Raw genomic sequence first — 57,671 nt, 5'->3', positions numbered from 1 at the left:
CAGGTTGTTCACGTTGAAAGCTGGGACGCCATAACCGAATTCGGCTGCGTGGTCCAACATCTGGCGCATGCTGATAAGTGCCATTGTCTGTCTCTCTCCCGGTAGGGTCGTTATCGTGCAAACCTGCCGTAGCGGCGGCTGCTATTAAAGTTCTACGCATTAGCCCGCAGGCCATGCGGTGAATCATCGGTGCAGCTTTTTCAACGCTTCTTGCAACCGCGCCCGATCAAATCGTTTGTAGCGTCCCAGTACACCAGGCCTTCGTCGCCCTTGTTCTGGAAAGCCAGCACACCATTACTGTACAGCGATGGCGAACCAGGCTCGGCAGTCAGCCGGAAGACCTGATCGCTTTCATTCAAACGTACATCGACTTCGGCCTTGGCCTTGTCAACGTAACGCCAATGGACCTGAGCCTTGCTGTCGCAAACCCAACTTGTCCAGGTATTACCCGTTTCCGGAGCCTTCATGCTGGCGCAACCACCAAGCACTGCAAATGTCGCAAGGGCAATCAAGCCTTTCATTACTTCTCCTGGCCCGCCCCGGGAAGCGGGGCGAATGCCAGTCGCTTCAACCTTCAGGGGCAGTTCTGTTCCTGATTCCGATCATCGGCCGGTTCACCCGTAGCCAGCGCTTCAACCCGTTGAGAACTCTGGGTCGTCGGCACGTTTACGGACGCCGGGCTGAATACTTCACAAGCCTTGGCACGCGGTCCAGAATTGCTGCATCCGGCAAACATCACACAACTCAACAGGGCAACGGCGGCGATCTTCATGGCGAAATTCCTTGTTCAAAAAGAGTTATCCACCCTTAAGTGACCACCGCCGGCCCAAGATGTTGCCAAACTCATCCCTGCGATCAACGCTTAACGACAGGCCACTGGCCCGAGATTAGGCATGAACTCGTACTTATCCAGCACCGCTTCACCGCCGCGCTTATAGATCACCGGCACGGTTTCGGCCTGCCAGTTCGCCTGATAGCAGCTCAATTGAACCAGCGCAGGCTCGCGCACAACCTCGTCGGCCTCCGGCTTGCTGGCGCAGCCAGCGAGCAGTGCAGCAATCATGAGCAGTGGTAACGGCCTGAGCATTTCATTTCCCTTTTGCAAAGCCTGATCCTCAGGCCTTGGCACGTTGTTCCAGCACTTCCACGGCTGGCAGGACTTTGCCTTCGACAAACTCCAGGAATGCGCCACCACCGGTAGAAATGTAGGAGATTTGATCCGCTACGCCATATTTGTCGATCGCCGCCAGCGTGTCGCCACCGCCTGCGATGGAGAACGCCGAGCTTTCGGCAATGGCTTTAGCCAGGGTCTTGGTGCCTTCGCCGAACTGGTCGAACTCAAACACACCTACCGGGCCGTTCCACAGAATAGTCTTGGAAGATTTCAACAATTCGGCGAAGTGCGCTGCAGTTTGCGGGCCGATATCCAGAATCATGTCGTCATCAGCAACGTCGGCAATCAACTTGACCGTTGCGGCTGCGCTTTCAGCGAACTCTTTGGCGACCACTACGTCCACCGGCAACGGCACGCTGACCTTGGCGGCGATTTCACGAGCGGTATCAAGCAGGTCCGGCTCGTACAGCGATTTGCCAACCTTGTGGCCTGCCGCAGCCAGGAAGGTGTTGGCAATACCGCCACCGACGATCAACTGGTTGCAGATGGCGCTCAAGCTGTTGAGCACGTCGAGCTTGGTAGATACCTTGGAACCGGCAACGATGGCGGCCATTGGCTGGGCCGGAGCGCCGAGGGCTTTGCCCAGCGCCTCCAGTTCTGCAGCCAGCAGCGGGCCTGCAGCAGCGACTTTGGCGAATTTGGCCACACCATGGGTCGAACCTTCAGCCCGGTGAGCCGTGCCAAAAGCGTCCATCACGAAGACGTCGCACAGGGCAGCGTATTTCTGCGCCAGCTCGTCAGCGTTCTTTTTCTCGCCCTTGTTGAAGCGTACGTTTTCGAAAAGCACGATGTCGCCCGCTTTAACGTCAACACCGTCCAGATAATCAGAAACCAGTGGCACTTCACGGCCCAGGGCCTTGCTCAGGTATTCAGCAACCGGCTTGAGGCTGTTCTCGGCAGAGAACTCGCCTTCGACTGGACGACCCAGATGCGAGCAGACCATCACGGCTGCGCCCTTTTCCAGCGCGAGCTTGATGGTTGGCAACGACGCCAGGATGCGCGCATCACTGCTGACTTTGCCGTCCTTGATCGGGACGTTGAGGTCTTCGCGAATCAATACACGCTTACCTTGCAGGTCGAGCTCGGTCATCTTCAACACGGTCATGAGTGAATCCCTGTTTTTAATGTTGTGGGTCTGCGACGCGCAAAAAGTGCTCAGCGACGTCAAGCATTCGATTGGCAAAACCCCATTCGTTATCGAACCAGGCCAGCACGTTGACCAGCCTCGGGCCGGAAACTCGCGTCTGACTCGCATCAACGATGGCCGAATGAGGGTCATGGTTGAAATCACAACTGGCGTGCGGCAACTCGGTGTAGGCCAACAGTCCTTTCAACGGGCCACTGGTGGCGGCCTCGCGGAGCAGGCGGTTGATCTCAAGGGCATCGGTATCACGTGCGGTTTGCAAGGTGATATCGAGGCAGGACACGTTTACCGTCGGCACGCGAACTGCTTTGGCCTGAATTCGGCCCGCAAGTTCCGGAAGCAGCCGCTCAATACCGCGCGCCAGACCAGTGGACACCGGAATAATCGACTGGAAAGCCGAGCGCGTACGGCGTAGATCCTCATGGTGATAGGCGTCTATCACCGGCTGATCGTTCATTGCCGAGTGGATCGTGGTGATAGTGACGTATTCCAGCCCGACAGCCTGATCCAGCAGACGCAGCAAGGGCACGCTGCAGTTGGTGGTGCAGGATGCGGCGGAAACCAACAGCTCGCGCCCCGTCAGCTTCTGCTGATTGACGCCGAACACAATCGTGGCGTCGACGTCGACTTCGCTGGCCATCGGCTGGGAAAACAGCACCCGTGGCGCGCCAGCGTCAATGAAGCGCTGGCCGTCTTCACGGGTGTTGTAGACGCCTGAACATTCGAGCACCAGATCAACTTCCAGCGCCGCCCAGTCGACGCCTTCCGGCGTCTCGCTGCGCAGCACTCTGATCTTGTGATCATTGATGTGCAGGTATTGCCCTTCGACCCGCACTTCGCCGGGGAACCGGCCGTGTGTGGAGTCAAAGCGCGTGAGGTATTCGAGACTGGCCATGTCGGCCAGATCGTTAATGGCAACCACTTCAAACCCGGCCTTGGCCCCTCGCTCGCAAAGCGCGCGCACGACGCAACGTCCAATACGGCCGTAACCGTTGAGTGCAACTTTGTAAGGGCGGTGCTGGGGCATGGGGTTCTCACGGGTTTCAACTGAACCTGTAGGAGCGCGCTTGCCCGCGATCGGGTCGATCAGACGACATTTCTGTCGAATGGACCAACGCAATCGCGGGCAAGCGCGCTCCTACAGGGGAACGTATCGCTATCAGTCTTCCAGCAGCTCTTCAGCCTGACCCAGGATGTTTTCCAGGGTGAAGCCGAACTCTTCGAACAGGGCTGGCGCAGGGGCCGACTCGCCGAAGGTGGTCATGCCGATGACGCGACCTTCCAAACCGACGTACTTGTACCAGAAGTCCGCATGAGCAGCTTCGATGGCGATACGAGCGCTGACTTGCAGTGGCAGAACCGCTTGCTTGTAGCCCGGATCCTGAGCATCGAAGACGCTGGTGCATGGCATGGAAACCACACGCACGTTGCGACCCTGAGCGCTGAGTTTGTCGAATGCCTGAACGGCCAGACCCACTTCCGAACCGGTAGCGATCAGAATCAGTTCTGGTTCGCCAACGCAGTCACGCAGCACGTAACCACCACGAGCGATGTCCGCCAGTTGGGCTTCGTCGCGAGCCTGGTGAGTCAGGTTCTGACGGGAGAAGATCAACGCCGACGGGCCGTCGTTGCGCTCGATGGAGTACTTCCAGGCCACTGCCGATTCCACAGCATCCGCAGGACGCCAGGTGTCCAGATTCGGCGTAGTGCGCAGGCTGGTCAGTTGCTCGATCGGCTGGTGTGTCGGGCCGTCTTCGCCCAGACCGATGGAGTCGTGGGTGAACACATACAGCACGCGCTTTTTCATCAGCGAGGACATGCGCACCGCATTACGGGCGTATTCCATGAAAATCAGGAAGGTCGCGCCGTAAGGCACGAAGCCGCCGTGCAGGGCGATGCCGTTCATCATTGCGCCCATGCCGAACTCGCGCACGCCGTAATGCAGGTAGTTGCCGTTGGCGTCTTCGCCGGTGATGCTCTTGCAGCCTTTCCAGATGGTCAGGTTGGAACCGGCCAGGTCAGCCGAACCGCCGAGGAACTCAGGCAGCAACGGACCGAAAGCGCTCAGTGCATTCTGGCTGGCCTTGCGGCTGGCGATGGTTTCGCCCTTGGCGTTGACTTCAGCGACGTAGGCAGCGGATTTTTCAGCAAAGTCAGCTGGCAGCTCGCCGCTCATGCGACGGATCAGCTCGTTGGCCAGCTCAGGGAATTCGGCGGAGTAGGCAGCGAAGCGCTGATCCCAGTCGGCTTCGGTCGCCAGGCCTTTCTCTTTGCAGTTCCACTCGGCGTAGATGTCAGCCGGAATGTCGAATGGACCGTGAGTCCATTTCAGGGCAGCACGGGTCAAGGCGATTTCTTCAGCACCCAGCGGAGCGCCGTGGGACTCTTCCTTGCCTTGCTTGTTCGGCGAACCGAAACCAATGGTGGTCTTGCAGCAGATCAGCGTCGGCTTGTCGCTTTTGCGAGCGGTGTCGATGGCAATCTTGATTTCTTCGGCATCGTGGCCGTCAACATTGCGGATGACCAGCCAGCCGTAGGACTCGAAGCGCTTCGGCGTGTCATCGGTGAACCAGCCTTCAACTTCGCCATCGATGGAGATGCCGTTGTCGTCGTAGAAAGCGATCAGTTTGTTCAGACCCAACGTGCCGGCCAGCGAACCGACTTCGTGGGAGATGCCTTCCATCATGCAGCCATCACCCATGAACACGTAGGTGTGGTGGTCAACGATGTTGTGGCCTGGACGGTTGAACTGGGCCGCCAGCGTTTTCTCTGCAACCGCGAAACCCACGGCGTTGGCGAAACCCTGACCCAGTGGGCCGGTGGTGGTCTCTACGCCCGGGGTGTAACCGAATTCCGGGTGACCCGGCGTGCGGCTGTGCAGCTGGCGAAAATTTTTCAGGTCTTCGATGGACAGGTCATAACCGGTCAGGTGCAACAACGAGTAAACCAGCATCGAACCATGACCGTTGGACATGATGAAACGGTCACGGTCGGCGAAAGCCGGGTTGCTCGGGTTGTGCTTCAGATAGTCGCGCCAAAGTACTTCGGCGATATCCGCCATACCCATAGGGGCACCGGGATGGCCGCTGTTGGCTTTTTGCACGGCATCCATGCTGAGTGCACGAATGGCGTTGGCACGCTCACGACGGCTGGGCATCGCTGATCTCCTGAGAACTGGAAAGAATGGATCTGAAAAAGGCGAGCATTTTCCCTCAGGCACTGCCTGGGAGCAATGAAAGATAGCGGCTTGTGGTTGTTTTTCCTGCCCGCGCTTCGTTATTTGTTCATCCACGATGCACTCCCGCCCCGGAACAACGGCCCAGGCAGCCCTGAACTGGCCGCCCATCAACCAATATCAAAACTTTTTGATATTGCCCTTGCGACATACCCGGTCGCTAACTAGACTGCCAGCCCTATGAACCTGCGCGTACCTGCAATTCGCCACGACGACAGCGACGACCTTTCTGCCTTGTGCAAGGCCGGCGGCGACCCGCTGCGATTGAATGTATTGCGCGCATTGGCCAACGACTCGTTCGGCGTGCTGGAACTGGCGCAGATATTTGCCATTGGTCAGTCCGGCATGAGCCACCATCTCAAGGTGCTGGCCCAGGCGGATCTGGTTGCAACGCGACGCGAAGGCAATGCCATTTTCTACCGACGCGCCCTGCCCCATACCGGACAACCGGGTGGCAGATTGCATGCAGCCATACTGGATGAAGTCGACATGCTGGCTCTGCCCGGCGATGTGCAGTCGCGTATCGGCCTGGTGCATCGTCAACGGGCCAACGCCAGTCAGGATTTCTTCGCCCGTACGGCGGAAAAGTTTCGCGCCCAGCAAGACTTGATCGCCGGGCTTGCCCAGTATCGGGAAAGCCTGCTGTCGTTGCTGGACAAGCTGAACTTCGGGCCACAAGCGACGGCTCTGGAAGTCGGGCCGGGAGATGGCGGGTTTCTGCCAGACCTGGCACGGCGCTTTCGGCACGTGACGGCGCTGGACAACAGCCCGGCGATGCTGGAAATAGCCCGTCAGCTTTGCGCTGCACAGGCATTGGCTAATGTAGAACTGAAACTCGCCGATGTACTGAATGCCGTGGATGTCAGCGCCGATTGCGTGGTGCTTAACATGGTACTGCACCATTTCGCTGCACCGGCAGATGCACTCAAACAACTGGCAACTCTGTTGCAACCGGGCGGTAGCCTGTTAGTGACAGACTTGTGTAGCCACGATCAGAGCTGGGCCAAGGAGGCCTGTGGCGATCTCTGGTTAGGGTTTGAACAGGAAGATCTGGCCCGTTGGGCCATCGCTGCGGGGCTAGTTCCCGGGGAAAGCCTCTATGTAGGCTTACGTAATGGTTTCCAGATTCAGGTCCGCCATTTTCAGCGACCGGCTGGCAACACTCACCATCGGTAAAATTCAGGAAACCCGTAGAGATGAGCGAATACTCCCTTTTCACCTCCGAGTCCGTGTCCGAAGGGCACCCAGACAAAATCGCCGACCAGATTTCCGATGCGGTTCTGGATGCAATCATTGCTCAGGACAAACACGCTCGCGTAGCCGTTGAAACCCTGGTTAAGACCGGTGTTGCCATCGTTGCTGGCGAAGTGACCACCAGCGCCTGGGTTGACCTCGAGCAAATCGTTCGTGATGTGATCAGCGACATCGGCTACACCAGCTCCGACGTCGGTTTCGACGGTGCTACCTGCGGCGTGATGAACATCATCGGCAAGCAGTCCCCTGACATCAACCAGGGTGTTGACCGTGCCAAGCCTGAAGATCAGGGCGCTGGCGACCAGGGCCTGATGTTCGGCTACGCCAGCAACGAAACTGCTGAACTGATGCCTGCGCCAATCGCGTTCTCGCACCAGTTGGTGAAGCGTCAGGCTGAAGCCCGTAAATCCGGCCTGCTGCCTTGGCTGCGCCCGGATGCCAAGTCGCAAGTGACTTGCAGCTATGAGAACGGCAAAGTCGTCGGCATCGACGCCGTCGTTCTGTCGACCCAGCACAACCCTGAAGTTTCCTACAACGATCTGCGCGAAGGCGTGATGGAATTGATCGTCAAGCACGTGCTGCCAGCTGAGCTGCTGCACAAGGACACCCAGTTCCACATCAACCCGACTGGCCAGTTCATCATCGGCGGCCCGGTAGGTGACTGTGGTCTGACCGGTCGCAAGATCATCGTCGACAGCTACGGCGGCATGGCCCGTCACGGCGGTGGCGCGTTCTCCGGCAAGGATCCATCCAAGGTTGACCGTTCGGCTGCTTACGCTGGCCGTTATGTTGCCAAGAACATCGTTGCCGCTGGCCTGGCCGAGCGCTGCGAGATTCAGGTTTCCTACGCTATCGGCGTCGCACAACCGACTTCGATCTCGTTGAACACCTTCGGCACCGGCAAGATCAGCGATGACAAGATCATCAAACTGGTCCGCGACATCTTCGACCTGCGCCCATACGCGATCACCACCATGCTCGACCTGCTGCACCCGATGTATCAGGAAACCGCAGCCTACGGCCACTTCGGTCGCACGCCGCAAACCAAGACCGTTGGTAACGATACATTCACCACGTTCACTTGGGAAAAAACCGACCGTGCCGACGCCCTGCGCGCCGCTGCCGGTCTGTAATACGCTTTAAGTTTCAGGCGTAACAAAAAGCCCCTGGCGACCGAGGTCGTCAGGGGCTTTTTTGTTATGGAGGTGGTACCTCCCGTAGGACCGGCTTTAGCCGGGAGGGCGTTATTTCTGACGAGGAAAATGCGTTGAATGGACTTGCCCTCTCGCGGCTAAAGCCGCTCCTACGACGAACTCGGTGCGCCATCTACCCGGTGTTTCAGTCCTTAAGCCTTCCTTGCCACCAACAACACCGAAGCCGCACTGGCCAGCAAACCCGCACACACCCGATTGAACAATCGCTTGCCACTGGGCCGCGCAAACAGTCGGCGGGCGTGAAGGCCCATCCAGGCATAGATCGCAATCGCGAGGCATTCCAGCACCAGAAACAAAACGCCGAGTACCGCGAACTGCTCCGTCACGGACCCAGCCTGATCTACGAACTGCGGCAGGAAAGCGGTAAACAACAGAATCGCCTTCGGATTACCGATAGCCACCAGAAACTCCTGTCGCGCCAGACTGAACAGGCCCTTGCCCGAACCGATCACTCCGCCCTCTTCCTCAGGGCTCGCCCGCCACAACTGCACTGCCAGATAAAACAGGTACGCCGCACCGATGATCTTGATCGCATGGAACAACCACTCCGACGTGTGCAGCACCGCAGTCAGCCCCACCGCCGCCAGCGCAATCATGATGGCGAAGGCCAGCAAACGCCCCAGCCCGCCAATACAGGCCCGGACAAAGCCATAACGAGTCGCGTTACTGATCGAAAGCAGGTTGTTGGGGCCGGGCGCCATGTTCAGCGCAAAACAGGCCGGCACGAAAACCGCCAGAATCGAGATATCCATGAATCACCATCAGCACTTGGATAAGGGAATCGTAATAGTGCAGGCAGCTTTTCACTCTTCAAAGACACAGTCGCGGATCAAAAAGGCAGCATCTGTACTGGCTGAATAATTCAGTAATCAGCGCAACCAGACATGTCACCCAGCGCTGGCTAGCCTCACCTGCACCTCTTCAAGCAAGGATGCTTCGATGCGCATATTGACCGCAATCACCCTCACGCTCGCCAGCCTTACGGCCCATGCCAGCTCATGCCCCGACTGGACGCCCGCCAAAGCCCGACACTCAATCACCACCCTGCAAACACAAATCGCCGCGTGGGATGACAGCTATCACAGACAAGGCGTTTCGCTGATTGCCGATGAAATTTATGACCAATCCCGCCAGCGGCTTGAGTTCTGGCGATCATGTTTTGCCAAGCCGGTCAGCGAAGCCGATAACCCGCTGAAAACTGCCAAAGGGACGGTTCCTCATCCTGTTCCGCACACAGGCGTCAACAAGCTCAGCGATGAAGCCGCAGTGCGCGACTGGCTCAAGGGTCGCACTGACCTGTGGATTCAACCCAAGATTGATGGGGTGGCGGTAACCCTGGTCTATGAGCGCGGAGAACTGGTTCATGTGATCAGTCGCGGCGATGGCGTTGCGGGACAGGACTGGACCGGACATGCGCAACACATTGCTGCCATTCCAGCGCACCTGCCCTGGCAGGAAACCCTGGTGCTGCAAGGTGAGTTGTATCTGCGTCTGGAAAACCATGTGCAAGCCCAGGCCGGAAGTGTGAACGCGCGCAGCAAAGTCGCCGGCATGCTGGCTCGTAACGAATTACGCACCGAAGAGGCTGACCTGATCGGCTTGTTCGTGTGGGACTGGCCCGCGGGGCCGATCTCCATGACCGAACGCATGACAGGCTTGAACGCATTGGGTTTCGGCGACAGCGCTCAATACAGCCAGCCGCTGGAAAGCTTTGCTCAGGCGCATCACTGGCGCGAGCATTGGTATCGCAACCCGCTGCCGTTTGCCACTGATGGCGTCATCATCCGTCAGGGGGAGCGTCCAGCGGTACAGCGCTGGCAAGCCAAGGCACCCTATTGGATCGCGGCCTGGAAATACCCGTTTGCTCAAGCGCTGGCGGAAGTGCGCAAGGTCAACTTCAACATCGGCCGTAGCGGAAAGATAACCCCCGTGCTGGAGTTGGAGCCTGTGCGCCTGGATGACCGGCAGATCAGCCGCATCAGTGTGGGTTCGCTGCAACGCTGGCAGGCACTGGATATAAGACCCGGCGATCAAGTTGCGGTGAGTCTTGCAGGCCTGACCATTCCGCGACTGGACAGCGTCGTTTCACGCAGTATCGAGCGCAGCGATTTGCAGATTCCCGAGGCCAAAGACTTTCACGCCCTCAGTTGCTGGCAACCCGGCCCAGGCTGTGAAAGCCAGTTTCGCGCAAGGCTTGCCTGGCTCAGCGGCAAGAAAGGTCTGGCGCTGACCGGAGTCGGTCCCGGTACATGGGACAACCTGATCAGCGCCGGGAAAATCAACGGTTTGCTCGACTGGCTGACCCTTGAAAAAGAACAGCTTGCTAACATTTCCGGGCTCGGTGAGCGCAGCAGCGCTAAACTGCTCGACAGTTTGCAGGAGGCTCGTACCAAGCCGTTTATTGTGTGGCTAAAGGCTATCGGCCTGCCGCCCACGGGGAATGCTCATCTGGGCGAACAGTGGAGTGAGTTGGAGAAGCGCACGGCGCAGCAATGGCAAATGGAGCCGGGCATAGGTTCGGGTCGTGCCAGTCAGTTGGTCGCCTTCTTCCAGCATCCACAGGTTCAAGCCTTGAGTGAGCAATTACGGGCCGAGGGTATTTCAGGTTTTTAAAGTGCCGGGCGTTTAATCATCAAGCCCGGACGTTATGGTTTTCAAAAGGAGTTCATATGAAGGTTTTTTCACCACTGGTTCTGCTGACCTGCTGCAGCCTGCTCGCCACCCCGCTTCTGGCGGCTGAAGCAGCACCGGAAGCCAGCGGATGTGTGGTCAAAAGTCAGGAAATCAGCAAAAAGATCGAAGAAGCAAAGACCGAGGGCGACAAGCCTCAGCAAGCCGGCCTGGAAAAAGCCCTGAGCGAAAACAACGCGAACTGCACCGAAGCTTCGCTGCTCAAGGAACACGAACAGAAGGTGCTGGACGCCAAGCGCGAAGTCAAAAAGCGCGAGTCTGACCTGAGCAAAGCCATGAGCAAGGGCGACCCGGACAAAATCAACAAGCGCAAAGACAAACTGGCCGAATCCCGCAAGGAACTGCAAGACGCCCAGACCGAGTTGGAAGACCTTCAGCCGCAGGATTGAATCCAGGTTTGCCTTTGATCTCGTAGGACCGGCTTTAGCCGGGAGGGCGGTGTCTTGGTCAAGGACGTGTAGCGGATGTCCCTATGTCCTCCCGGCTAAAGCCAGTCCTACGCATTTGCGTAGATTCAGTGAAAGCGCAAGCCTCAGCAGTCCCGTCAGGTGCTCGCACCTCTCAATGATCACGAAACTCTTTATGACACGCCTCACACACCGCCTGAACCTTGTTAATGGCCGGTGTCAGGGTGCTGGATTTGAAAGGGCGCTCCTTACTCGCGACGACCAATTCAGCAGTCGCTGACTCCAGCGAACGCGCCAGTTCCTGAAAACGCGTCTGCTTTTGCCAAACGGCGTCCGTGGCGCTGGTGTGATCGGTCTCTTTGAGTTGCGGGAAGTGTTTCCACGGCTGGTGAGACAGGCTGTCTAGCTTGATCGCGCCTTCGCTGAAGCGCTGACCATCGAACGCCACCCGCCCCCGCAACATGCCACTCATATCTTCGCTGGTCTTGAGCATGTCCTTGAAGATTGCCTTGCGCTGGGCCAACGGCGAGCTCGGGTCTTCACCTCCACACGCGCTCAAGGTCAGGCAGGCGAGCAGCACAGCACACCATCTTTTCAACGTTGTATCCAGCAGGGTCCGTAGATGCGGCGGCCAGTATCCTCGGCCGCCCTTTAAAGACCAAGCGCTGGATTGCCGCAGTCAGGCAGGCAGCGGCGTTGCTGAAGCGATGAACAAACCGATGATCAGGCCAATGCCTACCAACCACGCGATCGAGCGCAGTGCAGCCCAGTCAGCCAGATAAAAAATGATGTAGAGCAGTCGACTGGTGATGAACAGCACCGCAACCACGTCGATTGTCACCAACTGCGCATTACCCGCAATGTGGGCGATGATCACTGCGGCGGCAAAGCCCGGCAGGATCTCGAAGCTGTTGAGCTGCGCCGCATTGGCACGCGCAGGCAAACCTTCGAGGTTATTCAGGAAATTACGTGGGTTGTGGTTGTGCTTGCCATTGAACTTGCCACTGGAAAACTTGGCGATGCCTGCACAAACGATCGGCAGAATAATCGCGACCAATACGCACCAGAATGCAACCGTCATAGCAGAATCCTTATAGTTTGATTTTCATAACCAGCATGCCGAGCAGAACCAGTCCACATGCTAAGAGGCGGGGCCGGCCAAAAGGTTCTTTCAGATAGCGCATACCAAACAGCACTACCAGAATCACACTGACCTCGCGCAAGGCCGCAGCTTCCGCCACCGAGCCCAACTGCATAGCCCATAACACCAGAGCGTAGCTGAGCAGCACGCACAAGCCGACGCTTAATCCCAGCCGCCACTGCTCACGCCAGAACAGGCTGAACGGTGCTCGCTTGTAGGTGATTGCCAGCAACGGAAACGGCCAGGCACTGATCAGCGTCAGCCAGACCAGATAATCCAGCGGATGCACGCCCATCTGCAGAGCCTGGCCGTCGATCCAGGTGTAGCAACCGATGCATACCCCGATCAACGCAACCACCGGCAGCAGCGACCAGGGCAGTCGATCACCGCCACCGCCCTGCCAGAGCAGGCAGATCATGCCGCAAGGGATCAGCAGAATGCCAAGGATTTGCTGGGTGCTCAGTTCTTCTCCGACAAATATCAAGGTGAGGGCCAGCACCACCAACGGCGACAGCCCCCGCATCAGCGGATAGACCAGCCCGAGGTCGCCGACTCTGTAGGCTTGAATCAGCAAATACCGGTACAGCAACTCGAACAGCGCCGAGGCGATCATCCATGGCCAGATGGCAGCAGGCGGCGGTTCAACGAACGCTACCGCCAGCACCGCAAACAGCAACGCCACGAAATCCATACTGGCGATGACCAACAAACGCTCACCGCTGAATTTGATCAGGGTATTCCACGTCGCGTGCAGTATCGCCGCGATCAACACCAAAGCCGTAGCCAGCAAAACGCTCTCCCTGTTTCAGATTCAGATTGCCTTACCTGTCACCGCAAAAAACATAGGACCTGTAGGAGCGAACTTGTTCGCGAACGGCTGCGCAGCAGTCGTAAATCTGACGACCCGATTCCAGCAAATGCACCGAGTCGCGGCCATTGCTGCCGCTTCGCGCCAGATCGCGAACAAGTTCACTCCTACCGGGGTCTACGCGGTCTCAATAGATCGGTTGTCACACCTTGTCCAACCTTCGCCAATGAGAATCCTTACGATTAACGTTTAACCACGCATCGTAAGGAAGTTCCATGCATTCTGTTTTTCGTTTGCGACCCACTGTCGCCATGACGAAGCTCGCGTTGGCGTGCCTCATCGCCCAAAGCGCCTGCGTTCAGGCTCAAGAAAACACCGCCGCCCCGGCGATCACTCTGGAAGATGTGACCGTTACCGCTGCCGGTTATGAGCAGAGCGTAGAGGATGCACCTGCTTCCGTGACAATCATTACAGGCGATGAACTGCGCAAGCGTTCGTTTCGCGATCTGACGGACGCCCTGCGCGACGTTGAAGGTGTGACCGTCAATGGTGGCGCCAACGAAACCGACATCTCGATACGCGGCATGCCGGCTGATTACACCTTGATTCTGGTCGATGGCAAACGCCAGAGCGCTCGTGAATCCAGGGTCAACGGCAACTCGGGCTACGAACAGAGCTTCATCCCGCCCGCCGAAGCCATCGAGCGGATCGAAGTGGTGCGCGGCCCGATGTCCTCCCTGTATGGCTCGGATGCCATCGGCGGCGTTATCAACGTCATTACCCGCAAAGTCTCAACCGAATGGGGTGGCTCGGTCACTTACGACTATTCGGCACGCCAGCACAGCGATCAGGGCAATGCACGACAAACCCAGTTCTACCTCAATGGTCCGCTGATTCAGGACACCTTGGGGCTGCAAGTCTGGGGTCGCTATCTGGACCGTCAGGCTGACGATGACGTGGAGGAAACCAATGGTTTCAGCAAAGCCGACCATAAGGACCTGACCGCACGCCTGGCTTTCACACCCACCATCGACCACGACATCCTGCTGGAAGCCGGTGCCACCCGCCTTAAAAACGGCGACGGCGTGAGTCCTAACTGGGCAACTCGCGAGCAGGAAAACAACCGTGATCACTGGTCGATCTCTCATCAGGGGCGTTGGGATTGGGCCACGTCGGACGTTTCGTTCGCCCAGGAAGAATCCAGCCGTAAAGGCGTAGCCAGCGCAACACAGCGCGACGTCCTGGGTCGCAAGCCTACTGTGAAGAACTCGGTGTTTGACGCCAAGCTGGTGATCCCGACCGAACACAACATCACCACCACCGGCCTGCAATGGAACGAAACCACGGTCACTGACTGGAACCAGGGTTTGGGCGACCGTGTGAACTACGAGTACTCCGTGGTGCAGAAAGCACTGTTCGCCGAAAACGAATGGACGATGACCGACACTTTCGCGTTGACCACCGGCCTGCGTATGGACCACCACGAACAATACGGCGTGCATTTCAGCCCACGTGTTTATGGCGTGTGGCATGCAACCGACGACTGGACCATCAAAGGCGGCGTGGCTCGCGGCTTCAAGGCTCCGGAATTGCGTGCAGTGATCGAGGACTACGCCGTCCTGCGCCGCAACACGTTCGCGATGCTCGGTAACCCGGACCTCAAGCCTGAGACGAGCACCAACTACGAGCTGTCGGCACTATGGTCCAACCGCAATAACCTGTCGGCTGGCGCAACAGTGTTCTACAACGACTTCAAGGACAAGCTGTCCACGGTGACCACCGACCAGTTCTTCGGTCCGTACATCATCATGGAACGGGTCAACGTCGACAAAGCTGTGATTCAGGGAGCGGAGCTGAACGGACGCTGGGACATCACGTCTGCGCTGGCACTGAAAGCCAACTACACCTACACCGACTCGGAGCAAAAATCCGGTGCCAACGCAGGCGCACCGCTAGCATTAACGCCCAAGCATAAAGCCAACGTACGCACTGACTGGACGCTGTCCGACAAGACACAGCTCTGGGCAGCGGTGAATTACTACGGCGAGGAGTACGGCAACACCATCACCGCTGAATCCTCACCGGGATACACCACGGCAGACTTCGGCGGCTCGTATGAGCTGACCAAAAATGTCTCGTTCAACGCCGCGTTGTACAACCTGACCGACAAGCGTCTGGACGACGAAACCTACGGCACCGTGAACTACGGCCGCACGCTGTGGGCGTCGACGACAGTGAGGTTCTGATCAGCCCCTGACAGAACGACATTTCGGTAGGAGCGAACTTGTTCGCGAGGCGATCAACTGACACACCGCGTGCCCCTTATCGCCAACAAGTTGCCTCCTACCCGAACAGCCTGACACCACGCCAACCGGTAGGAGCGAACTTGTTCGCGAGGCGATTCAACTGATACACCGCGTGGCCCTATCGCCAACAAGTTGCCTCCTACCCTAACAGCCTGGCACCGCGCCACCCGGTAGGAGCGAACTTGTTCGCGAGCGATTCAACTGACACTCCGAGTGGCCCTATCGCCAACAAGTTGCCTCCTACCCTAACGGCCTGACGCCGCGCCACCCGGTAGGAACGAACTTGTTCGCGAGGCGATTCAACTGACACACCGAGTGGCCCTATCGCCAACAAGTTGCCTCCTACCCTAACAGCCTGGCACCGCGCCACCCGGTAGGAGCGAACTTGTTCGCGAGCGATTCAACTGACACTCCGAGTGGCCCTATCGCCAACAAGTTGCCTCCTACCCTAACGGCCTGACGCCGCGCCACCCGGTAGGAACGAACTTGTTCGCGAGGCGATTCAACTGACACACCGAGTGGCCCTATCGCCAACAAGTTGCCTCCTACCCTAACAGCCTGGCACCGCGCCACCCGGTAGGAGCGAACTTGTTCGCGAGGCGATTCAACTGATACACCGCGTGGCCCTTCTCGGCAACAAGTTGCCTCCTACCCTAACAGCCTGACACCGCGCCACCCGGTAGGAGCGAACTTGTTCGCGAAGCGATTCAACACGCAGCAGGCAATCGCACTACCGCGCACAACCCGGCAGGTGGGCGGTTTTCCAATACCAGTTCCCCGCCATGTGCCTGAATACAGGCCCGAGCGATGGCCAACCCCAGGCCTAGCCCGCCGCCCTGACTGATACCCGCCCCGCCGCGGCCTAGTTGCACGAACGGCTCGAACACCTGCGTCAGCCACCCCGGTTCAATCCCCGGTCCGTGATCGAGAATCTCCAGACGAATCATGCCGACGCCCTCACGGCTCACGCTGATCTGCGCATCACCGGCATGGCGCAACGCGTTATCGATAAGGTTGGTCAACGCCCGCTTCAGCGCCAACGGTCGGCAGCGGCAACTGATCTGCTCGCTACCCTGCCACGTCACCGGCTGTTCCATCGTCCGATAACGTCGTGTCAGATCATCAAGCATCTCGTTCAGCGACACCGTTACCGTCGCTTCCTGAACCGCATCACCCCGTACGAAATCCAGCGTCTCGCGCACCATGGCACGCAGTTCATCGAGGCTTTCCAGCATGTCATCGCGTAACGGACCGTCTTCGATCAACTCAACTTGCAGACGCAGCTCAGTGATCGGCGTGTTCAGGTCATGGCTTACAGCCGCCAGCATTCTGGTTCGACCTTCAACATGGCGCGCAATGCGCTCCTGCATCACGTTGAACGCTGTGGTCAGATCCCGAGCTTCCTGTGGGCCAGACAGCGGCAGCGGCGCAATCCATTCGCCTCGGCTGACTCGCTCGGTCGCCTCGGCCAGGGTCTTGACCGGCTGTACGATCCGGCGCATGAAGAAAATCACGATCAGCAGGACCGGGATGGTAGTCACCGGCAAGGTGTAGGCGAGCAACCGGCTCCACTCATAGGCCCCCGCCGGATGCTGCAAAGAATTGAGCGTCTGCCCATCGGGCAATACGATGCTGGTGCGTAAACGCAGCGGAGCCCAACCTGCCCGGAAAAACACCGCTTCCCGAGCCGGGCCACCGGTGACTCGTTCGAGCTGGATATTCACCGCCATGTCCGGCGTCAGTTCCAGACGTGAGCGCAGCTCCTGCGCCAGACGCCGCTCTTCTTTATGCATATCAAAAGGACTGACGTCGGGCTCTCGAGCGATCCAGAAGCGAGCATCTTGCGTTTCCATGGTCGCCAACACCCGGGACGCATCAGCCGCCGACAGCTCATGGGCGACGTGGTACGCCGTGGTCAATCGCTCAAGGGTTAGGGTGCGGGACAGTGGGTGAATCAGCGCGCCCGTACGTTGTAAAAACAACATGGCAATGCCATTGGATGCCAACAGCGCCAGCAACAGCAGCAGACCTAATTGATGGGTCATACGTCTGGGCCAACAACGGCTTAGCCACTTCACTGTTGTTGCACGCGGACATCCGCCACCAACACGTAACCGCCGCCCCAGACGGTACGCAGCAATTGCGGTTGCAATGGATCGTCCACCAGCTTGCGACGCAAACGACTGATCTGGCGGTCGATGGCGCGATCATAAACATCACTGCCGGGGCGCGCCGTCAGATCCAGCAGACGCTGGCGATCGAGCGTCTGATTGGGATGCTTCAGGAATACAGTCAACAGTCTGCTTTCGGCAGTGCTGAGCTGGACCTGGCTGCCGTCAGCGCGCAGCAGTTGTTCAGTGGACGTGGTGAAACTCAGACCGGCGAATTCATAACGCTGTGTCGATGAGGCACTCAATGCCTGATCAACGCTTACTGGCGTACCGCGCCGACGCAATACGCTGTTGATTCGGGCAACCAGCTCACGCGGTTCGAAGGGTTTGGTCACGTAATCATCCGCGCCCAGGTCCAGCCCTTTCACCCGATCAGCCGAGGCGTCGCGAGCGGTCAGCAAAATCACCGGAATGTTGGCCCGCCGATGCAACATCCCGCACAGCTCAAAGCCGTCGCCATCCGGCAGCATCACGTCCAGCACCACCACATCAAAGGACTGCTGCTTGAGCAACTGCCACATACCGGCCGCATCTTCAGCAGTGCGCACGTCAAACGCATGGCGACGCAGATACACCGCCAGTGGATCGCGGATTTTGCGGTGGTCGTCGACCACGAGGATGCGTGGTGGCGAGGGATTGGCGGTTGGGTCAGAGCTCATTTCGTTCCTGATACTGCTGGGGTACCTGCCTCTTGTAGAAGCTGCCGAAGGCTGCGATAGGGATAAATCTGACATGCCGCTATCGCAGCCTTCGGCAGCTCCTACAAAAGCAAAATACAGCGCCGTATTTGCGGATGATTCCCATTAACGAGCCGCGATGATAGCCGATGCGCCACTATCAGGCACTCATTTGCAACGCTGTCGGCCTGCTGTGGTCAATGCCACTTCCCATGGATATGGAAAAATATGTGTCCGCACACGCCAGCGGCCCATCAAACCCCTGCCCGCTTCAAGTCCAAATCACTTCTGGGCACGCTTTGAATTGCAATAACAGGAAGACCGATGCTTGAACTCGTTGCTGCTTTTATCTGCCTCACCTCGCTGCTCACGTATGTGAACTTTCGTTTCATCGGCCTGCCGCCCACCATCGGCGTCATGGTCACTGCGCTGATGTTTTCGCTGATCCTGCAAGGCCTGAGTTTCATCGGCTTTCCCGGTCTCGAAGAGCGCGTCCAACAGTTGATCGGTCAGATCGATTTCGGCGATTTGCTGATGAACTGGATGCTGTCGTTCCTGCTGTTTGCGGGCGCATTGCACGTCAACCTCTCCGACCTGAAAAGTTACCGCTGGCCCATAGGCTTGCTGGCAACCTTCGGTGTGTTGATTGCCACCACCGTGATCGGCACCCTGGCCTACTGGATCTTTGGCTGGTTCGGCTGGCACGTCAGTTTCCTGTACTGCCTGCTGTTCGGCGCACTGATTTCCCCGACCGATCCGATTGCGGTACTCGGCGTGTTGCGGACCGCCAATGCGTCCAAGCCGTTGAAAACCACGATTGTTGGCGAGTCGCTGTTCAATGACGGCACGGCAGTTGTGGTGTTCACCGTGTTGCTGGGTATTGCGCAACTGGGTGAAACCCCCAGCGTCGGCGAAACCGCCATGCTGTTCGTCCACGAGGCTATCGGTGGCGTGCTGTTCGGCGGGCTGATCGGCTACGCCGTGTACCTGATGATCAAGAGCATCGAGCAGTATCAGATTGAAGTGATGCTGACGTTGGCACTGGTGATTGGCGGTTCGGCCATGGCCTCCGAGCTGCACGTATCAGGCCCGATTGCGATGGTTGTCGCGGGTCTGATCATCGGCAACCTTGGCCGTAATCTGGCGATGAACGACATGACTCGTCGCTACATGGACGGTTTCTGGGAATTGCTCGATGACATGCTCAACGCCCTGCTCTTCGCCCTGATCGGCATGGAGCTTCTGCTGTTGCCATTCTCCTGGTCGCACATGCTGGCAGCAGGCTTGCTGGCGGTGGCAATTCTGCTGTCGCGCTTTGTGACCGTGGCACCGGCCATTCTGCTACTGCGCCACTGGCGAACCGTACCCAAAGGCACGATCCGCATCCTGACATGGGGTGGTTTGCGGGGTGGTGTTTCCGTGGCATTGGCGCTGGCCTTGCCACTGGGGCCGGAGCGCGACTTGCTGCTGAGCATCACTTACATCGTGGTGCTGTCGTCGATCCTGTTGCAGGGGTTGAGCATTGGCAAGCTGGTCAAAGCGGTTACTCGTGGTGAAACACAGCCGCCACCAGAGCAAAACGAAGGGCACTAAGCCGCCAGCGCATGACCACTCGGCTCCCGCTGAGTGGTCATGCAGCTTGAGAAACGCGACGTCAGGAAAACGTGCGCTTGGGGGCGGTCCTGGCGTGAGTGCAGTAAAGCGTAAGCCCGGTAAACGCCAAGCCACCCGCCAGATTACCGAGCACCGTCGGGATTTCATTCCAGACCAGGTAGTCCATGACCGAGAATCCGCCGCCCATGATCATGGCCGATGGGAACAGAAACATGTTCACCACCGAATGCTCAAAGCCCATGAAAAAGAACAACATGATTGGCATCCACATAGCGATTACTTTGCCGCTCACGGACGTGGAAATCATGGCACCTACCACGCCCATCGAGACCATCCAGTTGCAAAGCACTCCACGCAAAAAGATCGTCACCCAGCCCGCTGTGCCGTACTCGGCATAACCGAGCGTGCGGGACTCGCCAATGCTGGCGATTTTGTGACCAACAGCGCCAGGGTCTGCATTGAAGCCATACGTGAAGACGAAAGCCATGATGAACGCGACAGTCAGCGCGCCTGCGAAGTTACCAACAAACACCAGTCCCCAGTTACGCAGGATGCCGTTGATGGTGACCCCCGGACGCTTGTCGAGCAGTGCCAGTGGCGTCAGCACGAAGACACCGGTGAGCAAGTCGAAGCCCATCAGATAAAGCATCGAGAAACCCACCGGGAATAGCACCGCGCCCAACAACGGCGAGCCGGTCTGTACCGCGATCGTCACTGCAAATACGGCCGCCAATGCCAGTATTGCGCCCGCCATAAACGCGCGGATCAGCGTGTCACGCGTTGCCATGTGAACCTTGGATTCACCGGCATCAATCATCTTTGTGACGAATTCGGAGGGGAGCAAATAAGACATTGGCGCTTTCCTTTTTGCGTACTTCGCAGTCCGCGTGGGATCAGTGGAGGTTGTCGCCGTTACCAAGCGCGGTAAGGCAGGAATTTTCCGTTGAGGGTCACACGCACCCGATCGCCCTTGGGGTCTTCGACTTTGTCGACATGCATTGAAAAGTCGATGGCAGACATGATCCCGTCGCCGAACTTCTCTTGAATCACGTCCTTGAGGGTGTCGCCATAAACGCCGACGATTTCATAGAGCCGGTAGATCATTGGGTCTTGCGGGATAGTCTGATCCCAAGTCTTTTTAGGGAATACCGTCAGTGCGCTGGCCACTTCCTCATCTACTCCCAACACTTCGCAAATGCGTGCAGCGACTTCAGGTGTAGCGCTGTTCATGCCATAACAAGCAGACGCCACCCATACCGAACCTTTACCAACTGCCTCCCCCAGCTCATCCCAGCTCATGCCTTTGCAAGCTTTGGCAGCCATCAACAGGTGGTGCATCTCTGTTTTATTCATCGCTCTGCTTCCTCTGAAGATTTTGATCCGACGTACCACGCGCGCCGTGATTGAAGAGACAAGAGCGAAATCCATGCCACTCGCAGAAATCTACCTATCCATATGAAAAATATAGAAATTTCAAAAATTTGCGCTCAATTCAGTTTCGTGAAATATCGTAAATCGCGATTTTTAGTGAAAATTTTTACGATATCTCGTACTTAGTAACCACGCAGATCCGCTGATACGTGCTCGACGAGGGCAACGAAATGCCGCAGAACTTTGCAGACGAGGCGTTCGAACACGCACCTCACCCCATGCTGATCATTGATCCGCCAGCGGACCGGCTGATCCAGGCAAATCGAGCCGCGCTGACGTTGCTGGGATGCGCTGAAAGTGATCTTGGCGATATTCGCTTCAGTCACTTTCTGGGGGATGGATTACCGCACTGGGTCACTTTTACCGACGAGACGCTGACCCAAGGCTCGGCGTGGTCGGACGACCTCAGCCTGCTGGATATCTCGCGAAGTCAGCATGCAGTGGAGGTCAGCTCCAGCGTATTGCCCGATGGCAGGGGCATCCTGCTGTTGCTTCAGGCACGCGATATTCTGGAAAAGCGCCGCAATCGCTCTGAAGCCCGCCGCCAGCATCGACTTGGGCACGTTGGCTGGGAGCGGATTTCTCAGGTTTTCGAGCGCATTGAACGCCAGAACAGGTTGATTCTGGGCGCTGTCGGCGAGGGGATTTATGGCCTAGACACCAAAGGCGAGACAACCTTTATGAACCCGGCCGCCGAGCGCATTCTTGGCTGGAATTCCAGTGACATGATTGGTCGTGACGCGCATCAGCTGTTCCATCACACCCATGGCGACGGCAGCCGCTATCCCGTTCAGCAATGCCCTATCCATGCCTCGTTCAGTGACGGTCATGTCCATCACGTCGATGACGAAGTGTTCTGGCACAAGAACGGCGAAGCCATTGCCGTCGAATACACCAGCACGCCGATTTTCGAGATGGGAAGACTGGTGGGCGCTGTAGTCCTGTTTCGTGACATTCGAGAGCGTCAGCAGGCAGAGCGAAGATTGCTTGAGGCGCTCAACGAGGTAGAACAACTCAAACAGCGTCTGGAGCTTGAAAACCAATACCTTCAGGAAGAGATAAAAGCGGAGCGCAATCATCACAATATCGTCGGCGAAAGCCCTGTCGTTTTGCACCTGATACGCCAGTTGGAGCTGGTCGCCCCTACTGACGCCAACGTGCTGATCAGCGGAGAATCAGGTACCGGCAAAGAGCTCATCGCACGCGCCATTCACGCCAGCAGTCTGCGCAGCGATCGCCCGTTGATCAGGGTGAATTGCGCGGCGATTCCACGTGACCTGTTTGAAAGCGAGTTTTTTGGCCATGTAAAAGGGGCGTTCACTGGAGCGGTCAGTCATCGCATCGGACGCTTTGAACTCGCCGACGGCGGCACACTGTTTCTCGATGAAGTCGGGGAAATTCCGCTGGAGCTACAGAGCAAACTTTTGCGGGTTTTGCAGGATCAGCAATTCGAGCGCGTGGGCGACAACGTGACTCGCGTGGTGAACGTGCGGGTTATTGCAGCGACCAATCGTGATCTGCACGAAATGGTCAAAGTGGGCGCTTTCCGGGAAGACCTGTACTTTCGCTTGAACGTATTTCCGATCAGGTCGGTGCCGCTGCGCGAGCGTGTGGCGGATATCCCTTTGCTCGCCAGCCACTTCCTGCACAGGGCACGCCAGTCGTTCAACAAGCCGGGGGTAAGACTGCCCATTGCACAGTTGCAGGTACTGAAGCGTTATTCGTGGCCCGGAAATATCAGGGAGCTGGAGAACGTCATTGAGCGCCAGATGATCGTCAGCCAGGACGGCGTTTTACGCTTCGACGATTTGCTTCCCCAAACGCCCATGCCCGAGAACACCGATCCATCCGATGCGGTTGAACCGTTGCGCGATGAGTACCTGCAACTGCAACTCAAGGCCAATGTCATCGCGATGCTCAAGCGCACGGCGGGCAAGGTGTCGGGAGAAGGCGGCGCGGCGCAACTACTGGGACTTAAACCTTCAACCCTCGCCTCGCGATTGCACAAGTGGGGTATCGACCCCAGAGTTTATAAAAAACGTCTGTGAAGACTGGTCAAGCCTACGGATAGAGCATCGGCTGACCAGAGCCAGTCTCGAGCAAAAGTGCAGCCTGTAGCGCTTACCTGCTGTCATGCGTGACTCGATTGGCTAAGATGCCACGACCGCCAGCCCGTACTGGCGGTTATACCGAAGCTCAGGAGCACGCATGTCCAGCAAAGAGGAGATCGCCGTCGTTGGCGGCACACCGATGATTCCCGATCAGCGTCGGGAGTTGATGCTGCGTCAGTTGCGCAAACATCAGGTGCTCAGCGTGCACCAACTGGTGGAAATGTTCGATTGCTCGCACATGACCATCCGCCGCGATATTGCCCTTCTGGAACAGGAAGGCCGAGCCTATTCGGTCACCGGTGGCGTACGTATCGCCAGCCAGTTGCACAGCGAACCCAGCCATCAATCCAAAGCCGTGGTCGAACTGCCGCAAAAGCAAGGCATGGCCCGACTGGCTGCCGGTTTGCTACACGACGACATGACGATTTACCTGGATGCGGGAACCAGCACCCTGGAAATTGTCCCGCACATTGCGGCGCTATCAGGCATGACCGTGGTCACCAACGACTTCGGGATCGTCAACGCGCTGGCTGATGCCACTCATGTGGATGTTATCCACACGGGCGGCTTGCTCGATCATCCGAACCGTTCGTGTGTCGGCGGTCTTGCTGCCGCGACGTTGCGCCAACTCGCGACTGACATTGCGTTCATGTCCACCAGCTCCTGGGATTTGCAGCGTGGCACGACAACACCTTCAGCGTTGAAGGTCGAGGTCAAGCAAGCCGCCATGCAGTCGGCCTCGCAAACCGTGCTGGTGGCGACCAGTTCCAAGTACGGCACCTTCGGCATGTACAAGATTGCAGCGCTGGAACAGTTCGACATCATCATCAGTGATGCGGCGCTGGCTGAAGCGGCGGCTGATGGCATTCGCAAGCATCGAGTCGAATTGCTCTTGGCGCCAGCGGCCGGGCAGCGCTGAATCATGGGTATCCGCTCATTACTGGTCGCCCTGGCCTTGCTGAGTGGAAGCGCCCACGCATCGATGCGCTGCAACAGCGCCCTGATCGATGAAGGCGACCTGGCTGTGGAAGTGCTGCGCAAATGCGGCCCGCCTGCCGAGCGCCAGATCACCCCACCTGCACTGGCTGCCAATGGCCAGCTGAAACACGGCGCTGTCACAGTCGAAACCTGGGTCTATGGGCCAGAGAACGGCATGTACCGCAACCTGCGGTTCATTGATGGCCGGCTCGTTCAGATCAAAAGCAGCAAGTAGCTCCACCCCCTCCCGTAGGACCGGCTTCAGCCGGGAGGGGGCCAGTACAGTCGCTGCATATCCGTCGTCAGAAATAATGCCCTCCCGGCTAAAGCCGGTCCTACGGGTGGTCGCGCACCACACAAGAATGTGAATCCATGTGAACAATAAATAATACTTCACATTATTCGCTCACTGATTCACTATCGGATTCACAGATCAGAACAATTCGACCGATTGCTGGCAGTGACGAGCATCGGCAACCATCCGAGGAAGACAGCATGACTAACAAGAACGTCGGCGTTATTGGCTTGGGTGCGATGGGTTTGGGCATTGCCCGCTCGTTGCTGCGCAGTGGTTTCAATGTGCATGCGTGTGATGTCCGCAGCGCAGTAACCGAGCAGTTCGCCACCGAAGGCGGCGTTGCCTGTGCATCCCCTGCTGCCATGGCAGCCGCGTGTGATGTGATCATCACCGTCGTTGTCAACGCTGAGCAGACCGAAACCGTATTGTTTGGTGAGAACGGCGCCATCGCAGCACTGCGCCCTGGCAGCCTGGTCATCGGTTGCGCCACCGTCGCGCCGACCTTCGCAGTCGAGCTCGGCCAACGTCTGGTCGACAAAGGCCTGCTGTACCTTGATGCGCCGATCTCTGGCGGCGCAGCTAAAGCAGCTGCCGGTCAGATGACCATGATGACCTCCGGCCCGGCTGAATCCTACGCCAAGGCTCAAGCGATTCTCGACGGCATGGCAGGCAAGGTTTATCGCCTTGGCGACGTTCACGGCCTTGGCTCGAAAGTCAAAATCATCAACCAGTTGCTGGCCGGTGTTCACATCGCCGCCAGTGCCGAAGCCATGGCGCTGGGGCTGCGTGAAGGCGTCGACGCCGACGCACTTTACGAAGTGATCACGAACAGTGCCGGTAACTCGTGGATGTTCGAGAACCGCGTGCCGCACATCCTCAAGGCCGATTACACGCCGCTCTCGGCTGTGGATATCTTCGTCAAGGATCTGGGCTTGGTACTGGATACCGCTCGCACCAGCAAATTCCCGCTGCCGCTGTCAGCCACTGCACACCAGATGTTCATGCAGGCTTCCAGCGCCGGTTACGGTCGTGAAGATGACTCCGCCGTGATCAAGATTTTCCCGGGCATCGAATTGCCGAAAGCCAAGCCAGAACAAGCTTAAGGGGCAACCGATGAGTAATTCTCCTGTGCGCCCGTTGCTGGGCTGCATCGCCGACGATTTCACCGGCGCCACTGACCTGGCCAACATGCTGGTGCGCGGCGGCATGCGTACCGTGCAAAGCATCGGTATTCCGACCGCTGAAATGGCGGCCGATCTGGACGCTGACGCCATCGTCATTGCCTTGAAATCCCGCACCACGCCTGCCGCCGAAGCCGTCGAGGAATCCCTCGCTGCGCTGGAATGGCTGCGCGAGCGTGGCTGCGAGCAGATCTTCTTCAAGTACTGCTCGACGTTCGACTCCACGGCTGCGGGCAACATCGGCCAGGTCAGCGAAGCATTGCTGAAAAAGCTCGGCGGCGACTTCACCCTGGCGTGCCCGGCGTTCCCGGAAAACGGCCGCACAATCTTCCGTGGCCACCTGTTCGTTCAGGACCAGCTGCTCAGCGAATCCGGCATGCAGCATCACCCGCTGACGCCGATGACCGACGCCAATCTGGTACGTGTGCTGCAATCGCAAACCCAACAGAAAGTCGGCCTGCTGCGCTACGACAGCATCGCCAAAGGCGTTGAAGGCGTGCGCAGCAAGATTGCCGAGTTGCGCGCCGACGGTGTGAGCATGGCGATTGCCGATGCGCTGTCCGATGCCGATCTTTATACCTTGGGCGAAGCCTGCGCCGACCTGCCCTTGCTCACTGGCGGTTCGGGTCTGGCCCTGGGCTTGCCGGGCAACTTCCGCAAGGCTGGCAAATTGCGCGACATCGACGCCGCCAGACTGGAGCCGGTTGAGGGGGGTGAAGTGGTGCTGGCAGGTAGCGCGTCGGTCGCCACCAATGGTCAGGTCGCGGCCTGGCTTGAAGCCAATCGCCCTGCCCTGCGTATCAACCCATTGGAACTGGCCGCTGGCCGTCCGGTGGTTGAACAGGCGCTGGAGTTCGCTCGCAAAGCCGGTGAAACGGTATTGATCTACGCCACCAGTTCGCCAAACGAAGTCAAAGCCGTTCAGCAACAACTGGGCGTTGAACGTGCGGGTGCGCTGGTTGAGGACGCCCTGGGACAGATCGCCAAAGGACTGCTGCATGCAGGCGTGCGCCGCTTCGTCGTGGCGGGCGGTGAAACTTCGGGCGCTGTAGTTCAGGCATTGGGTGTGCAACTGCTCAAAATCGGCGCGCAGATTGATCCGGGTGTTCCGGCAACTGTCAGCAGCGGCAGCCAACCGCTGGCCCTGGCGTTGAAATCCGGCAACTTCGGTGGCCGCGACTTCTTCAGCAAGGCCCTCAAGCAGTTGGCGGGGGAATCTGTATGAGTGCGGAAAACCAACGTACGGAGAACACGCTTCGCGAAGAAATCTGCGACATCGGCAGACTGTTGTATGGCCGTGGCTACACCGTCGGCAGCGCCGGAAACATCAGCGCGCGGCTCGATGACGGCTGGCTGATTACGCCAACTGACGCGTGCCTGGGTCGCCTTGATCCGACCGAAATCGCCAAGGTCAATCTGGCCGGTGAATGGGTGTCGGGCAGCAAACCTTCGAAGACCCTCGCGCTGCATCGCGAGGTCTACGACCGCAATCCGGGTGTGGGCGGCGTGGTGCATACCCACTCCACGCATCTGGTTGCGTTGACCCTGGCGGGCGTCTGGCAGGAGGACAACATCCTGCCGCCACTGACGCCTTATCAGGTGATGAAAGTCGGGCAGATTCCACTCATTGGTTATGAGCGTCCCGGCTCGCCGAAAGTCGCCCAGCGCGTCGCACAACTGGCCAACAGTGTGCGCGGCGTGATGCTCGAACGGCTCGGACCGGTTATGTGGGAAAGCTCGGTTGCCAAGGCCGCCTACGCCCTCGAAGAACTGGAAGAGACCGCTCGACTCTGGTTGATGAGCAACCCGAAACCCGCGCCACTCGACCCGGCTGCTCTGGAAGAGTTGCGTGAGGTTTTTGGGGCCAAGTGGTAGTTCAAGGCATTTGATTGAGGGCCGTTCAGCGGCCCCCGACAAGACCCGGCCCAGCCGGAAAACAATAACAATGGGACTTTAAAGTATGACGCCACTAATGCTGATGTTGATCGCTGGCGCGGGCATCGCGCTGCTGCTGTTCCTGGTCCTCAAGTACAAATTCCAGCCGTTCGTGGCGTTGATGCTGGTGAGCATCATTGTTGCGCTGGTCGCAGGTGTGAAGCCGGCTGATCTGGTTGCCACCATTGAAGGCGGCATGGGCAAAACCCTCGGTCACATTGCGATCATCATTGCCTTGGGCGCGATGATCGGACGCATCATCGAGCTGTCCGGTGGTGCCGAGGCATTGGCAAAAACCCTGATCAAACGCTTCGGCAACCGGCGTACTCCGCTGGCGCTGACCGTTGCCGGTTTCATCGTCGGTATTCCGGTGTTCTTCGAAGTGGGCGTGATCATCCTCATGCCGCTGGCCTACGGCGTAGCCCGTGCAGCACGTAAACCACTGCTGCTGTTCGCCTTGCCGATGTGTGCGGCATTGCTGGCGGTGCATGCCTTCCTGCCGCCGCATCCGGGCGCTGTGGCCGCTGCCGGTCAGTTGGGTGCCGACCTGGGTCGCGTACTGATGTTTGGTATTCCGATGGTTGCGGTCCTGAGCCTGGTCGGTTACTTCATCGCGGGGCGCATGACACGCAAGTTCTACCCGATGACTGACGATATCCGTGCCGAAGTCTACGGCCCGCATATGACCAACACCGACCTGCAAGCCTGGCATAACGGCGACTACTCCAACACCAGCAGCGAAGCGGCGCATTCGAGCAAGCCGGGTCTGGAAGAAAGCGCCAGCAGTCTTGCCGCATCGCTGCCGCCCGCTCCGGCGCCTGGCTTCGGCTTGATCATCGGCCTGATCCTGCTGCCGATCGTACTGATTCTGCTCGGTACGTTGGCCACCACCATGCTGCCGGTCGACTCGACGCTGCGCAGTGTGCTGACTGTATTGGGCGCGCCGCTGGTTGCGCTGCTGATCGACACTCTGCTGTGTGCCTGGTTGCTGGGTACTCGCCGTGGCTGGAGCCGCACTCAGGTGTCTGACGTGATCGGCTCGGCACTGCCGGGTGTGGCCATGGTTATCCTGATCGCTGGTGCAGGTGGCGTGTTCGGTAAAGTGCTGGTTGATACCGGTATCGGCGCTGTCGTCTCTGAAGCACTTCGCACCACCGGCCTGCCGGTTCTGGCACTGGGCTTCCTGCTGACCCTGCTGCTGCGTGCCGTACAAGGTTCTACCACCGTTGCACTGGTGACCACTGCCGGTATTCTCAGCCCGCTGATCGCAACCCTGAACCTGACACCTAACCACCTGGCACTGCTGTGTCTGGCCATGGGCGGTGGCGGTCTGGCAATGTCGCACATCAACGATGCCGGTTACTGGATGTTCACCAAACTGGCGGGCCTTAATGTCGCCGACGGCCTGCGTACCTGGACCGTGCTGGTTACTATCCTCGGCACCCTGGGCTTCCTCGCGACCCTGGTGATCTGGCCATTCGTCTGATCCAACAAGACTGGAGTTAACATGCCTCGTTTCGCTGCCAACCTCAGCATGCTCTACCCGCAACATGATTTTCTCGAGCGCTTCAGCGCAGCGGCCGCCGATGGTTTCGGCGCCGTCGAGTATCTGTTTCCGTATGACTACAGCACTCAGGAGCTCAAGCAGCGCCTGAGTGACAACGGACTGGTGCAAGCGCTGTTCAATGCACCGCCGGGTGACTGGGCAGCAGGCGAACGAGGCATTGCTTCGTTGCCAGGTCGTGAAGAAGAGTTTCGTACCGGCATCGCCCGCGCGCTGGAATACGCAAACGTGCTGGGCAACGACCGGATTCACGTGATGGCGGGTTTGTTGCCCGGTGAAGAGCTTCGTGCACGCCATCAGGCGGTGTATCTGGAAAACCTCGCCTACGCCGCCGCACAAGCCGCCAAGGCAGGCATCACGGTGCTGATCGAGCCGATCAATACCCGTGACATGCCGGGGTTCTTCCTGAATCGTCAGGATCAGGCGCAAGCCATCTGTAAAGAAGTGGGCGCTGCCAACCTCAAGGTGCAGTTCGACTTCTATCATTGCCAGATCGTCGAAGGCGATGTGATCTCAAAACTGCGTCGCGATTTCGCTGGCGTTGGCCATATCCAGATCGCCGGTGTGCCGGATCGACACGAGCCGAATCTGGGCGAGTTGAACTACAACTGGCTGTTCGAAGAAATCGATCGCCTGGGTTACACCGGCTGGATTGGCTGCGAATATCGCCCCAAAGGCGACACCAGCACCGGCCTGCAATGGTTGCGCGATTGGCAGAGCCTCAAGCGCTGAGTACAGTCAGCCCTGGCAATAGCTACACCTCATAAAAACAAAAAGAGGAACTGAACATGCGAGGATTCAAAGGTGGCCTGTGCGCTGCGCTGCTGATCGTGGCGCAGACGGGAATGGCCTTCGCGGCGAGTGTTCCAGCCGCAGTTGAGGCGGTATGGACAGCCCCCAGCTTCACTTTCCATACCGGCGAAAAACTGGATAACCTGCGGATGAGCTATATCACCGTGGGCGATCCCAAGAACCCGGCGATACTCTATCTGCACGGCACCAATCGTCCGGCCAGTGACATGCTGGGCAAGGAATTCGGGGGTGAGCTGTTTGGTCCGGGGCAGCCTCTGGACGCCAGCAAGTATTACATCGTCGCGCCCGATGGCATCGGCGTCGGCAAGTCGAGCAAGCCTTCTGACGGTTTGCGCATGAAGTTTCCCGCCTACAACTACGACGACATGGTCGAGGCGCAGTATCGCCTGCTGACCGAAGGCATGGGCATCAAGCATTTGCGGCTGGTCATGGGCAACTCCATGGGCGGCATGCAGACCTGGATGTGGGGCCAGAAATGGCCAGACATGATGGACGCGCTGGTACCGATGGCTTCGCAACCTACCGCGATGTCGGCGCGCAACTGGATCATGCGGCGCATGTTGATCGAATCCATCAAGCAGGACCCGGCCTGGAACGAAGGCAACTACACCAGCCCGCCGCCTTCGTTGCGCTTGGCCAACGTGATGTTTGGCTTCGGTACCAGCGGTGGCACCCTTGCTTATCAGGCTTTGGCGCCAACGCGAGCTCAGGCAGACAAACTGGTTGATGAAAAGCTGGCAGCGCCGCTGCCAGGGGATGCCAACGATTTCATCTACCAATGGCAGTCCTCGGCGGACTACGATGTCTCGCCAAAGCTATCGGCAATCAAAGCGCCGGTGCTGGCAATCAACAGTGCCGACGACGAGCGTAATCCACCTGAGACCGGGACTATGCAGAAATCACTCGCTCAGTTGAAAAACGCGCGTCTGGTGTTGATTCCTGCCAGCGCGGAGACCCGCGGGCACGGTACGACCAACATGGCTCGCTTTTATGCTGAACCGCTGGGTGAGTTCATGAAGGCGACTGCGCGGCCTTAACCACGCAGTTTCAGGTAGGAGCCAACTTGTTGGCGAGGCGCAGGTACTGGGAAAACAGGAACATCGTCTCGCGAACAAGTTCGCTCCTACCGGATGTGGGTCGCAGGCAGTCAGCGCCCCCCCTTAACCACGCATTTTCAGGTAGGAGCCAACTTGTTGGCGAGGCGCAACCACTGTGAAAACAGGAATATCGTCTCGCGAACAAGTTCGCTCCTACCGGATGTGGGTCGCAGGCAGTCAGCGCCCCCCCTTAACCACGCATTTTCAGGTAGGAGCCAACTTGTTGGCGAGGCGCAACCACTGTGAAAACAGGAATATCGTCTCGCGAACAAGTTCGCTCCTACCGGATGTGGGTCGCAGGCAGTCAGCGCCCCGCCTTAACCACGCATTTTCAGGTAGGAGCCAACTTGTTGGCGAGGCGCAGGTACTGGGAAAACAGGAACATCGTCTCGCGAACAAGTTCGCTCCTACCGGATGTGGGTCGCAGGCAGTTAGCGCCCCGCCTTAACCACGCAGTTTCAGGTAGGAGCCAACTTGTTGGCGAGGCGCAACTACTGTGAAAACAGGAATATCGTCTCGCGAACAAGTTCGCTCCTACCGGATGTGGGTCGCAGGCAGTCAGCGCCCCGCCCTAACCACGCATTTTCAGGTAGGAGCCAACTTGTTGGCGAGGCGCAGGTACTGGGAAAACAGGAACATCGTCTCGCGAACAAGTTCGCCCCTACCGGATGTGGGTCGCAGGCAGTCAGCGCCCCGCCTTAACCACGCATTTGCAGGTAGGAGCCAACTTGTTGGTGAGGCGCAACTACTGTGAAAACAGGAATATCGTCTCGCGAACAAGTTCGCTCCTACCGGATGTGGGTCGCAGGCATTCAGCCGTCTACCGTCTCTTCCTTGAACTGATCTTTCACATAGGTGATTTCGGTCTTGCCGTGTGGCGCTGGCAGGCCGTCTTCGCCGAGGTTGACGAACACCATCTTCTCAACCGTCAGGATGCTCTTGCGGGTGATCTTGTTGCGGACCTGACAGGTCAGGGTGATCGAAGTGCGGCCAAATTCGGTGGCGGTGATACCCAACTCGATGATGTCGCCCTGACGCGAAGCGCTGACAAAGTTGATCTCTGAAATGTACTTGGTCACCACGCGCTGGTTGCCCAGTTGCACGATGGCGTAGATCGCTGCTTCCTCATCGATCCAGCGCAACAGGCTGCCACCGAACAGGGTGCCGTTGGGGTTGAGGTCTTCAGGTTTAACCCACTTGCGAGTGTGGAAGTTCATGTCTGCTCCTGATCGTCTGCGGATTGATGCCGGTCATCATGGCAGACACAGCTGATATCAGCACAGTCATCGCCCTCTATTGAATTGATAAGGCTACGCTGGATTGAGCACGTTACAGCCGTACCCTCCGTCCGCTTTAATGCACTTTTTCAATCATCAGATTGAAGTTAGCCGAGCATCCGCCGATAGAAAACATTGGGAAGATGAGTCAGCTTGGCTATAATCCCCACCGTTTCAAAACGGTCATCTTCACTTGATACCGTTCCCGCCACCTGTCCGAGGGGCGCTGCAGCAGGTTTTCCTGTCAGGCTCGGATGGGGCGTTGTTTGACCGGGTTGTCCCTGTCGAACCTTAAACGCACAACGGCGCCCATTCGCACACTACGAATGGAGACTCTCTAATGAGTGCAGTACTTACGCCCGCAGATTTTTCCGACTACAAAGTAGCCGACATGTCCCTGGCTGCCTGGGGCCGTCGCGAAACCATCATCGCTGAATCCGAAATGCCTGCACTGATGGGCCTGCGCCGCAAATACTCCGGCGAGCAACCGCTCAAGGGCGCGAAGATTCTCGGCTGCATACACATGACCATTCAGACTGCCGTACTGATCGAAACCCTGGTTGCCCTGGGTGCCGAAGTTCGCTGGTCGTCCTGCAACATTTTCTCCACTCAAGACCAGGCCGCTGCTGCCATTGCTGCTGCCGGTATCCCTGTTTTCGCCTGGAAAGGCGAGACTGAAGAAGAATACGAGTGGTGCCTTGAGCAAACCATCCTGAAAGATGGCGCGCCTTGGGATGCCAACATGATCCTCGACGACGGCGGCGACCTGACCGAGCTGCTGCACAAGAAATATCCGGCCATCCTGGACCGCGTTCACGGCGTGACCGAAGAAACCACCACTGGCGTTCACCGCCTGCTGGACATGCTGGCCAAAGGCGAGCTGAAAATCCCGGCCATCAACGTCAACGACTCGGTGACCAAGAGCAAGAACGACAACAAGTACGGCTGCCGTCACAGCCTGAACGACGCTATCAAGCGTGGTACTGACCACCTGCTGTCGGGCAAGCAAGCACTGGTTATCGGTTATGGCGACGTGGGCAAGGGCTCGGCTCAATCCCTGCGTCAGGAAGGCATGATCGTTAAAGTCACCGAAGTCGACCCGATCTGCGCCATGCAAGCCTGCATGGACGGTTTCGAACTGGTTTCGCCGTTCATCGACGGTGAAAACGACGGCACCGAAGCAAGCATCGACAAAGCACTGCTGGGCAAGATCGACCTGATCGTGACCACCACTGGTAACGTCAATGTCTGCGACTCGAACATGCTCAAAGCGCTGAAAAAACGCGCTGTGGTCTGCAACATCGGTCACTTCGACAACGAAATCGACACCGCTTTCATGCGCAAGAACTGGGCATGGGAAGAAGTGAAGCCACAGGTACATAAGATCCACCGTACCGGCCCTGGCGCATTCGATGCCCAGAACGACGACTACCTGATCCTGCTGGCCGAAGGCCGTCTGGTTAACCTGGGCAACGCCACTGGTCACCCAAGCCGCATCATGGACGGTTCGTTCGCCAACCAGGTTCTGGCGCAGATCTTCCTGTTCGGTCAGAAGTATGCCGATCTGTCCCCGGCTCAAAAAGCCGAGCGTCTGACCGTTGAAGTACTGCCGAAGAAACTCGACGAAGAAGTGGCCCTGGAAATGGTTCGCGGCTTCGGCGGCGTTGTGACCAAACTGACCAAAACCCAGGCCGACTACATCGGCGTGACCATTGATGGTCCGTTCAAGCCGCACGCGTATCGCTACTAAGCAGCGGTAAGTTTCAAGCTTCAAGCGGCAAGTAAAAGCGTTTCATTTACTTGTGGCTTGGGCTTGGCGCTTGTTTCTTTATCGTTTTTATGCAGCCGTGAGCTGCAAGCTTTGGTGACAAGATTGGGCGCATTGCCCTCTTGCAGCTTTTAGCTTGCAGCTTGTAGCTGGAGGTTCCCTCCACCATGTCCCAAGACCGCAGCTTCAGCTTCGAATTCTTCCCGACGAAGACCGAGGCTGGCCATGAAAAGCTTCTGAACGTTGCTCGTCAGATAGCCAGTTACAACCCCGCTTTTTTCTCCTGCACTTATGGTGCCGGTGGATCCACGCGCGACGGTACGATCAACACCGTCATGCAGCTGCAAAACGAAGTAAAAGTACCGTCCGCACCGCATCTGTCCTGCGTTGGCGACAGCAAGGATGACCTGCGCGTTCTGCTGAACCAATACAAGGAAGCCGGTATCAAGCGCATCGTTGCACTGCGCGGCGACCTGCCCTCGGGTATGGGCATGTCCAGCGGTGAACTGCGCTACGCCAGCGACCTGGTTTCGTTCATTCGTGAAGAAACCGGCAGCCATTTCCACATCGAAGTAGCGGCTTATCCTGAGATGCACCCTCAGGCGCGCAATTTCGATGACGACGTGAAGAACTTCGTGCACAAGGCCCAGGCCGGTGCCGACAGCGCAATTACCCAGTATTTCTTCAACGCCGACAGCTACTTCCACTTCCTGGAACGCGTGCAGAAGAAAGGCGTTACCCTGCCAATCGTGCCGGGCATCATGCCGATCACCAACTACAGCAAGCTCGCGCGCTTCTCCGATGCCTGCGGTGCGGAAATCCCGCGCTGGATCCGCAAGCAACTGGAAGCCTACGGCGACGACGTGCAAAGCATCCAGGCGTTTGGCGAACAGGTCATTACCGAGATGTGCGAACGCCTGCTGCAAGGTGGCGCGCCAGGGCTTCACTTCTATACCCTGAACCAGGCTGAACCGAGCCTGGCGGTCTGGAACAACCTGAAGTTGCCGCGTTAAGATACGCGGCTTTTTTACGGTGTAGGTCTTGAGTGCCAAGACCTACGATTGCCTGGACGTATGTCGTTGACTTTACCATCTGAAAATAAAACCTCAACGCCGCAACTCATCTATCTGGTGTTCGGCGCTCAAACCTACCATCAGGAGGCGGTCTTCAGCATCGCCAGTGCCCTGGCTTGCAAGCGTCAGCAGCCGGCTCAGGCATTCGACATCCAGGTGTTCACTGACGACCCATTGCCCTACCAGAATCTACCGGTCCATATCCGTACCCTGGATGCAGAAACCCGCAAGGCATGGAGCGAGCCGCATGGCTATCATTTCCGGGCCAAGCATGTCGTCGTGCGCCTTGTGCTTGATGAATATGAGCGCGCATTGCTGATCGATACAGACACCATTTTCAACACCACTCCCTACGCGCTTTTCGATCGGGTAAAACCTGGCACGCTGCTCTGTAATGCGATTGCAGGAAGTTACGGCTCGAACCGGGAATCTAAGCTCTACAAGGCGCTGGCGCCGACACTGCAGTCAAGAGGCCTTGCTGACGATCAGATGCCCATGATCAATTCCGGGGTGATTGGACTGACCCGGGACGACGCCCAGTTGCTGGACAGGTCCATTGCTCTGATGGACGAGTTTTATCCGCTGGCCAATAAAGCCTACAGCCTCGAAGAGTTCTGCCTTGGCATGGCTGCGTACAACAACAAGCAGATCGAACAGTGTACGGACCTCGTTTACCATTACTGGAGCCGCAAACAACTGTTCAGAGCCAAGATAAACGCATGGTTACTGGAGCACGCAGATAATCCTGCCCACGATAAAGCGCTGGACGCTACCCAGCGCGTCAGTACCGTGGTGCCACGTCCGCCCGCCTGGCAGCGTTCGATGTACAAAACGGCGACGCTGTTCGCGCCACGCGAGCAACGTCAGTTTGCCCTCGAGATCCTTTACGGCTGCTACACCCATAGCAACGAATTCGATCGAGCGTGCTGCACAGTATGGTGGGACAAAGCTCGAGAAAATGCTGAAAAACGCCAAAAGCGGCCGATGGAATCCGTGCAACTTGAGCAGTGGTTGAATCACTGGGTACTTCGCACATTGCTCGGGCGGCGCCGAGAGGCTGTTCACGCGCATTTGATGCAGGGTTCTGCCCGATAATCGCGATAACCTGCTGTACTCCGCGCTCAACTAATGGCACCGTTGAGCAGCAGGAAAGCAGCGCTTGGCGTTTGCTCTGTTATACTCCGGCCTTCCCGCCAGGCTTACGCCCGGATGCTCGGTCTTGTTTCAGGCTCCTCGATCACGCCAATAGCGCATCTTCTTTTATTGCGCAGCGTCACGAGATGCACTGAAGGCCCAGCAGGACCGGACGGGACTGCGTTCTCCAAAGCTTGAACGAAAACACCGAGCCGCGATCACCCTGTTCACCGAACGGCATGATCGACGCTCAGGCAGTTTCGACGAAGCCTGAACGCCATTCGCGCCAGGCAAGACTTCCCTTTGAGCATAAGCTCTAACTAAAACAGGATTACTCATGTCCTTTGCTTCCCTCGGTCTCTCCGAGGCTCTAGTCCGCGCCATCGAGGCAGCGGGCTATACCCAGCCTACTCCGGTGCAACAGCGGGCCATTCCCGCCGTGTTGCAAGGTCGCGACCTGATGGTTGCCGCCCAGACAGGTACTGGTAAAACCGGTGGTTTCGCCCTTCCGATTCTGGAACGGTTGTTTCCCAACGGTCATCCGGACAAATCTCAACGTCACGGCCCGCGCCAACCCCGCGTACTGGTCCTGACCCCGACTCGCGAACTCGCCGCTCAGGTGCATGACAGCTTCAAGCTGTACGCCCGCGATCTGAAGTTCGTCAGCGCCTGCATCTTCGGTGGCGTCGGCATGAACCCACAGGTTCAAGCCATGGCCCGTGGCGTAGACGTGCTGGTGGCCTGCCCTGGCCGTCTGCTCGATCTGGCCGGTCAAGGCAGCGTCGACCTGTCCCACGTTGAAATCCTCGTGCTCGATGAAGCCGACCGGATGCTCGACATGGGCTTCGTACACGACGTGAAGAAAGTGCTCGCACGTCTGCCTGCCAAGCGTCAGAACCTGCTGTTCTCGGCGACGTTCTCCAACGACATCACAGCGTTGGCAGGCAAGCTGTTGCACAACCCGGAGCGCATCGAAGTCACGCCGCCGAACACCACGGTCGAGCGTATCGAGCAACGCGTGTTCCGCCTGCCCGCCAACCACAAGCGTTCGCTGCTGGCGCACCTGATCACTCAGGGTGCCTGGGAGCAAGTGCTGGTCTTCACTCGCACCAAACACGGTGCAAACCGTCTGGCCGAGTACCTGGACAAGCACGGCCTTACCGCTGTGGCGATCCACGGTAACAAGAGCCAGAATGCTCGCACCAAAGCGCTGGCCGATTTCAAGGCCGGTGAAGTACGCATCATGGTTGCGACTGACATCGCCGCTCGCGGCCTGGATATCGACCAGTTGCCGCATGTGGTCAACTTCGAACTGCCGAACGTAGACGAAGACTATGTTCACCGCATCGGTCGTACAGGCCGTGCAGGCCGTAACGGCGAAGCGATTTCGCTGGTTGCTCCGGACGAAGAAAAGCTGCTCAAAAGCATCGAGCGCATGACCAAGCAGAAGATTGCCGATGGCGATCTGATGGGCTTCGACATGTCCGCAGTAGAAGCCGAGAAGCCTGAAGTTCGCGAGCGTCCGGACGTGCGTAACCCACGCAATCCGCGCGGACCTCGTGGCGATGGTCCGAACGGCGGTGGCGGTGGTCGCAAAGACAAAGGCAAAGATAAGGGCAAGGAAAAACCGGCAGCCGCTGCTGGTGAACGTCCGGCCCGCAAGCCGCGTGAACAACAGAAGCCTCGCGGTGAAGGTGCTCCGGCTCGCGAACAGCGTGCGTCAAATCCTCGCGCAGCTGCACCGCGCCCGGCTGCAGATCGCGCCCCGGACGAGTTTCTGGATGACGAAGTGGATAACTTCGGCAACCGCGCTGATTACGTCAGTCCGTATAAGGACAAGAACCAGAGCCGCGGTCGTCGTCCTGGCGCTCCGGCAGCCAGCACGGGTACCGGCGCTGCTCCAGCCGCTCGCGCCCCGCGCCCAAGTGGTCCGCGCAGTGGCGGTGGTGCATCCACCGGTACGCCACCAGCCAAGCGCAACGGCCCTCGTAACGGTGCTCCACGCGATGGCCAGGCTCGCCGTGACGAGAACCCGCGCAACCGCCGCCCGGCACGCGATGACTCGGCCCGTCAGGAACCGGCAGTTCGCGGTCCTCGCGACAGCCAGAGCCAGCCGCAACCGAAGATCATGCACAAAGAGTCGAAAAGCGACCGGTTCCCGTCCGCTGAACAACTCGATCAGTTGCCAACCCGCCCACGCGGTGAAAAGCCAGCCCTGCTGACCCGCAACCGCGAAGGTTAAGCAAGGCCGGAACAAAAAACGCCCCGACTGGTTCGGGGCGTTTTTGTGTGTGAAACCCTGTTGAAGCCGATCCTTGTGGGAGCGAATTCATTCGCGAAGAGGCCAGTACATCCAATGCATATTCGTCGTTTGAGACGCCGCCTTCGCGAATGAATTCGCTCCCACAGTCAATCGTTGTATTTCAGACAAAAAAAACGCCGACCCTGAGGTCGGCGTTTTGATCAACCGGAAAGCTTACTTGGCTTGAACGCCTTCGAAGCTGATTTCCAGGTCCAGGGTTTGCGAGGTAGGACCTGGGCCTTTGATGCCGAAGTCATTCAGGTTAAGCGTCGAAGTACCGTTGAAGCCGGCACGGTAGCCGCCCCATGGGTCCTTGCCTTCGCCGTTGAAAGTCGCCTTGATCACGATCGGCTTGGTCACGCCGTGCAGGGTCAGGTCGCCCGTCACGTCAGCAGTTTTTGCGCCGGTAGACTTGACCGCGGTAGAGACGAACTTGGCTTCAGGAAACTTGGCAACGTCCAGGAAGTCCTTGCTGCTGATGTGCTTGTCACGCTCAGCATGGTTGGTGAACAGGCTGGCAGTTTTCAGCTCAACGTCGATTTTGCTTGCTTCAGGCTTGGCAGTGTCAAAACTGAACTTGCCGCTCCAGTCCTTGAACGTACCGTGGATGAAGCTGTAGCCCAGGTGGCTGATCTTGAAGTCAACGAAAGCGTGCTGGCCTTCTTTGTCGATCACGTAATCAGCGGCCATCGCCTGACCGGCAGACAACAGTGCAGTACCAAGAGCCAGTGCGGCGAGAGTCTTCTTCAACATGCTTTTATTCCCGTTTTGGTTGAACAATTAAGCGCGACCCAGCATACGCTTGAGGGTCACATCGCGATCAATGAAGTGGTGTTTCAGTGCAGCGAGACCATGCAGCCCTGCGAAGACCACCAGCACCCAAGCCAGGTACAAGTGAATCCAGCCAGCGGTTTCGGCCTGATCAGGCAGACCGCTAAACAGCGCAGGTATTTCAAACAGACCAAATACCGGGATCCCCACGCCGTCGGCGGTGGAAATGAGGTAACCGGCGAACATCACAGCAAACAGACCGACATAAAGAAACATATGCCCAACGTGCGCGCCGATTCGCGTCCACTTGCCATAGCTGGCGAGAGACGGCGGCGGCGGGCTGAGCAGGCGCCAGACAATGCGGAACAACATAAAGGCGAATAACGTGATGCCAATGCTTTTGTGCAAATCGGGCCCGGCCTTACGCCACGTGTCGTAATAATCCAGACCTACCATCCACAGCCCTAGCGCGAACAAACCAAACACTGCAACAGCAACGCCCCAGTGCAGCACCATGCTGACCAGACCGTAGCGAGAGGATGAGTTGCGTACCTGCATTGCCATTACCCTGTAGGAGTTGATGCCAGACTAGCTTTTTATCTATCGAATGAAAGCGCAAAATTTCGCTTTGAAGTATCGAATAATACGATTGTTACGTTTTTCATCATCTTCATCGCCGCGTCCGCATTCAATGCTGACTGTCATTGATAGACGAAAAAGCGATAACCCGCGTACTACTCAAGCCCAGCATCGCGAGAATTGCTTCGTAACAAAACCTTGCCATGACCATCGGCCTTTCAACTGCGATGAGCGGCACTTCGCCCTCAATCCTCGGCCGATGCACTACCTGCTTGACCTCCCGTCAAAGAAGCCTAAAAACCCTCAAAAGGTCAAATTAATGACTAAATTCATGTTCATTAAAATGACACCATCCAATGAATTCGCAATGAGTGACGTTATTCCGACAGATGGAAGCATTAGGCCATTGTGGCCGATCTGAATAAGCCTCAGCATCTCCCACAGGCCTACAAGGGATGAGCCTGTGCCTCTCTTGCACCGAGCCCAAATCAATCACTGCAACCCGTCTTCAGACAGTAACGAGCACCGGAGCAGGACTTTTAGATCGCATCGATCAATGGAGCAACACCGCGATGATGACTGTTTATTTTGTCGTTATGACAATGTGCAGTGGTATGGAAGGCTGTGTGGAAGAGCGAAAGGCAGGAGACGCCTACGCATCCCGGGAAGAATGCATGACCAAGGTGAGCACTATCACGCGACGTAAAGGCGTGAAGTACAAGTGCAGAAGCGAACCGCAGTGGGTTCTCAAAGAAGATCGGCGTGTTGAAGGCGCCAAGAGCTTCGCGACGACGGGCGCAAAATAAGCGGTTTCCAGATTTTTGTAGGCATTGCCTCCTCCCGCCAACACCGACCCGTAGGAGCGCTTGCCGCGATCGCGTGAGCACAGGCGATATATTCATCGACTGAAAACCCAATCGCGGGCAAGCGCGCTCCTACAGGTATCCGTTTTCTGCAAGACAGTGCAAAGTCAGGGAGAAGGGGCATTTCTTTCAGAAGTTGAGTTTGCCGGTAACAAACCTAAAAATAGCAAAACGAAAAAGGGCGCGATCTCAAGATCGCGCCCTTTTTTGTTTACTACTTCAGTCCGATCAGTTTTTAGCCTCAGCAGCAGCTTTGGCCTTCGCCTTGGCAGCAGCTGCTTTCTTGTCAGCTTCAATCTGAGCCGGGGTTTTGGCAGGAGCTTTTTTCGCAGGCTCCTTGGTCTGAGTTTTCTTGGCAGGCTCAGCCTTTTTCACCGGTGCCTTTTTAGCGGGTTCTACCTTGGCAGGCTCAGCTTTGACCGGAGCAACGACAGGCGCAACCACCGGAGCTACAGCCTCAGGAGCGGGAGCAGGTGCTGGCTCAGGAGCTTTCTCGACGGGCTTGGCGACAGGCTCTTCAGCACAGCCGAACCAGCACGAGAAGAAGCCACCTTTCTCTTTAGCTTTGGCCGCATCAGCCGCTTTGGCTGGCTCAGGCTTTTTGGCTTCAGCCTTGTCAGACGAACCGCCAAACATATTACTGAAGAAACCACCTTCGTCCTTCTTCACTGCAGGTGCTGGCGCAGGGACGATTTTCACAGGTTCAAACGACTTGCCAGCGGCCAGATCCTGGACCTGACTGGCGGCACGCTGGCCTGTGCGCAACGCGCCTTCAACCGTGCCAGGGTACAACGTATCAGTGTGCTCACCGGCAAAGGCTACGCGCTGAATCGGCTTTTCCCACACACGCCAGAACTTGCTGATCTGCCCCGGTCCGAATGCCAGATAGGAACCGCCAGTGGACGGATCGACGCTGTAACGACGAATCTCGTAGCCGGTGTAAGCGCCACGAGCCTGTGGATAAAACGTGTGCAGGCGAATCAGTACCTGATCCACCAATTGCTTGTCACCAAACGCTTGCATGATCCGCGCGTTATCGCCGGACAGGTTGATCACCACATTGGCGCCACCCTTGGTTGCTGGCTCGATCCACAGCATGCCCAGACCGGTGTTGCTGAAGATCTCGCCAGACATGCGGGCCTTGCTTTCCCAGACAGGCGTCTTGAACTTGAGCATGATCTGGTCGCGCCAACCGTAGTTGGTGCTCTTGATCGCCGCCATGTGCTGGGCATCCAGCGCAGGCGTCATCTGAATCTTGCTCAATGCGCGCAGCGGCACGGCCAGCACCACGTAATCAGCGCTGTAACCGACTGCGCCCGCCTTGACCGTTACGCCGTCCTTATCCTGAACGATGGCGGAAACCGGTGAGTTGGTCTTGATGGTTTTGATTTGCTTGGCGAACGCTTCAGCCAGTACCGCGCTGCCACCTGGCAGACGCGCTGCACGGCGATCACGGTCGTCAACATTGCGATAGACCCGGGATTGCTGTGCGAAATACAGCAGCGACAAGCGCGACGGCTCGTCATAGCGGGTGCGAATTTCCTGATTGATCAACTGGCGAGCGGTGGCTGGCAGGGTCAGACGATCCAGCCAGTTCGCCACGTTGATCTGATCCAGTGCAAACAGTGTGCTGTTGGCCGCCGGGTTTTCCGGGTTGTCGATGGAGCGCGCCAGATTGTCGAGGGTTTCCTCGTAGCGCTTGATCGCCTCGGCGGTCGCCGGTTGCTTGAGCGCCAGATCGGCCTTGCTGAAATAAACGCCATCAATCAGGTAGCCCGGCGTGCGGACAAACTCCGGCGCAGGCACCGTGGCCAGCTTGAAGCGCTCCAGATACTGGTTCAACGCAGGCTGCGCCTTGGTATTGCCGATCCATTCGCTGGTAGCCAGACCGGAACGGCCGCCCAGCGCTGGCTTGGCTTCCAGCAGCGTGACCTGCCAGCCTTTGGCTTGCAGCTCGTACGCAGCTGTCAGGCCCGAAAGCCCACCACCAACCACGATCGCAGTCTTTTGTTTTTCATTAGCGAGCGCCGAAACGCTGACCAGCCCAACTAAAACGAGCGCACAGGCGCGCAGCCAACCAGAAAGCATTCAGCAGACTCCGAAAAAAGCAGGGGGAGGTTTCGGTAGATGACGCTCGATACGTCACAGAGGCGCGAAGGATACGCCAGCCGCAGCAGGCCTGCCAGTGATGTCCATCGGGCGCCTGTCAAACATAAAAAAACTATCTGAATGAATGGTTTTTTCTGTAGGAGCGCGCTTGCCCGCGATGGCGACAGTTCAGGCAATACGTTTTTTGCTGACACACCGCATCGCGGGCAAGCGCGCTCCTACGGGATCTGTGTTTTCTGCACGAAAGCGTTAGCATTCAAAACCAATTGGTACTAAAGGTTGTCCCTTAGCCGGGCATTGCATAGGCTTGCGCGATTGCTCGTCCTCGCACCATGCGAGTCGCTATCCGGAGAAAACCAATGGGCCTGAATGATCAGTGGATGCAGCGCGACCTCAAGGTTTTGTGGCACCCCTGCACCCAGATGAAAGACCACGAAAGCCTGCCGCTGATTCCGATCAAGCGTGGTGAGGGTGTGTGGCTGGAAGACTTCGAAGGCAAACGCTATCTGGACGCCGTCAGTTCCTGGTGGGTCAATGTGTTTGGCCACGCCAACCCGCGAATCAATCAACGCATCAAGGATCAGGTCGACCAACTGGAACATGTGATCCTTGCCGGTTTCAGCCACCAGCCGGTGATTGAACTATCCGAACGGCTGGTCAAACTGACGCCTGATGGTCTGACCCGCTGCTTCTATGCCGACAACGGTTCGTCCTGCATCGAAGTCGCGCTGAAAATGAGCTTTCACTATTGGCTCAACCGCGGCCAGCCGGACAAGAAGCGCTTCGTCACCCTGACCAACAGTTATCACGGCGAAACCATGGCAGCGATGTCAGTGGGCGACGTGCCGTTGTTCACCGAAACCTATAAAGCGCTGCTGATGGACACCATCAAGGTGCCAAGCCCGGATTGCTATCACCGCCCCGAAGGCATGAGCTGGGAAGAACACTCGCGCAATATGTTCGCCGCCATGGAACATGCGCTGGCCGAGAACCACGCCACGGTGGCCGCCGTCATCGTAGAGCCATTGATTCAGGGCGCGGGCGGCATGCGCATGTATCACCCGGTATACCTCAAGCTGCTGCGTGAGGCCTGTGATCGCTACGGCGTGCACTTGATTCACGATGAAATCGCGGTGGGATTCGGTCGTACCGGGACCATGTTTGCCTGCGAGCAAGCTGGCATTTGTCCGGACTTCCTGTGCCTGTCCAAGGCGCTGACGGGCGGGTATCTACCTCTGGCGGCTGTGCTGACCACTGATGACGTGTATGACGCGTTCTACGACGACTACCCGACGCTTCGCGCCTTTCTGCATTCGCACAGCTACACCGGCAACCCGTTGGCGTGCGCGGCGGCATTGGCGACGCTGGATATCTTCGAGCAAGACAACGTCATCGAAAACAACAAAGCTCTGGCCCAGCGTATGGCCACCGCCACCGCGCATCTGGTGGATCACCCGCATGTGGCTGAAGTGCGTCAGACCGGCATGGCGCTGGCCATCGAGATGGTTCAGGACAAAGCCACCAAGACTGCTTATCCATGGCAGGAACGCCGTGGCCTGCAGGTGTTCCAGCATGCACTGGAGCGCGGCGCGCTATTGCGTCCGCTGGGCAGCGTGGTTTACTTCCTGCCACCGTATGTGATCACGCCGGAGCAGATCGACTTCCTCGCCGAAGTCGCGACTGAAGGTATCGACATCGCGACGCGTAAAAGCATCAGCGTCGCCGTGAGAGAAAATTTCCACCCGGATTTTCGTGATCCGGGTTAGGTACGTAACCGCTGTAGGAGCGCGCTTGCCCGCGATGGGGCCGGTAAATCCCAAGCATTGGGTGGCTGACAGAACGCCATCGCGGGCAAGCGCGCTCCTACATAGCAAGAACAACGCCGCACTCAAAATTTCAGAGAACCACCATGAGACTGTCCCGCTTCTTCATCGACGCCACCCTGAGCCTAGGTGAACACGAACTGCCTGAAGCTCAGGCGCATTACATCGGCCGCGTGCTGCGGATGGCCGAAGGCGATGCACTGCAAGTGTTTGATGGCTCAGGCCAGGAGTTTCGCGGCACCTTGCTGGAAGTCGGCAAGAAGCGCGTACGCGTCCAGCTCGACGAAACCTTCCCCGGGCAAACAGAATCGCCACTGCGTATCCACCTCGGCCAGGGTTTGTCCCGTGGCGAGCGCATGGACTGGGCGATTCAGAAAGCTACCGAACTGGGCGTTACGGAGATCACCCCGATTGTCAGTGAGCGCTGTGAAGTGCGTCTCAAGGACGAACGTGCCGAGAAGCGTCAGGCCCATTGGCAGCAAATCGCGATCAGCGCCTGCGAGCAATGTGGTCGCTCGGTGGTCCCGGTGATTCATCCGCCTATGCCTTTGGCTGAATGGCTCAAGCGCAGCGATGCCGAACTCAAGCTGGTGCTGCACCCGGTTGCAGAGCCGCTGACCAGCCACAACAAGCCCACCACCCTCGCCTTCCTGATTGGCCCGGAAGGCGGTTTGAACGACGCCGAAGTCGACCAGGCTCAGGACGCTGGTTTCCACGCCGCCCGCCTCGGCCCTCGCGTGCTGCGTACCGAAACGGCACCCGTGGTTGCGCTGAGCGTAGCGCAGCAGTTGTGGGGGGATTTTTAATCTCATCGCGCCGCAATATTGGACCTGTAGGAGCGCGCTTGTCCCGCGATGACGCCGGCACATCCAACGTTGATGGTGCCTGACACAAAGCCATCGCGGGCAAGCGCGCTCCTACAGGCTCCTCGCTACAGGTAAGGCAACTCGGTCTTCCTGCGTCGGGCCTTGGCCGGTTCTGGCCTTGCGCAGGGCAAGAACTGTCCGCGTCCCTTCTGACCCAATGCTGCGCCATCCCACACCACTTCGCCCCGTGAAAGCGTCAGCGCAGGCCAGGCGGTCAAGCGCATGCCTGCGTATGGCGTGTAATCCACGCGATGGTGCAAGCGGTCGTTGTGCAGTTCGAAATCCAGCCCTTCGTCCCAGATCACCAAATCCGCATCGGCGCCAATCGCGATGCTGCCTTTGCGTGGGTACAAGCCATACAGCCGCGCCGCATTGGTCGAAGTCAGCGCGACAAATTCCTGCGCAGTAATACGCCCGGTGCAGACGCCTTCCGACCAGAGCAATGCCATGCGCGTTTCAATGCCGGGGATGCCGTTGGCCACTTCCGAAAAGGGCGCATGTTCGCCATGAGCGCGTTTACCGTCCGGACCTTCGTAACGAAACGGCGCGTGGTCCGAGGAGAACACCTCAAACGAACCATTCTGCAGGCCGTCCCAGATGACTTGCTGGTTCGCAGCGTCTCTCGGTGGCGGGCTGCAAATGCATTTGGCGCCCTCAAAACTGTCATCGCAGCCCAGCGAGTCGGCGGTCAGAAACAGGTATTGCGGACAGGTTTCGCCATACACCTTCAAGCCGTGGTCCTGCGCCCAGCGAATCTGCTCGATGGCTTCTCGACCCGATACATGAACGATCAGGATGGGCACATCCACCAGCTCAGCCAGAGCAATGGCGCGGTGAGTGGCTTCACGCTCTACCAACATGGGCCGTGACGTTGCGTGATAACGCGGAGCGCTTAACCCCGCCGCGAGAAGTCGCTCGGTCAGCCAGGCAATACAGTCACTGTTTTCAGCGTGCAGCATGACCATCGCACCCTGAGCACGTGCAACAGACAACGTCTCCAGTATCTGCCGGTCGTCCAGCTTTAGCGCGTCGTAGGTCATGTAGATCTTGAAAGAGGTGTAACCCTCTGCGATCAGTTCAGGCAGCTCGCGACTCAACACGTCTTCTGTAGGATCTGTCACGATCAAGTGGAAAGCGTAATCGATCAACGCCTTGCCATCCGCTCGCTGGTGATAATCATCGACAGCGGCACGCAGACTTTGCCCTTTCTGCTGACAGGCGAACGGGATCACCGTCGTCGTGCCGCCGCAGGCTGCGGAGCGGGTCCCGCTTTCGAAATCGTCCGCCATCACCGAACCGTCGCCGGTGGGCTGATCCAGATGCACATGACTGTCGATGCCGCCGGGCGTCACCGAGCGACCGGCTGCATCGATTTCACGAGTAGCGCCTTCCAGCCCCAGACCCAGCGCGACGATCAGCCCGTCGCGAACGCCAATATCACTGACAAAACTGTCCGCCGCCGTGATGACTTTGGCGTTGCGAATGACTAAATCAAAAGCCTGCATGGCGCGGTGCTCCTCAAAGTGGGTTTAGCCGCGGCTCATCCAGGCTTTGGCAATCTGCTCGCGGGTCGCGAACCAGACGCCTTCGTGGCCTTGGGCATATTCGATGAAACGCTTTATCGCCCGCACGCGTCCCGGACGACCAACCATGCGCGGGTGCAAGCCCACCGACATCATGCGCAAGCCATCAGCAGACTCTTCATAGAGCACCTCAAAGCTTTCCTTCATGTATTCGAAAAAGTCCGACGCCTGAGACAGGCCGGGCGAGTTCCAGTAACGGAAGTCATTCACGTCGCTGGTGTACGGCACCACCAGATGCTGTTTGCCTTCAACGTCGACGTAGTACGGCACGTCGTCGTTATAGGCATCGGAGTCGTAGAGAAAACCGCCCTCCTCGGCCACCAGACGCCGGGTCCGCACGCTTGCGCCATAGCGGCAATACCAGCCGACCGGACGCTTGCCGCACGTGCGTTTGAATGATTCCACGGCGAGACGAATGTGCTCTCGCTCCTCCTCTTCGGTCAGGCGGAAAACCTCTTCCCATCGATAGCCGTGACTGCAGACTTCATGACCCAGCGCAACGGCCGCCTTGGCGACGTCCGGGTTCTGCTCAAACGCTACCGCGCAGGCGTGGAAGGTCGATGGCACGCCAGCTTTTTCGAGGATCTCCAGAATCCGCCAGATACCCACCCGCGAGCCGTATTCATACATCGACTCCATCGCCAGATTGCGCACGCCATCAGGGAATTGGTAGCTGCCCCATTCGGTCATGCTTTCCTGATCGGGATCGCCCATCGCCAGCGAGCGCTCGGAGCCTTCCTCATAATTGATGACCAGACTGATTGCCAACCGCGCACCATTAGGCCAGGTGCCTTGAGGACGGTTTTGGCCGTAGCCGACCAGATCGCGAAGGGGTGTAGCCATAAGAGCAATCTCCTGCACAGGCGCAGAGGTGGGGTTCAGACCGCCGGCAACTCGGCTCAGCAGTCGATGTTTTTCAAAGCATCATGATCAGGGCCGCTCAGCGACTGACCGTCGCGAAACGCCAGCCCCATCGCCAGGGTCTGGGCCACGCAGAACGCCGCCGTGAGTGAGCGAAAGCCCAGTAATTCCGCATCGTTGACTTCAATGATGACCGCCGCGTGCTGGCCGATAGGGCTGAGCAGGCTGTCGGTAATCGCCACAATAGGTGTGCCTGCTGCAACCGCCTGCTGGCAGGCTTCGATGGTTTCTGTGGCATACGGCGGAAAGCTCACGGCAACCAGAATGTCATCGCTGTGCAGCGCGGCGACTTGCTCGCGCAATGAACCACCGAGACCGCTGATGTGCACGGCACGACGACCGACGCGACTCAGCGCATAGCTCAGGTAACTGGCCATCGGGAATGACCGCCGCATGCCCACCACGAACGTGGTGCGCGCCCGTTGCAAAAGAGTGATTGCCTGTTCCAGCGCTTCGACCTGCTGCCCCTCGGCCAGATGCTCCAGAGAAACGATGTTGGCCCGGCTGAACGCGGTCAGAATGGCGCCGACATCGGTCGGGTCTTCCAGTAGCTCTTCACCCTGATAGTGACGAATGCGCTCACTGAAGCTCGACGAACCCGCCTGCTGCAACGGTGCCTTGAACAATCGCTGCAAGTCGCTGAAGCCGTTGAACCCCAGCGCCTTGGCCAGCCGAATAAAAGCCGATGAAGCAATACCGGAGCGCTCCGCCAGCGCAGCCACCGTGTTGAGCGCCACGTCATGGGGATGCTCGGTGAGGTAGCACGCCGCATCTCGCATACGCGCGGTCAAACGATCCTGCTGCTCGACGATAGCCGCACGTAACTCGGCAAGGGTTTGAGGCACTGCTGACATGAAAGGTCGCTCGTAAAAATCAGGATGGACGCAAGTCGTTGATCGCCTCGGCCAGATGCCGGACCAGACGCTGCATTTCGTCGACCGTGTTGTAGTGCGCAATCGATACCCGCACCACACCGCCAAACCGGGCCAGGCCCAACTGTTCGATCAAGTGTCGCGCGTAGAAGTCACCGAAGCGGATCCCAATCCCGTGTTCGTCAATGCGCCGCACGATGGCTTCCGATTGCACGCCCTCTACCACGAAGCTGATGGTCGGCACCCGATCACCCGCCGTTACCTGAGGCTTGCCGATAATCCGCACGCCTGCTGTTTCACGCAGAAATGACAACAGGGTTTCGGCGAGCAAATCTTCCTGCACTTCGAACGCATCAAACGCTGCCTGCATGATCTGGCGCGGGCTGCCGCTGGCGCCCAGGCGCTGGCCTATATCCAGCAGGTATTCGTTGATGCCCATGCAGCCGTAAGACAGCTCGTAGTTGAGGTTGCCCGGTTGCAGCTTGTAAGGGATCACGTCCTGACCAATGAAAAAGTGATTGAGGCTCGGCAGCTCCAGCAGCGCCTCACGATGCCCCCAAAGAACCGCGAAGTGCGGGCCGAACACCTTGTAGAAACTGAACACGTAATAATCCGCACCGCTGGCCTGCACATCCACCAGACGATGGGGCGCATACGCCACAGCATCGACGCACAACTTGCCGCCCACGGCATGCACACGACGGGCGACTTCGGCCACCGGGTTGACGCTGCCCAGAATGTTCGACGCATGGGTCATGGCCACATAGCGGGTACGCGAGCCAAGCAGTGCATCCAGATCGTCGAGCTCCAGTTCCAGGGTTTGCGGATCGACGGACCACACTCGCAACGTCGCGCCACGCTCCTCGCACAACCGCTGCCACGGGCCGATATTGGCTTCGTGATCGCTGTGGGTAACGATGATTTCATCGCCGCTGTTGATCGAAGGCGCAACAGCGCGACAGAGGATTTGCAGCAAGTGCGTGGTCGAGCCGCCCATCACGCATTCTTCGGCGTGATACGCGTTGATCAATTGCGCCACGGACTCCCGGGCTTGTAGCACCAGCGCACCGGCTGAAGCCGATCCGTTGTAGGACGCACCCAATTGCACGCTGCTGTGAATCAGGTAGTCACGGACCCGGTCAGCCACGCGCCCGAGCACCGCCGAACCACCGGCGTTGTCCAGATAGGCAAAACCATCGGCCAGCATGGGGAACTGGCTGCGAACATAATCGATATCGAGGGCGTTCAATTGGGCAGTCTCCAAAAGGAATCAGTGGTGCAGGATGGCCTGCAAAAAGGCCTGTGTTCGCGGCTCTTGAGGCGCTGTGAAAAAGGCTTCGGGCTTGTTCTGTTCGATGATCCGGCCGCTCTCCATGAAAATCACACGGTCGGCGACTTTACGGGCGAAGCCCATCTCATGGGTGACCACGACCATGGTCACGCCTGAGCGCGCCAGGTTTTGCATGACGTCGAGCACCTCACCCACCATTTCCGGGTCCAGCGCAGAAGTCGGCTCGTCGAACAGAATCACCCGTGGCTCCATGGCCATGGTTCGGGCAATAGCGACGCGTTGTTGCTGACCACCGGAAAGCTGACCAGGGTATTTGTCGGCGTGTGCGCTCATGCCGACTTTTTCCAGCAATACCCGCGCTCGATCCTGCGCATCGCGGCGCGATAAACCACGCACCCGCACCGGTGCCAGCGCCACATTGGCCAGCACCGTCATGTGCGGATACAGATTGAAATTCTGGAAGACCATGCCGACTTCACAGCGAATACCTGCCAGTTTCGGTCCGGTTTCGACCCGCTGATCAGCTACCCGGATCTCGCCTTCCTGATACTCCTCCAGCAGATTGATGCAGCGAATCAGCGTGGATTTTCCTGAGCCTGACGGCCCGAGGATCACCACCACTTCGCCCTGCTCGACTGACAGGTTGATATCCGCCAGGGCCTGAAACCTGCCATAAAACTTGGCAACACCTTCAATCTGGATGACTGCGCTCATCAGCTCTTCCTCCCCGCGCCGTTGCGCCGCTCGACCCAACTGACCAGTTGCACGAGGGGCAGTAGCAGCAACAGATACATGATCGCCGCGCCCACCAGCGGCGTGGGGTTGGCAGAGAGTGCCTGCGCCTGAGTCGCCTGCTTGAGCAGATCCGGCATGGCAACCACCGAAGCGAGTGCCGTGTCCTTCATGACGTTGATGCAGTTACTGGTCATGGGCGGCAGAACAATGCGCATGGCCTGAGGCAGGATCACGTCGCGCATCGTGTTGAAGAAGCTCATGCCCTGCGACGCCGCTGCTTCGAACTGGCCACGCGGGATGGCTTCGATACCGGAGCGAAAAATCTCTGCCGAGTATGCGCAGGACACCAGCGATAGCGCCGCCACCGCTGCGGCGAACGAGGAAAGACGAATCCCCACAAACGGCAGTGCGTAATAAATCAGCACCAAAAACACCAACAGCGGGATAGAGCGCATCACATCGATGTAAATTCGCGCCAGCAACCGGATCGGTGCATAGCCGTACAGACGTAGCATGGCCAGCAGCAAACCGCCCACCAGACCAAGAATGATGCTGACCACGCCAAGCAACACCGTCACCCCGAGGCCCCGCAGCATCTGCGGCAGTGCGTCGACAAACACACCCCAGTTGAAGAAAGTCTGGACCAGCTCCATCAGGACTCCTTGGTGACAGCGCCAGGCGCCGGGTTTGAACAGTCAGAGGTTATTAGCCGCGCTTATTTGAGTACGTCGACAACCTTGACGGTGCTGGACTCTGGATCGGCGTCTGCGCCAAACCACTTCTTGTGCAAGCCTGCGATCACGCCTTCTTTTTTCATGGCGGTGATGATGTCGTTGACCTGAGTCGCAGACGCCCAGCCTTTGGCGTGCATCAGCGAGTACTTCTCGCCAGTGGGAATACGGGCGACCACCCGGTATTGCGGCTTGTCCTTGATGTAATAGAGCACGGCCGGAATATCGCTGATGTAGCCGTCCATACGCCCGGAAGCCAGGTCGAGCATCGCCGGGGAAAGCCCTTCGTAGCGGGACACATCGCCAAATTTGTACTCGGCCTGATGCGCAGTCACCCACATGTCACCCGTCGAGCCGGTGTCTACGCCGACCACTTTGCCCTGCATGCCTTTGAGGCCATCAATGCCAGATTTGGTCAGCACCGACAGTGACTGATCGCTGTCGTAATACGGCTGAGCGAAGCCCACTGATTCAAGACGTTTTGGGGTGATAGTGATCGACGAAATAGCGATGTCTGCACGCTTGGACTGCACGGCACTGAACAGGCCGTTGAAAGGAATATTCACAAACTCGACTGTCTTGCCGGCACGCTTGGCGACTTCTTTGACCACGTCGACCTCAAAGCCGACGATCTCGCCCTTGGCGTCCTGAAACTCCCAGGGCACATTGCCCACGTTGGCCCCTACCGTCCAGTCCGCCGCCCAGGTAGAAGCCGAAAACGCAGTGGCCACCGCCATACTCAAGAGTACTTTCACGTTCATCTTTTGCTCCCGGTCTCAGTCGTTGCAAGAAGTCGCCAGCAGGCGGGTCGAGCAACAGACTAGGAGCAAGAATCAAATAATTCAACAGTTTTAAATAATGAATCAAATGCTTCAATGCAGTGCAAAAGCCTGCCGATTTGGTGCGCCCGCACGGGGCGGCGCGCTACGGCGAGGGTTGGTGGGAAATCGGTTGATAGGGTTTCAAGCGTGCACTGATGCGGGGCGTCAGGTGAATCGATATTCCTTCACTGTCTCGCTGCAAACCGCGGACCTGTAGGAATGACCGGGGTGGCGCTCCACCTTGCTCGCGATAGCGTTAGGTCAGGGGAAAATTATCGAAAGAAAAATCGAATCGCGAGCAAGCTCACTCCTACAGGGTCCGTGTTTGCTGCGCGACAGCGTGGTGTCAGGGACACCGGGGCGACTCCTACAGAAATGCGTTCAATTCAGTGATGCGAATGTTGTTCATTAAGGGCATCCGCTACTCACAACACATAAAAACAAATCGCCACAAAGTGCAGCAGACTCCCGGCAATCACAAACAAATGCCAGATCCCGTGCCAGTGGCGAAAACGGGTGTCGTAAGCGAAGAAAATAATGCCGATGGTGTACAGCGCGCCGCCCGCCGCCAGCCACGTGAAGCCTGCAGTGCCCAGTGCGGCGATCAGGGGTTTGACGGCCACCAGCACGATCCAGCCCATGACCGCGTAGATCACAATGGACATGATCCGGGCTTCGGAGCGGGGTTTGATTTCCTGCAGGATTCCGATCACCGCCAGGCCCCAGACCACGCCGAATAACGTCCAGCCCCAGGGGCCGCGCAAGGTCACCAGACAGAACGGCGTGTAGCTGCCTGCGATCAACAGGTAGATCGAAAAGTGATCAACCTTCTGCATGATCGTTTTCGCCCGTCCGCGCACGCTATGGTAAACGGTCGATGCGCTGTACAACGACACCAGCGTTACGCCGTAGATCGCGACGCTGACTATCTTCCAGATATCACCCTGAAGGCTGGCAATCGCCAGCAACCAGATGGCTCCGACCAAAGCCAGCACTGCACCGACCAGGTGGGACCAGGCGTTGAATTTTTCTCCGTAATACATCCGCACACTACCTCATCGTTCTGAACTGCAGCGCAAGGCTCTAGCTTAGGGACGTAAAGCGCAAGCCATGCGTTAGCCAAACAGTTTTTTATTACAGCCAGTGGCTATCTAAATGTGCACAATCGGGGCACTCAAACAAGAAGCCTCACGACATGCAAATCGACGATGAGTTGACCCTGAAAAAACTGGAAATATTCCTGGCGTTCATGCGCACCGGCAACCTGACCAAAGCCGCTGCGGAGCTGAACACCAGTAACGTCAGCGTGCACCGCGCCATTCATTCACTGGAAAGCGCCCTGCGCTGCCCGCTGTTCAAGCATGAAGGTCGTAACCTGACGCCGCTGGAAAGCGCCTATGTGCTGGAAGAGCGAGCCCATAAACTGATTCAGGACGTGCTCGCCACGGTTGAGCTGACACGTCAGGCCGCCGGATTTTCCGCCGCACGCTTCAAGCTCGGTTCGCTGTATTCGCTGACGGTAAAGACCGTTCCGCAGTTGATCATGGGCCTGAAAATCCGCCGTAGCGAGTTGAACATCGACTTGATCATGGGCTCCAACATCGACCTCTTCTACAAGCTCAAGAACATGGAAGTGGACGCGATTCTGGTGTCACTGGACGAGAGCGTCAACGACCCGGACTGCGAACATCTGCCGCTGTTTTCCGACGACATCTTTCTCGCCGTCCCCGCCGACTCACCGTTTTCACAGCACAGCGAAGTAGACCTGAGCGACCTGCGCGAGGCGACTTTCATCACCCTGACCCAAGGCTTCGCCACGCATCGTGATGGCATCCGGGTTTTTCAGCAGGCAGGGTTTGAACCGAAGGTAGCGATGCAGGTGAACGACATCTTCACCTTGCTGAGCATGGTCAGCTCAGGCGTGGGGTATGCGCTGTTGCCGGGGCGTATCGCAGCGGTTTACGAGAACCGGGTGAAGCTGATACCGCTGCAGCAGCGCTATCGCATGCAACAGCACATCGGCATGGTGTTTCTGAAATCGAAGGAGCGCGACCCGAATCTGTTGGCGTTGATAGCCGAGGGACGGATGTATTCAAGCCGCCATACGAACCTGTAGGAGGCAGCTTGTTGGCGAGACATTAGGCCTGCACAAACGGGGATACCGCCTCGCGAACAAGTTCGCTCCTACCAAGCATTTCACAGCACAAACAAAAACGGCCGCGATCATTACTGATCGCGGCCGTTTTGTTTTCAGCGGGTCAATCGGTCAATTCAACACAGCCTTGCCAGCCCTTTCGTCCTTGCGACGACGGGAAACCAGGACGCCGGTGGCAATCACGAGAATACTCAGCAGGCCCGTCGCGATGATCTCCACGCGATGTGACTCCTGAACCAGCATGATGCCCAGCACACCGATGATGAACACGATCACCAACCAGGTCAGGTACGGGAACAGCCACATGCGGAACGACAGGGTTTCACCTGCAGCAATGCTCTTCTGGCGCATGCGCAGTTGGGACACCGCGATCACCAGGTACACCAACAGCGCGATTGCGCCGGAACTGGCGAGCAGGAACTCGAATACGGCAGCCGGAGCCACGTAGTTGGCGAACACTGTCAGGAATGCAGCCGCAGTAGACAGGATGACCGCCCAGTAAGGCGTACCGCTTTTGCTGGTACGCGTCGATACCGCCGGGGCATCGCCGCGCTTACCCAACGAGAACAGCATGCGCGAGGCGGTGTACAGCGCCGAGTTCAGGCAACTGGTCACTGCAATCAGCACCACGATATCCACAATCAGTTTGGCGTTTGGAATGCCCATCATGTCCAGCACGGTCTGATAGGAGCCCACTTCAGCCAGGCGCGGGTCATTCCACGGTACCAGCGAGACCACGATGAAGATCGACACCAGATAGAACAGGCAGATCCGCCAGATCACCGAGTTGGTGGCCTTGGTGATCTGCTTTTCCGGATTCTTCGATTCAGCCGCAGCGATGGTAACGATTTCGGTGCCCATGAACGAGAACATAGTGGTCAGCATCGCAGCCAACACAGCCCCCATGCCATTAGGCAAAAAGCCCTGGGTATCGAACAGATGGCTGACGCCGCTCACCTGGCTGTTGGGCAGCAGGCCAAAAATAGCCGCGACACCCAGTACTACAAAGCCGATGATTGCCAGCACTTTGATCAACGCGAACCAGAACTCGAACTCGCCGTAGTTCTTCACGCTGAACAAGTTGGTCACAGTGAGCAGCAGGGTGATCACCAGCGTGAACACCCAGATGGCAATGTTCGGGAACCACGCGTGAAGGATGGTTGCGGCGGCGTTGGCCTCCAGCGGAATCACCAAGACCCAGAACCACCAGTACAGCCAGCCGATGGTAAAACCGGCCCAATGCCCGATCGCGCGATCGGCATACGTCGAGAAAGACCCTGTATCCGGTGCCGCAACAGCCATCTCGGCCAGCATGCGCATGACCAGAACCACCAACGTACCGGCAGCGGCGTAAGCCAGCAGTACCGCCGGACCCGCTTCGGCAATTGCGTGGCCCGAACCCACAAATAGACCGGCACCAATGACACCAGCGATGGACAACATGGTGATGTGCCGAGGTTTGAGCCCCTGATCGAGCTCTGAAGCGTTAGGGATGCTGCTCATTAAAAAACTACCTTTGCGTGCGGAGCGACTGCCCAACCGTCTTCGTAAAAGGAAAGAAACGGGGCGTTTTTTATTTTTTACGCAAATTCTGCGCCAGAATGACTCAAAAACGACGTCGCTTTCGGAAACGTTAGTGCTAGAGCGGTCGGATTAACGGCGAGAAGAATCGTTTCAGCGAGCCAGTGACATGTTTTGTTACCGATGTGCACAGCCATGAGCGATAAAAACGCACCAAAAATACACAGAGCGTTTAAGTGCGCACTATCAGAGTGCTCGGCATTGGCATAGAGAAAGAAGCACAAATCAGCAGGACGGCTCAGGCAGTTGATGGCTCTCTTGAGGCCTGCATATGAACATCCGTGGGAGATTCTATGTTCACCTGCAATCCCGTAGGACCGGCTTTAGCCGGGAGGGCGGTATTACTACCGAAGGATATTTAGCGAATGTCCTGACGTCCTCCCGGCTAAAGCCGGTCCTACTGAATAGCGCGGTCTATGTGGGAGCGAATTCATTCGCGAATGCGTTTTGTCAGACGCCGATGCACTTCCCGAAAGACCGCTTCGCGAATAATTTCGCTTGTATGGTTAGACTTGAAGGGGTGGTGGGACGAACAGTTCGCATCTGACTGCTGCAACAGTACAGACCGTGGGAGTTCGCTTGTATGGTTAGACTTGAAGGGGTGGTGGGACGAACAGTTCGCATCTGACTGCTGCAACAGTACAGACCGTGGGAGACCTCGCCCCACCCCTTCCACCAAAAGCGCCGATAAAGAATGCTTCGTTCAAGCGACGATAGAAACAAGCCTGCGCCTCTGGGTGAACCCCCAACAAGTCGTCAAACCTTAGCGTGGAGAAATGCTCATGGCAATGCGTGTTTCGAAGTCAATCGTAGGCGTGGATGTCGCCAAAGTTGAGCTCGTTACCTACCAGGCAGATCCGGATCTGCTCACCTCGATAACCAACGAAAAGTCTGCCATAAAACGCTGGCTTAAAACGTTACCGAGGACCACCGCCATTGCTGTTGAAGCGACAAATGTTTATCACGTCGATCTGGTCGATGAGTCTGGTTTCGACGTCTACATCATCGACGGTTTTCAACTCAGTAATTACCGTAAAGGTGTCGGTGGCCGTAGTAAAACAGACGCATCTGATGCCCGTCTTCTTGCCCGATTTCTGAAAAACGAAGGCGAAAATCTTCGCCCCTGGACGCCGCCCCCAGCAGTCTACGGAAAGCTGCAAAGCCTTCTGCGA

At 57.9% G+C, this 57,671-nt stretch carries 52 protein-coding genes and 1 riboswitch (1 of these 53 running past the window's edge); of the genes, 24 read left to right on the top strand and 28 right to left on the bottom strand.

All coding sequences use genetic code 11. The features are described from left to right. The 7 genes from fba to tkt all read right to left on the bottom strand — a co-directional run. On the bottom strand, positions 1-84 hold the start of the coding sequence (gene fba, locus AO242_RS04820) for a class II fructose-bisphosphate aldolase (RefSeq protein WP_027901305.1). 981 nt of this gene lie to the left of the window's left edge; only the first 84 of its 1,065 coding nucleotides appear in the window; its start codon is at positions 82-84; its stop codon lies beyond the left edge, outside the window. A gap of 116 nt (positions 85-200) precedes the next feature. Beyond that, entirely contained in the window at positions 201-521 is a 321-nt protein-coding gene (locus AO242_RS04815; RefSeq protein WP_027901304.1) for an MliC family protein, read from the bottom strand. Positions 522-574: 53 nt separating this feature from the next. Then, positions 575-772 carry a hypothetical protein gene (locus AO242_RS04810; protein ID WP_099267888.1) on the bottom strand — a complete coding sequence of 66 codons (198 nt, stop codon included), beginning with the start codon at positions 770-772 and terminating at the stop codon, positions 575-577. A 90-nt stretch (positions 773-862) separates the two neighbouring features. Then, positions 863-1,087 carry a hypothetical protein gene (locus tag AO242_RS04805; protein WP_027901302.1) on the bottom strand — a complete coding sequence of 75 codons (225 nt, stop codon included), beginning with the start codon at positions 1,085-1,087 and terminating at the stop codon, positions 863-865. A gap of 28 nt (positions 1,088-1,115) precedes the next feature. Beyond that, complete coding sequence (locus AO242_RS04800; RefSeq protein WP_027901301.1) at positions 1,116-2,279, bottom strand: phosphoglycerate kinase; 1,164 nt, start codon at positions 2,277-2,279, stop codon at positions 1,116-1,118. Positions 2,280-2,295: 16 nt separating this feature from the next. Beyond that, positions 2,296-3,345, bottom strand: a complete 1,050-nt coding sequence (gene epd, locus AO242_RS04795; protein ID WP_099267887.1) for an erythrose-4-phosphate dehydrogenase — start codon at positions 3,343-3,345, stop codon at positions 2,296-2,298. A 132-nt stretch (positions 3,346-3,477) separates the two neighbouring features. Then, on the bottom strand, positions 3,478-5,475 hold the full coding sequence (gene tkt / locus AO242_RS04790) for a transketolase (protein ID WP_099267886.1): 1,998 nt from the start codon (positions 5,473-5,475) through the stop codon (positions 3,478-3,480). Positions 5,476-5,733: 258 nt separating this feature from the next. Between tkt and AO242_RS04785 the strand changes: the two genes are divergently transcribed. After that, a complete protein-coding gene (locus AO242_RS04785; protein ID WP_099267885.1) occupies positions 5,734-6,729 on the top strand; it encodes an ArsR/SmtB family transcription factor in 996 nt (331 codons plus the stop codon). A gap of 20 nt (positions 6,730-6,749) precedes the next feature. Continuing rightward, positions 6,750-7,940, top strand: a complete 1,191-nt coding sequence (gene metK, locus AO242_RS04780) for a methionine adenosyltransferase (protein WP_027901297.1) — start codon at positions 6,750-6,752, stop codon at positions 7,938-7,940. Positions 7,941-8,152: 212 nt separating this feature from the next. Here metK and AO242_RS04775 read toward each other — a convergent pair whose 3' ends face one another. After that, positions 8,153-8,773 carry a LysE family translocator gene (locus AO242_RS04775; protein WP_099267884.1) on the bottom strand — a complete coding sequence of 207 codons (621 nt, stop codon included), beginning with the start codon at positions 8,771-8,773 and terminating at the stop codon, positions 8,153-8,155. 187 nt (positions 8,774-8,960) lie between these two features. Here AO242_RS04775 and ligB point away from each other — a divergent pair, with 187 nt between their 5' ends. Beyond that, the gene (ligB, locus tag AO242_RS04770) at positions 8,961-10,634 is read left to right on the top strand and encodes an NAD-dependent DNA ligase LigB (RefSeq protein ID WP_099267883.1); all 1,674 of its coding nucleotides are present in this window, start codon (positions 8,961-8,963) and stop codon (positions 10,632-10,634) included. A gap of 56 nt (positions 10,635-10,690) precedes the next feature. Further along, on the top strand, positions 10,691-11,101 hold the full coding sequence (locus AO242_RS04765) for a DUF1090 domain-containing protein (protein WP_099267882.1): 411 nt from the start codon (positions 10,691-10,693) through the stop codon (positions 11,099-11,101). A gap of 172 nt (positions 11,102-11,273) precedes the next feature. Here AO242_RS04765 and AO242_RS04760 read toward each other — a convergent pair whose 3' ends face one another. From AO242_RS04760 to AO242_RS04750, 3 genes are all read right to left on the bottom strand, one after another. Continuing rightward, positions 11,274-11,729 carry a c-type cytochrome gene (locus AO242_RS04760; protein WP_099267881.1) on the bottom strand — a complete coding sequence of 152 codons (456 nt, stop codon included), beginning with the start codon at positions 11,727-11,729 and terminating at the stop codon, positions 11,274-11,276. A gap of 69 nt (positions 11,730-11,798) precedes the next feature. Continuing rightward, positions 11,799-12,200 carry an MAPEG family protein gene (locus tag AO242_RS04755; protein ID WP_087265763.1) on the bottom strand — a complete coding sequence of 134 codons (402 nt, stop codon included), beginning with the start codon at positions 12,198-12,200 and terminating at the stop codon, positions 11,799-11,801. Between the two features lie 10 nt (positions 12,201-12,210). Further along, positions 12,211-13,050 (bottom strand): EamA family transporter, encoded by an 840-nt coding sequence (locus AO242_RS04750; RefSeq protein ID WP_099267880.1) that lies wholly within the window; start codon positions 13,048-13,050, stop codon positions 12,211-12,213. A 293-nt stretch (positions 13,051-13,343) separates the two neighbouring features. Here AO242_RS04750 and AO242_RS04745 point away from each other — a divergent pair, with 293 nt between their 5' ends. Next, positions 13,344-15,314: a TonB-dependent receptor domain-containing protein gene (locus tag AO242_RS04745; RefSeq protein WP_099267879.1), complete on the top strand. Its 1,971-nt coding sequence runs from the start codon at positions 13,344-13,346 to the stop codon at positions 15,312-15,314. A 767-nt stretch (positions 15,315-16,081) separates the two neighbouring features. Here the strand turns inward: AO242_RS04745 and AO242_RS04740 are convergent. Continuing rightward, positions 16,082-17,419 (bottom strand): ATP-binding protein, encoded by a 1,338-nt coding sequence (locus AO242_RS04740; protein WP_099267878.1) that lies wholly within the window; start codon positions 17,417-17,419, stop codon positions 16,082-16,084. 29 nt (positions 17,420-17,448) lie between these two features. After that, on the bottom strand, positions 17,449-18,204 hold the full coding sequence (locus AO242_RS04735) for a response regulator (protein ID WP_099267877.1): 756 nt from the start codon (positions 18,202-18,204) through the stop codon (positions 17,449-17,451). Between the two features lie 342 nt (positions 18,205-18,546). On the opposite strand from AO242_RS04735, the gene AO242_RS04730 reads away from it, so the two are divergent. Then, a complete protein-coding gene (locus AO242_RS04730; protein WP_099267876.1) occupies positions 18,547-19,815 on the top strand; it encodes a cation:proton antiporter in 1,269 nt (422 codons plus the stop codon). A gap of 61 nt (positions 19,816-19,876) precedes the next feature. On the opposite strand, the gene AO242_RS04725 is transcribed toward AO242_RS04730, so the two are convergent. Further along, the gene (locus AO242_RS04725) at positions 19,877-20,689 is read right to left on the bottom strand and encodes a formate/nitrite transporter family protein (RefSeq protein WP_099267875.1); all 813 of its coding nucleotides are present in this window, start codon (positions 20,687-20,689) and stop codon (positions 19,877-19,879) included. Positions 20,690-20,748: 59 nt separating this feature from the next. Further along, the gene (gene cynS / locus AO242_RS04720; protein WP_099267874.1) at positions 20,749-21,189 is read right to left on the bottom strand and encodes a cyanase; all 441 of its coding nucleotides are present in this window, start codon (positions 21,187-21,189) and stop codon (positions 20,749-20,751) included. A 296-nt stretch (positions 21,190-21,485) separates the two neighbouring features. Between cynS and AO242_RS04715 the strand changes: the two genes are divergently transcribed. From AO242_RS04715 to AO242_RS04675, 9 genes are all read left to right on the top strand, one after another. Next, on the top strand, positions 21,486-23,315 hold the full coding sequence (locus AO242_RS04715; RefSeq protein WP_373562192.1) for a sigma 54-interacting transcriptional regulator: 1,830 nt from the start codon (positions 21,486-21,488) through the stop codon (positions 23,313-23,315). 160 nt (positions 23,316-23,475) lie between these two features. Further along, positions 23,476-24,297 (top strand): DeoR/GlpR family DNA-binding transcription regulator, encoded by an 822-nt coding sequence (locus tag AO242_RS04710; protein ID WP_027902564.1) that lies wholly within the window; start codon positions 23,476-23,478, stop codon positions 24,295-24,297. A 3-nt stretch (positions 24,298-24,300) separates the two neighbouring features. Next, positions 24,301-24,591 carry a DUF2845 domain-containing protein gene (locus AO242_RS04705; protein WP_099267872.1) on the top strand — a complete coding sequence of 97 codons (291 nt, stop codon included), beginning with the start codon at positions 24,301-24,303 and terminating at the stop codon, positions 24,589-24,591. A gap of 215 nt (positions 24,592-24,806) precedes the next feature. After that, positions 24,807-25,757, top strand: a complete 951-nt coding sequence (gene ltnD, locus AO242_RS04700; protein ID WP_257153381.1) for an L-threonate dehydrogenase — start codon at positions 24,807-24,809, stop codon at positions 25,755-25,757. Between the two features lie 10 nt (positions 25,758-25,767). Further along, a complete protein-coding gene (gene otnK / locus AO242_RS04695) occupies positions 25,768-27,060 on the top strand; it encodes a 3-oxo-tetronate kinase (RefSeq protein WP_099267871.1) in 1,293 nt (430 codons plus the stop codon). Next, positions 27,057-27,710, top strand: a complete 654-nt coding sequence (gene otnC / locus AO242_RS04690) for a 3-oxo-tetronate 4-phosphate decarboxylase (protein WP_099267870.1) — start codon at positions 27,057-27,059, stop codon at positions 27,708-27,710. Before otnK ends, otnC begins: the two co-directional genes overlap by 4 nt. 85 nt (positions 27,711-27,795) lie before the next feature. Further along, the gene (locus AO242_RS04685) at positions 27,796-29,256 is read left to right on the top strand and encodes a GntT/GntP/DsdX family permease (RefSeq protein WP_099267869.1); all 1,461 of its coding nucleotides are present in this window, start codon (positions 27,796-27,798) and stop codon (positions 29,254-29,256) included. Between the two features lie 21 nt (positions 29,257-29,277). Further along, positions 29,278-30,066, top strand: coding sequence for a 2-oxo-tetronate isomerase (gene otnI, locus AO242_RS04680; protein WP_099267868.1), 789 nt, complete (start codon positions 29,278-29,280; stop codon positions 30,064-30,066). A 56-nt stretch (positions 30,067-30,122) separates the two neighbouring features. Next, positions 30,123-31,184, top strand: coding sequence for an alpha/beta fold hydrolase (locus AO242_RS04675; protein WP_099267867.1), 1,062 nt, complete (start codon positions 30,123-30,125; stop codon positions 31,182-31,184). A gap of 872 nt (positions 31,185-32,056) precedes the next feature. Here AO242_RS04675 and AO242_RS04670 read toward each other — a convergent pair. Beyond that, positions 32,057-32,461 carry an acyl-CoA thioesterase gene (locus AO242_RS04670; RefSeq protein ID WP_099267866.1) on the bottom strand — a complete coding sequence of 135 codons (405 nt, stop codon included), beginning with the start codon at positions 32,459-32,461 and terminating at the stop codon, positions 32,057-32,059. Positions 32,462-32,733: 272 nt separating this feature from the next. Beyond that, positions 32,734-32,839: riboswitch (S-adenosyl-L-homocysteine riboswitch) on the top strand. 22 nt (positions 32,840-32,861) lie between these two features. Between AO242_RS04670 and ahcY the strand changes: the two genes are divergently transcribed. The 4 genes from ahcY to AO242_RS04650 all read left to right on the top strand — a co-directional run bounded on the left by ahcY (position 32,862) and on the right by AO242_RS04650 (position 38,738). After that, entirely contained in the window at positions 32,862-34,271 is a 1,410-nt protein-coding gene (gene ahcY, locus AO242_RS04665) for an adenosylhomocysteinase (protein WP_099267865.1), read from the top strand. A 185-nt stretch (positions 34,272-34,456) separates the two neighbouring features. Further along, the gene (gene metF, locus AO242_RS04660) at positions 34,457-35,302 is read left to right on the top strand and encodes a methylenetetrahydrofolate reductase [NAD(P)H] (protein ID WP_027902554.1); all 846 of its coding nucleotides are present in this window, start codon (positions 34,457-34,459) and stop codon (positions 35,300-35,302) included. A 66-nt stretch (positions 35,303-35,368) separates the two neighbouring features. Next, on the top strand, positions 35,369-36,457 hold the full coding sequence (locus tag AO242_RS04655) for a hypothetical protein (protein WP_373562191.1): 1,089 nt from the start codon (positions 35,369-35,371) through the stop codon (positions 36,455-36,457). A gap of 376 nt (positions 36,458-36,833) precedes the next feature. Continuing rightward, positions 36,834-38,738 carry a DEAD/DEAH box helicase gene (locus tag AO242_RS04650; RefSeq protein WP_099267863.1) on the top strand — a complete coding sequence of 635 codons (1,905 nt, stop codon included), beginning with the start codon at positions 36,834-36,836 and terminating at the stop codon, positions 38,736-38,738. A 234-nt stretch (positions 38,739-38,972) separates the two neighbouring features. Here AO242_RS04650 and AO242_RS04645 read toward each other — a convergent pair whose 3' ends face one another. Both AO242_RS04645 and AO242_RS04640 read right to left on the bottom strand, forming a co-directional pair. After that, entirely contained in the window at positions 38,973-39,551 is a 579-nt protein-coding gene (locus tag AO242_RS04645; protein ID WP_099267862.1) for a YceI family protein, read from the bottom strand. Between the two features lie 27 nt (positions 39,552-39,578). Then, entirely contained in the window at positions 39,579-40,127 is a 549-nt protein-coding gene (locus AO242_RS04640) for a cytochrome b (RefSeq protein ID WP_099267861.1), read from the bottom strand. A gap of 476 nt (positions 40,128-40,603) precedes the next feature. Between AO242_RS04640 and AO242_RS04635 the strand changes: the two genes are divergently transcribed. Beyond that, entirely contained in the window at positions 40,604-40,954 is a 351-nt protein-coding gene (locus AO242_RS04635; protein WP_141562183.1) for a hypothetical protein, read from the top strand. Positions 40,955-41,239: 285 nt separating this feature from the next. Here AO242_RS04635 and AO242_RS04630 read toward each other — a convergent pair whose 3' ends face one another. Beyond that, positions 41,240-43,099 (bottom strand): flavin monoamine oxidase family protein, encoded by a 1,860-nt coding sequence (locus tag AO242_RS04630; RefSeq protein WP_099267859.1) that lies wholly within the window; start codon positions 43,097-43,099, stop codon positions 41,240-41,242. Positions 43,100-43,479: 380 nt separating this feature from the next. On the opposite strand from AO242_RS04630, the gene AO242_RS04625 reads away from it, so the two are divergent. Then, positions 43,480-44,886 (top strand): adenosylmethionine--8-amino-7-oxononanoate transaminase, encoded by a 1,407-nt coding sequence (locus tag AO242_RS04625; protein ID WP_099267858.1) that lies wholly within the window; start codon positions 43,480-43,482, stop codon positions 44,884-44,886. Between the two features lie 143 nt (positions 44,887-45,029). After that, complete coding sequence (locus AO242_RS04620; protein ID WP_099267857.1) at positions 45,030-45,749, top strand: 16S rRNA (uracil(1498)-N(3))-methyltransferase; 720 nt, start codon at positions 45,030-45,032, stop codon at positions 45,747-45,749. 125 nt (positions 45,750-45,874) lie between these two features. On the opposite strand, the gene hydA is transcribed toward AO242_RS04620, so the two are convergent. The 8 genes from hydA to trhA all read right to left on the bottom strand — a co-directional run bounded on the left by hydA (position 45,875) and on the right by trhA (position 53,806). Further along, positions 45,875-47,314 (bottom strand): dihydropyrimidinase, encoded by a 1,440-nt coding sequence (hydA, locus tag AO242_RS04615; protein ID WP_099267856.1) that lies wholly within the window; start codon positions 47,312-47,314, stop codon positions 45,875-45,877. Between the two features lie 24 nt (positions 47,315-47,338). Beyond that, the gene (locus tag AO242_RS04610) at positions 47,339-48,235 is read right to left on the bottom strand and encodes an allantoinase PuuE (protein WP_099267855.1); all 897 of its coding nucleotides are present in this window, start codon (positions 48,233-48,235) and stop codon (positions 47,339-47,341) included. Between the two features lie 56 nt (positions 48,236-48,291). After that, complete coding sequence (locus AO242_RS04605) at positions 48,292-49,167, bottom strand: MurR/RpiR family transcriptional regulator (protein ID WP_099267854.1); 876 nt, start codon at positions 49,165-49,167, stop codon at positions 48,292-48,294. Between the two features lie 19 nt (positions 49,168-49,186). Continuing rightward, positions 49,187-50,434 carry a cysteine desulfurase-like protein gene (locus AO242_RS04600; protein WP_099267853.1) on the bottom strand — a complete coding sequence of 416 codons (1,248 nt, stop codon included), beginning with the start codon at positions 50,432-50,434 and terminating at the stop codon, positions 49,187-49,189. A gap of 21 nt (positions 50,435-50,455) precedes the next feature. Next, on the bottom strand, positions 50,456-51,190 hold the full coding sequence (locus AO242_RS04595) for an amino acid ABC transporter ATP-binding protein (protein ID WP_027902049.1): 735 nt from the start codon (positions 51,188-51,190) through the stop codon (positions 50,456-50,458). Continuing rightward, positions 51,190-51,864: an amino acid ABC transporter permease gene (locus AO242_RS04590; RefSeq protein WP_099267852.1), complete on the bottom strand. Its 675-nt coding sequence runs from the start codon at positions 51,862-51,864 to the stop codon at positions 51,190-51,192. The genes AO242_RS04595 and AO242_RS04590 overlap by 1 nt, the downstream gene beginning before the upstream one ends. A 62-nt stretch (positions 51,865-51,926) precedes the next feature. Further along, the gene (locus tag AO242_RS04585; RefSeq protein WP_027902051.1) at positions 51,927-52,703 is read right to left on the bottom strand and encodes a transporter substrate-binding domain-containing protein; all 777 of its coding nucleotides are present in this window, start codon (positions 52,701-52,703) and stop codon (positions 51,927-51,929) included. 485 nt (positions 52,704-53,188) lie between these two features. Then, positions 53,189-53,806: a PAQR family membrane homeostasis protein TrhA gene (gene trhA / locus AO242_RS04580; protein WP_099267851.1), complete on the bottom strand. Its 618-nt coding sequence runs from the start codon at positions 53,804-53,806 to the stop codon at positions 53,189-53,191. Positions 53,807-53,958: 152 nt separating this feature from the next. On the opposite strand from trhA, the gene AO242_RS04575 reads away from it, so the two are divergent. Next, on the top strand, positions 53,959-54,879 hold the full coding sequence (locus tag AO242_RS04575; protein WP_099267850.1) for a LysR family transcriptional regulator: 921 nt from the start codon (positions 53,959-53,961) through the stop codon (positions 54,877-54,879). Positions 54,880-55,029: 150 nt separating this feature from the next. On the opposite strand, the gene gabP is transcribed toward AO242_RS04575, so the two are convergent. Then, complete coding sequence (gabP, locus tag AO242_RS04570) at positions 55,030-56,421, bottom strand: GABA permease (protein WP_099267849.1); 1,392 nt, start codon at positions 56,419-56,421, stop codon at positions 55,030-55,032. Positions 56,422-57,281: 860 nt separating this feature from the next. On the opposite strand from gabP, the gene AO242_RS04560 reads away from it, so the two are divergent. Then, positions 57,282-57,671: IS110 family transposase (locus AO242_RS04560; RefSeq protein ID WP_141562182.1), on the top strand; the 390-nt coding region annotated here is incomplete at its 3' end.

The organism is Pseudomonas sp. ICMP 561, from assembly GCF_002699985.1.
Lineage (GTDB): Bacteria > Pseudomonadota > Gammaproteobacteria > Pseudomonadales > Pseudomonadaceae > Aquipseudomonas > Aquipseudomonas quasicaspiana.
The sequence above is the reverse complement of the archived record's forward strand: the minus strand, read 5'-3'. Positions and strand labels throughout refer to the sequence as shown.

Excerpts from the sequence above, each read along its gene's own strand:
- AO242_RS04590 (WP_099267852.1), bottom strand. The coding sequence starts at position 51,864 with ATGGAGCTGGTCCAGACTTTCTTCAACTGGGGTGTGTTTGTCGACGCA.
- metF (WP_027902554.1), top strand. The coding sequence starts at position 34,457 with ATGTCCCAAGACCGCAGCTTCAGCTTCGAATTCTTCCCGACGAAGACC.
- cynS (WP_099267874.1), bottom strand. The coding sequence starts at position 21,189 with ATGAATAAAACAGAGATGCACCACCTGTTGATGGCTGCCAAAGCTTGC.
- hydA (WP_099267856.1), bottom strand. The coding sequence starts at position 47,314 with ATGCAGGCTTTTGATTTAGTCATTCGCAACGCCAAAGTCATCACGGCG.
- AO242_RS04585 (WP_027902051.1), bottom strand. The coding sequence starts at position 52,703 with ATGAACGTGAAAGTACTCTTGAGTATGGCGGTGGCCACTGCGTTTTCG.
- AO242_RS04685 (WP_099267869.1), top strand. The coding sequence starts at position 27,796 with ATGACGCCACTAATGCTGATGTTGATCGCTGGCGCGGGCATCGCGCTG.
- AO242_RS04625 (WP_099267858.1), top strand. The coding sequence starts at position 43,480 with ATGGGCCTGAATGATCAGTGGATGCAGCGCGACCTCAAGGTTTTGTGG.
- otnI (WP_099267868.1), top strand. The coding sequence starts at position 29,278 with ATGCCTCGTTTCGCTGCCAACCTCAGCATGCTCTACCCGCAACATGAT.
- AO242_RS04630 (WP_099267859.1), bottom strand. The coding sequence starts at position 43,099 with ATGCTTTCTGGTTGGCTGCGCGCCTGTGCGCTCGTTTTAGTTGGGCTG.
- AO242_RS04785 (WP_099267885.1), top strand. The coding sequence starts at position 5,734 with ATGAACCTGCGCGTACCTGCAATTCGCCACGACGACAGCGACGACCTT.
- epd (WP_099267887.1), bottom strand. The coding sequence starts at position 3,345 with ATGCCCCAGCACCGCCCTTACAAAGTTGCACTCAACGGTTACGGCCGT.
- ligB (WP_099267883.1), top strand. The coding sequence starts at position 8,961 with ATGCGCATATTGACCGCAATCACCCTCACGCTCGCCAGCCTTACGGCC.
- AO242_RS04645 (WP_099267862.1), bottom strand. The coding sequence starts at position 39,551 with ATGTTGAAGAAGACTCTCGCCGCACTGGCTCTTGGTACTGCACTGTTG.
- AO242_RS04675 (WP_099267867.1), top strand. The coding sequence starts at position 30,123 with ATGCGAGGATTCAAAGGTGGCCTGTGCGCTGCGCTGCTGATCGTGGCG.
- AO242_RS04710 (WP_027902564.1), top strand. The coding sequence starts at position 23,476 with ATGTCCAGCAAAGAGGAGATCGCCGTCGTTGGCGGCACACCGATGATT.
- tkt (WP_099267886.1), bottom strand. The coding sequence starts at position 5,475 with ATGCCCAGCCGTCGTGAGCGTGCCAACGCCATTCGTGCACTCAGCATG.
- AO242_RS04735 (WP_099267877.1), bottom strand. The coding sequence starts at position 18,204 with ATGAGCTCTGACCCAACCGCCAATCCCTCGCCACCACGCATCCTCGTG.
- AO242_RS04805 (WP_027901302.1), bottom strand. The coding sequence starts at position 1,087 with ATGCTCAGGCCGTTACCACTGCTCATGATTGCTGCACTGCTCGCTGGC.
- AO242_RS04640 (WP_099267861.1), bottom strand. The coding sequence starts at position 40,127 with ATGCAGGTACGCAACTCATCCTCTCGCTACGGTCTGGTCAGCATGGTG.
- AO242_RS04650 (WP_099267863.1), top strand. The coding sequence starts at position 36,834 with ATGTCCTTTGCTTCCCTCGGTCTCTCCGAGGCTCTAGTCCGCGCCATC.
- gabP (WP_099267849.1), bottom strand. The coding sequence starts at position 56,421 with ATGAGCAGCATCCCTAACGCTTCAGAGCTCGATCAGGGGCTCAAACCT.
- AO242_RS04705 (WP_099267872.1), top strand. The coding sequence starts at position 24,301 with ATGGGTATCCGCTCATTACTGGTCGCCCTGGCCTTGCTGAGTGGAAGC.
- AO242_RS04810 (WP_099267888.1), bottom strand. The coding sequence starts at position 772 with ATGAAGATCGCCGCCGTTGCCCTGTTGAGTTGTGTGATGTTTGCCGGA.
- metK (WP_027901297.1), top strand. The coding sequence starts at position 6,750 with ATGAGCGAATACTCCCTTTTCACCTCCGAGTCCGTGTCCGAAGGGCAC.
- AO242_RS04670 (WP_099267866.1), bottom strand. The coding sequence starts at position 32,461 with ATGAACTTCCACACTCGCAAGTGGGTTAAACCTGAAGACCTCAACCCC.
- AO242_RS04740 (WP_099267878.1), bottom strand. The coding sequence starts at position 17,419 with ATGACCCATCAATTAGGTCTGCTGCTGTTGCTGGCGCTGTTGGCATCC.
- AO242_RS04575 (WP_099267850.1), top strand. The coding sequence starts at position 53,959 with ATGCAAATCGACGATGAGTTGACCCTGAAAAAACTGGAAATATTCCTG.
- ahcY (WP_099267865.1), top strand. The coding sequence starts at position 32,862 with ATGAGTGCAGTACTTACGCCCGCAGATTTTTCCGACTACAAAGTAGCC.
- AO242_RS04815 (WP_027901304.1), bottom strand. The coding sequence starts at position 521 with ATGAAAGGCTTGATTGCCCTTGCGACATTTGCAGTGCTTGGTGGTTGC.
- AO242_RS04730 (WP_099267876.1), top strand. The coding sequence starts at position 18,547 with ATGCTTGAACTCGTTGCTGCTTTTATCTGCCTCACCTCGCTGCTCACG.
- AO242_RS04725 (WP_099267875.1), bottom strand. The coding sequence starts at position 20,689 with ATGTCTTATTTGCTCCCCTCCGAATTCGTCACAAAGATGATTGATGCC.
- AO242_RS04775 (WP_099267884.1), bottom strand. The coding sequence starts at position 8,773 with ATGGATATCTCGATTCTGGCGGTTTTCGTGCCGGCCTGTTTTGCGCTG.
- AO242_RS04745 (WP_099267879.1), top strand. The coding sequence starts at position 13,344 with ATGCATTCTGTTTTTCGTTTGCGACCCACTGTCGCCATGACGAAGCTC.
- AO242_RS04595 (WP_027902049.1), bottom strand. The coding sequence starts at position 51,190 with ATGAGCGCAGTCATCCAGATTGAAGGTGTTGCCAAGTTTTATGGCAGG.
- AO242_RS04635 (WP_141562183.1), top strand. The coding sequence starts at position 40,604 with ATGAGCCTGTGCCTCTCTTGCACCGAGCCCAAATCAATCACTGCAACC.
- AO242_RS04800 (WP_027901301.1), bottom strand. The coding sequence starts at position 2,279 with ATGACCGTGTTGAAGATGACCGAGCTCGACCTGCAAGGTAAGCGTGTA.
- AO242_RS04755 (WP_087265763.1), bottom strand. The coding sequence starts at position 12,200 with ATGACGGTTGCATTCTGGTGCGTATTGGTCGCGATTATTCTGCCGATC.
- AO242_RS04610 (WP_099267855.1), bottom strand. The coding sequence starts at position 48,235 with ATGGCTACACCCCTTCGCGATCTGGTCGGCTACGGCCAAAACCGTCCT.
- AO242_RS04765 (WP_099267882.1), top strand. The coding sequence starts at position 10,691 with ATGAAGGTTTTTTCACCACTGGTTCTGCTGACCTGCTGCAGCCTGCTC.
- otnK (WP_099267871.1), top strand. The coding sequence starts at position 25,768 with ATGAGTAATTCTCCTGTGCGCCCGTTGCTGGGCTGCATCGCCGACGAT.
- trhA (WP_099267851.1), bottom strand. The coding sequence starts at position 53,806 with ATGTATTACGGAGAAAAATTCAACGCCTGGTCCCACCTGGTCGGTGCA.
- AO242_RS04715 (WP_373562192.1), top strand. The coding sequence starts at position 21,486 with ATGCTGATCATTGATCCGCCAGCGGACCGGCTGATCCAGGCAAATCGA.
- otnC (WP_099267870.1), top strand. The coding sequence starts at position 27,057 with ATGAGTGCGGAAAACCAACGTACGGAGAACACGCTTCGCGAAGAAATC.
- AO242_RS04605 (WP_099267854.1), bottom strand. The coding sequence starts at position 49,167 with ATGTCAGCAGTGCCTCAAACCCTTGCCGAGTTACGTGCGGCTATCGTC.
- AO242_RS04620 (WP_099267857.1), top strand. The coding sequence starts at position 45,030 with ATGAGACTGTCCCGCTTCTTCATCGACGCCACCCTGAGCCTAGGTGAA.